Origin of the sequence: Pseudomonas sp. P97.38 (assembly GCF_001269745.1) — a bacterium.
Taxonomy (GTDB): Bacteria; Pseudomonadota; Gammaproteobacteria; order Pseudomonadales; family Pseudomonadaceae; genus Aquipseudomonas; species Aquipseudomonas chlororaphis_E.
The window spans coordinates 1-57,671 of record NZ_LHVJ01000030.1 but is presented as its reverse complement, the minus strand read 5'-3'; the positions used below and the strand labels follow the sequence as shown (position 1 = coordinate 57,671).

The window sequence follows — 57,671 nt, the reverse complement described above, 5'->3', positions numbered from 1 at the left end:
CAGGGCATCGTCATGTCCGTGGTGCGTCCTGTGCCAGCATTGTTCTGCAAACGATGGCTGCCAAGATAACGGCACACCCTCTGGAAAGGATGTGCAGGAGCCGGGGCAGACGCGTTCGTTGATTCGCGACGTCATGCCCGCCGCGGTGATCCGGCGCTTGATTGCTCATGAACAGTCTCGTCACACCCGATACCGAAGCGGCGGTGGGCTTCGGTCCGTTTGTCTTCTACCCCCAGCAACGTCTGGTGACCCGCGATGGCGAACCGCTTGTGCTGGGGGGGCGGGCCCTGGACATTTTCCAGGTGCTGGTGGAGCACGCCGGCGCCTACGTCAGCAAGCAAGCCTTGTTGACCCGCGTCTGGCCGGACAGCGTCGTCGAGGAAATCAACCTGCGGGTGCACATCGCCGCCCTGCGCCGAGCCTTTGGCGACGGGCAGGACGGCAGCCAGTACATTCTCAACGATCCCCGGCAAGGCTATTGCCTTGCCGCCTCCCTGGCCCCGACGACCGACCTTGAACGACACAACCTGCCGGCCCGGCTGAGCCCGGTGATCGGTCGCGATAAAGTGTTGGGGCGGTTGCTGGCCGACGTGCCCCGTCAGCGCCTGACCACCGTGACCGGCCCGGGTGGCGTCGGCAAGACCACCGTGGTGCTGCGGGTGGCGGAGCTGTTGCTGGAGCATTTTGCCGACGGCGCCTGGTTTGTCGACCTGGCCGCCCTCACCGAGCCGCACCAGTTGCAGGCACACGTGGCGCAGGCCCTGGGGCTCGCGCCCGACGCCCTGATCCGGCAACTGCAAGCCCGGCGCCTGTTGCTGGTGCTCGATGGCTGCGAGCATCTGTTGCAGGCCTGTCGGGAGCTGGCGCTGAGGGTGGGCGCCTCGGCGCCCGGTGTGACATTGCTGTTGAGCAGCCGCGAAGCCTTGAACATGGTCGATGAATGCACCGTGCAGTTGCCAGGCCTGGCACGGGTGTCGCCCCTTGAACTTGAGCCGCAACTGTTGGCGAGCCCGGCCACGCAGCTGCTGATCGAACGGGTTGGCGCCCGGCAGCAAGGGTTCGCCGCCACCGACCGCGACCTGGTGGCGATCGCGCAAATCTGCCAGCGCCTGGACGGCTTGCCGCTGGCGCTGGAACTCGCGGCGGCCCAGGTCGGGGTGCTGGGCGTGGCCGGCGTGCTGGAGCAACTGGAGCAGGGGCTGTCGTTGTTGAGCCACGGGCGGCGTACCGCGGTGGCCCGGCATCAAAGCCTGGAGGCGATGCTGGATTGGAGTTTCGAACGCCTGAGCGCCGCCGAGCAACGGGTGTTCCAACGGCTGGCGGTGTTTGAGCGGCCCTTTACCCTGAAGGCGGCGATGGCGGTCATCAGTTGCCCGGAGCTGGGCGTGGATCAACTGCCGTGGTTGCTGTCACGCCTGGCCAGCCAGTCCCTGGTGATGGTCGAGGCCTGTGCCAATGGCGTCCGGTTTTTCTGGCTCAATACCACGCGCGCCTATGCCCTGGAAAAGCTCCGGCGCAGCGGCCAGTGGTCGTTGTACCACCGGCGCTACCTCTTGCAGGACGCCGTCAAACCCTTGCATTCAAGGCCCGCACCGCCCCGACAAGGCCTGGAGCAGCGCGTCGGCCTCCATTAGGTCGGGGGTGTCGAAGCCTTCGGTGAAGCGCCGATAGACCGGGCCGAGTAACCCGTGTGCGTCCAGGTCCTGGCCCCGACGTTGCCACAGCCGCGCCAGGGTCGTGGCGCTGCGCAGTTCCCAGGCCAGGGCGTTGTCTCGCCGGGCCACCGCCAGTGATTTGAGCAATTGTTCTTCGGCACGCGCCTCCAGCGCGGGGTCGTTGCGTGCCAGCAGGGTTTGCGCGTCGGCCCGAAGGATCTCCGCCGCACACCAGCCCGCCGCGCCGCTGTGGGCGCGTTCCAGTTGTGCCGGGGTGACGCAATCGGCGCGCAGGGTGGTGACGATGTCCTGGACCAACCGCGCGCTGGTCGAGTCGATCTCCGGCGGCGGGTTATCGAAAGCGCGGACGTAATGCCGGGCCCAGTCGTGGAAGAACATCACGAAGTGCTTTTTCGTCTGGTGCTGCAACAGGTCGAGCCTGTCCTGGGCGGTTGCGTGATCGCCGTTGTAGCGGGCTATCACGCAACTGGCCAGCGCCAGGGTGTAGCAGATCGAGGTGCCATGGTTGATCTGCAAGGCAATCTGCAACGCCAGGTCGGCGGTCCGCTGGGCTTTCTCGGCGAAGCCCTGTAGCCACAGGATGCGCGCCAGAATGGTCAGCGACGCCACACTCTGGTCGTACTGCACGCCGAAACCGTGGGTGAAACGGCTCAGATGCCCGCTCTGGGCCATGCGCTGGATCACCTGCTCGGCGTCGCGGCGGGCCACGGCCTGGTTCCCGGCGAAGTGCAGCGCCAGGACACGCAGGCGCTGGGCGCTGAGGGACAGGATCGGGTCGCCCTGAGGCCCCAGCCGGTCGAAATCCTGGCTCTGCTCCAGCGCCTGGCGGTAATTGCCGCAACTGAGGTTGACCGCCATGTGGCCGGACACCGCCCGCAATTCGCCGGCCAGGTCCTGGCTTTGCCGGGCCAGCCGACGCGCCGTGATGAAGGCATTGATGGTGGCCGGGGTGCCGCCTTCGGTGTGGTAACGGTAGCTGCCGTGCGCCAGTTCCAGGGCAAGGGTCAGCTTCGGACATGGCGTGGGCGTGGCCCGCAGCAAGGCCAGCGCCTTGCTGACGTAGAGGCCATGCTCCTTGAGCAAGGACAACTCCTGCCAGAGCGGCAAGGTTCGGGCGGTCAGGCGGATCGCCACGGCCCGCACACCTTGCGCGCCCAACCCCCAGTCGAGCGCCGCGCGAATGTCGTCGCGATAGGCCGCGTAACGGCCGATCCACAGTCGCGTCGGGGTGGTCTGCCAATCGTCCTCGGCCTGTTCCATCAGCGTCAGGCAGCGCTCGGCGTGACGTTCCCGGCTCGCGGACAGTTCTGCGGCATCGGTGAGTTTTTCCAGGGCATAACTGCGCGTGGTGTCCAGCAGGCGGTAGCGCACCTCTTCGTCGCCGATCTCGACGTTGAGCAATGACTTGGCCACCAACTGGCTGACAGACACCAGCACCTGCTCGGGCGCCACCTGCTGGCCGACGATCACCGCCGCCGCCGAGACCAGGTTGAAACTGCCCATGAACACCGCCAGCCGTCGCAGGCAGGTTTGCTCGCAAGGGGTGAGCAGGGCGAAGCTCCAGTCCAGCGTGGCGCGCAAGGTCTGCTGGCGAGGGGCGGCATCGCCGCTGTTGTGAAGCAAGGCCAGACTGTCCAGCAGTTGCCGGTGCAGCTGTTGCACGGTAAAGCGGCTGATCTGCGCGGCGGCCAGTTCGATGGCCAGGGGAATGCCGTCCAGCCGCCGGCAGATGTCCACCACCAGCGGCACGTCGGCGTCGGTCAGCTCGAAGTCGTCGCGGCTGGCCATCGCGCGCTCGGCGAACAACTGCAAGGCCGGGTACGCCAGGGCCGGGAAGCCTTCGATGGGCATTTCCGGCGGTGGGAACGCCAGGGCGTCCAGGCGCTGGACGTGTTCGCCTTCGGCACGCAGGTCTTCGCGGCTGGTGGCGAGGATGTGCAGGTGCGGGGCGCCGCGCAGCAAGGTTTCGCTGAGCTGGGCGACGGCGTCGATCAGGTGTTCGCAGTTGTCGATGACCAGCAGCAGGTGCCGTTCCTTGAGTTGCCGGGTGATGGTCTCCAGCGGGTCGCCGTCCTGCAACGGCAGGTCCAGCAGCGCCGCCAGGTTGGGCGCGATCATGACCGGGTCGTTCAGTGGGGCCAGGTCCAGCAGGTAGGTGCCATCACGGTAGCGGCCGATCAGCCGTTCGGCGACCCGCAGGGCAACGGTGGTCTTGCCGATGCCGCCGGTGCCCACCAGGGTGATGAAGCGTTTGCGCGGCAGTTGCGCCACCAGGTTTTCCAGCAGGGCGTGGCGTCCGATCATTCGCGTGTGCCGCAGCGGCAGGTTGTGCGCCAGGGAAGGGTGGGGCGTGGGCGCCGATGGTTCAAGAGGGGCCAATGACACGGGGGCCACGAAGCTGTAGCCGCGCTGCGCCACGGTGATGATGTAGCGCTGGCCAGCCTGGCCGTCGCCCAGGGCCTTGCGCAGCGCCGCGACGTGCACCCGCAGGTTGGTGTCTTCGACAACGCTCTTGGGCCAGACGCGGGCGATCAGTTGTTGTTTGCTCACCACCTGCCCGGCGTGTTCGAGCAGCACCAGCAGGATATCCACCGCCCGTCGTCCCAGGCGCAACGGTTGCCCGGCTTCCATCACCAGGCGCTGTCGAGGGTGGACCCGGTAAGGGCCGAAATGCACCGTCTGGTCGACGGGCAGGCTGGGGGATTGACTCATCATGCGCTCGATATTCTGTCCCGGTGCAGGGCGGGTATACCCGAGCATGTTCCTCAGGTTTGTCGGCAAGTGCAACGGTTTAGAGCCTTGCAGGCGCAAAAGCTTGCTCGTGATGAAGCCGCTTCGGCCCGCAGGAAACGTCACACCCTCATCGCGGGAGGGTCTTGCTCCGACAAAAAATTAACAACGTTTAACTCACGCTCACACCCCTGCTGACCAGACCATGAAGCCATTCACTCACCTCAAGGAATCATGGCATGAGTACCTTCATCACCCGCGACGGCACCGAGCTCTACTACAAGGATTGGGGCAGTGGGCAACCGGTGGTGTTCAGCCACGGCTGGCCATTGAACTCGGACAGTTGGGAAGCGCAGATGATGTTCCTGGCTTCCAACGGCTATCGGGTGATCGCTCACGACCGCCGTGGGCACGGTCGCTCCAGCCAGCCTTGGGACGGCAACGACATGAACACCTACGCTGACGACCTGGCCGAGCTGATCGAGCGACTGGACCTGAAGGACGCGGTGTTGCTGGGCTTCTCCACCGGCGGTGGCGAAGTGACGCGCTACATCGGTCGCCACGGTGCCGCGCGCGTCGCCAAGCTCGGCCTGATCTCGGCGGTGACCCCGCTGATGCTCAAGACCGCGTCCAACCCGGGCGGCTTGCCCATCGAGGTGTTCGACGGCTTCCGCCAGGCCTCCCTGGCCGACCGTTCTCAGCTATACAAGGATGTGGCCAGCGCGTTTTTTGGCGCCAACCGTCCGGGCGCCAAAGTCTCCCAGGGCATGATCGACTGGTTCTGGATGCAAGGCATGCTCGCCGGGCACAAGAACACCTATGACTGCATCAAGGCGTTCTCGGAAACCGACCTTTCCGACGACCTGCGCGGCATCGACGTGCCGACCTTGGTGGTGCATGGCGACGACGACCAGGTGGTGCCGATCGAAGCCGCCGGCATCGCCGCCGCCAAGCTGCTCAAGAACGCTCAGTTGCTGGTCTACCCCGGCGCGCCCCATGGCCTGACCGATACCCACAAGGACCGTCTGAACGCTGATTTGCTGGCGTTTATCCGGGGCTGAAGGGGGCTGCCCTGATGCTTGGGGCAAGCCACAAAACCTAATGTGGGAGCGAGCTTGCTCGCGAAAGCGCAGGGTCAGTCGACGAGGATGTTGAAGGTCGGCACGCCTTCGCGAGCAAGCTCGCTCCCACAGGGACTTCACCCATCCCTGGCCATTCAACAGGATCAAATAACCCGATGAACCGCAACGATTTACGCCGTCTCGACATGAACCTGCTGGTGATCTTCGAGGCGCTGATGTTCGAAAAGAACCTGACCCGCGTCGCCGAGAAGCTGTTCATGGGCCAGCCGGCGGTGAGCGCGGCGTTGGGGCGGCTGCGGGATCTGTTCGACGACCCGTTGCTGATCCGCCACGGTCGTGGCATGGAGCCGACGCCTCGGGCCCTGGCCATTCTGCGGGAACTGCAACCGGCCATGGACACGATTTCCGGCGCGGTCAGCCGGGCCAAGGCGTTCGACCCGTCCACCAGTTGCGATGTGTTTCGCATCGGCCTGTCGGACGATGCCGAGTTCGGCCTGTTTCCACCCTTGCTCAGCCAACTGCGTGAAGAAGCGCCGGGCATCATCGTGGTGGTGCGTCGGGCCAACTATCTGCTGATGTCGTCGTTGCTGGGCAGTGGCGAAATCAGCGTGGGCGTCAGCTATACCACCGATTTGCCGGCCAATGCCAAGCGCAAGAAGCTGCGGGACATCCCCTGCAAGGTCTTGCGCGGCGACAATCGCCCAGGGCCACTGACCCTGGATGAGTACTGCGCAAGGCCCCACGCCATGGTGTCGTTTTCGGGCGACCTGAGCGGCAACATCGACCTGGACCTGGCCCGCATCGGCCGGACCCGCAAGGTGGTGCTCGGGGTGCCACAGTTCAGTGGCTTGCGCGCCTTGCTGGCAGGCACCGAGCTGATCGCCACCGTGCCCGACTATGCCGCCTGTGCCCTGGTCGAAGGCTGCGCGCTGCGGGCCGAGGACCCACCGTTCGAGATCAACGCGGCGGAACTGTCGATGGTCTGGAGCGGCGTGCATGACAACGACCCTGCCGAGCGCTGGCTGCGCTCGCGCATTGCCACCCACATGTCCCAACCGTTGCCGGCCGCGGCTTACGCAGATTCGGACGGAGCCCACCGATGAACATCACCGATGAACGCCCGATGCAGGATCTGGGCTTGCTGTTCCTGCGCCTCAGTGGCGCGCTGTTTTTGCTGTGGGTCCATGGGTTGCCGAAGCTGTTGCACTACAGCGCCGAACTGACCCGCATCGAAGACCCGTTTCACCTTGGCGCGGCGCCCACGCTGATCCTGGCGATCTTCGCCGAAGTGGTGTGCCCGCTGCTGATCATGGCCGGCGTGCTGGTGCGCCTGGCCTGCCTGCCAATCCTGTTTTTGCTGGCCGTGGCGCTGCTGGTGGTGCACCCGCAGTGGAGCCTGGAAGAAGGGCAGTTCGGTTGGTTGCTGCTGATTGTATTTACCAGCGTCTTCATCGCCGGCCCTGGCCGCCTGGCGATGAACACGCGCTTTGTTGGAGTGCTTCGTCATGTCTGAATTGCAAACCGTTGAGCCCAAGGCCAAGCCTGGCGTCGACGAAATCGTCACCCTGGTGGTCAAGCACCGGATCAAGGCCGGCCAGGACGCGGCCTACGAGGCCTGGCTGCGGCGCATCGTGCGCGTCGCCGGTGGCTGGCCAGGGCACTTGGGGGTGGACGTGGTGCGAGGCAAGCAGGACGGCCTGTCGCTGTTCACCTGCGTGCTGCGCTTCTGTTCCACCGAGGCCTTGCAGCGCTGGCTGGATTCGCCCGAGCGCAGCGAGTTGGTGCAAGAGGCGGCGCCGTTGCTGGCCGATGGCGACCAGACCGAAGTCGCGTCCCACAAGGAGTTCTGGTTCACCCCGCTGGCGGACGCCGCCACACCGCCACCGCGCTGGAAGCAGGCCGTAGTGACCTTGCTGGTGATCCTGCCGCACACCTTGCTGGTGCCGCTGATCTGGGGGCCCGTGCTGCAACTCCACGCGATTCTTTCCAACTACATGGTCGCGACGTTCTTGATCACCCTGACCATCGTGCTTTCGGTCTGCTACGTGTGCATGCCGCTGGCGACCCGTCTGTTCGCACCGTGGATGGAGGCTTCGAAGGCGCATGAGCATTTGGAGCCTTAGCTTGTTGAGTGTTGCGCCGAGCACTGTTGTGGCGAGGGGATTTATCCCCGCTCGGTCGCGTAGCGGCCGCTCTTTCAGGACTGCTTCGCAGTCCAGCGGGGATAAATCCCCTCGCCACAATTTCTATTTTTGATCGTTGAAGGAAAACCCTATGAACGCCGATCTGATTCTGTTCAATGGCCAGTTCCACACCGTCGACCGGGAAAACCCCCGGGCCAGCGCCGTGGCGATCAGCCAGGGCAAATTCGTTGCCGTGGGCACCGACGCCGAAGCCATGGCCCTGCGCGGCAGCGGCACCCAGGTCATCGACCTCAAGGGCCGCACCGTCATCCCCGGGCTCAATGACTCGCACCTGCACCTGATCCGGGGTGGCTTGAACTACAACCTGGAACTGCGCTGGGAAGGCGTGCCGTCCCTGGCCGATGCTCTGCGCATGCTCAAGGACCAGGCCGACCGCACGCCGACGCCTCAATGGGTGCGTGTGGTGGGCGGCTGGAACGAATTCCAGTTCGCCGAAAAACGCATGCCGACCCTGGAAGAACTCAACCAGGCGGCCCCGGACACCCCGGTGTTCGTCCTGCACCTGTATGACCGCGCCTTGCTCAACCGCGCCGCACTGCGCGTGGCCGGCTACACCCGCGACACGCCGAACCCGCCCGGCGGCGAGATCGTGCGTGACAGCAACGGCGAGCCGACCGGCATGCTGGTGGCGCGACCTAACGCGATGATCCTCTACTCGACCCTGGCCAAGGGACCGAAGTTGCCGCTGGAGTACCAGGTCAACTCCACCCGCCAGTTCATGCGTGAACTCAATCGCCTCGGGCTGACCAGCGCCATCGATGCCGGCGGTGGTTTCCAGAACTACCCGGACGATTACGCCGTGATCGAGCAGTTGGCCCGGGAACAGCAGTTGACGGTGCGCATCGCCTACAACCTGTTCACCCAGAAACCCAAGGAAGAGCTCAGCGACTTCAAGAACTGGACCGGCAGCGTCAAGCTGCACCAGGGCGACGACTTCCTGCGGCATAACGGCGCCGGCGAAATGCTGGTGTTCTCGGCGGCCGACTTCGAGGACTTCCTCGAACCGCGTCCGGACCTGCCGGCGAGCATGGAGCAAGACCTGGAACCGGTGGTCCGGCACCTGGTGGAACAGCGCTGGCCGTTCCGCCTGCACGCCACCTATAACGAATCCATCAGCCGCATGCTCGATGTGTTCGAGAAGGTCAACCGCGACATCCCGTTCAACGGCCTGCCGTGGTTCTTCGACCACGCCGAGACCATTACCCCGCAGAACATCGAGCGGGTCCGCGCGCTGGGCGGCGGCATCGCCATCCAGGACCGCATGGCCTTCCAGGGTGAGTACTTCGTGGACCGCTACGGCGCCAAGGCCGCCGAAGCCACGCCGCCGATCAAGCGCATGCTGGCCGAAGGCGTGCCGGTCGGCGCCGGCACCGACGCCACCCGGGTGTCGAGCTACAACCCGTGGACCTCGCTGTACTGGATGGTCAGCGGCCGCACCGTCGGCGGCCTGGCATTGCACGAAGAAGGTCTGCCGCGCCTGACCGCCCTGGAACTGTTCACCCACGGCAGCGCCTGGTTCTCCTCGGAGCAGGGCAAGAAAGGCCAGATCAAGGTCGGCCAGCTGGCGGACGTGGCAGCCCTGAGCGCGGACTTCTTCAGCGTCGAGGAAGAAGCCATCAAGTGGATCGAGTCCGTGCTGACGGTGGTGGGTGGCAAGGTGGTCTACGCCGCCGGCGATTTCGAGAAGCTCGGCCCGGCCAGCGTTCCGGTGCTGCCGGACTGGTCGCCAGTGGTCAAGGTCCCTGGTCACTGGCGCCCGAGCTCGCCGTTGCAGGCGCAAGTCCACCAGTGCAGCGGGCCGTGCACGGTGCACGCCCACAGCCATGAACGGGCACGCCTGTCGAACGTTCCGGTCAGCGATTTCCAAGGCTTCTGGGGCGCGTTCGGCTGTTCCTGCTTTGCCTTCTAACTAACGAACATATTTCCCCTGTGGGAGCGGGCTTGCTCGCGAAGGCGGTGTGTCAGCTTGCAAGGTTGTCGGATGTGCCGGCGCCTTCGCGAGCAAGCCCGCTCCCACATGTCTTGCGTAGCATCCATCCTAAAGGAGTCATCCCATGAGCAATGTTCCCAGCTACAACCGCCTGAACAAAGACGACGCTGTGGTCCTGCTGGTCGATCACCAGACTGGCCTGATCTCTCTGGTCCAGGACTTTTCGCCCAACGAGTTCAAGAACAACGTGCTGGCCCTGGCTGACCTGGCGAAGTTCTTCGAACTGCCGACCATCCTGACCACCAGCTTCGAAAAAGGTCCGAACGGCCCGATCGTGCCGGAACTCAAGGAAATGTTCCCGGACGCACCGTACATCCCGCGTCCAGGCCAGATCAACGCCTGGGACAACGAAGACTTCGTCAAGGCGATCAAGGCCACCGGCCGCAAGCAACTGATCATCGCTGGCGTGGTGACCGACGTCTGCGTAGCGTTCCCGACCCTGTCGGCACTGGCTGAAGGTTTTGACGTGTTCGTCGTCACCGACGCTTCGGGCACTTTCAACGAAACCGTGCAACAAGCCGCCTGGGTCCGCATGACCGCCGCTGGCGCGCAAATGATGAACTGGTTCTCGGTGGCCTGCGAGCTGCACCGCGACTGGCGCAACGATATCGAAGGCCTGGGCAACCTGCTGTCCCAGCGCATTCCGAACTACCGCAACCTGATGAACAGCTACTCGGCGCTGACCGCCAAGTAAGCTGAGGGTTGTGGCTGCACGACGCCCGCCTTGTGCGGGCGTTTTTGCGCCTGGAGTCGGCCCAGTAACAACCCTGTGGCGAGGGAGCTTGCTCCCGCTCGGCTGCGCAGCAGCCGCAAAACCGGCTACGCGATTTATCTGGAAAAATACAGGGGCCTGCTTTGCAGGCCGGCGGGAGCAAGCTCCCTCGCCACATTGGGTTTGTGTGCAGTCGAAGTTCGAGACCAACCACAGAACCTGTGTGGACCTGCTCGCGATGACGGCGGCACAACCAACGCTTCCCAACCTGTCTGGCTCCGACCACAATGTCCCGTTCAATTCCCTGACTGTCCACCCACGGATCCCCAATGAACCCCTTCGAAGACATGCGCATTTTCGTCCAGGTCATGGAGTCGGGCAGCTTCACCGCGGCGGCGGACAAGCTCGGGCTGTCCAAGCAGTTCGTCAGCCGCAAGCTGATGGCGCTGGAGCAGCGTCTGGGCGTGCGTTTGCTCAATCGTTCGACGCGGCGCCTGGACATTACTCCCCTGGGCCAGCGTTATTACGAATCAGCATTGCGCCTGCTCAGTGAAATCGAAGAGGTGGAGCAGGGCATCAGCGGCCAGACCGACGCGCCCCGCGGTACCATTCGCCTCAGCGCGCCGCTGTCGTTCGCCGTGGCGCACCTGGGGAGCCTGCTGCCGGTGTTCCTGCAGCGCTACCCCGACGTCAGCGTCGAAGTGGATTTGAGCGACCGCTCGGTGGATCTGCTGGGGGAGGGCTACGATCTGGCGTTGCGCATTGGCGTGTTGGAGGACTCGACGCTGATTGCCCGGCGTATCGCCAGCATCGAGCGGCTGTATTGCGCCAGCCCGGCCTACCTGGCAGAACGCGGTACTCCCGAGCGACCTGAAGACCTGCGCAATCACGATTGCCTGCCTTATGGTCACAGCCGGCAAGTCCAATGGCGCTTCGAAGGACGTGGCAAACCTTTGTCCCTGGATGTCACCGGACGCATGCGGGCCAACAACGGTGACCTGCTTAGGGACGCTGCCATTGCCGGCATGGGCATCACCTACCTGCCCACCTTCATTCTCGGCGATGCACTGAAGGACGGTCGATTGACCCGGGTGCTGGAGGGTTATGAGACCGAGCCACTGACGCTGTCGGCGGTCTACCCGCAACATCGACAGAGCTCGCGCCCGGTACAGGCGCTGGTGGCGTTTCTGCGCGAACAGATGCAGCCGTGACGCACGGGTCTGGATCGATTAGTACAGGACCCCATAACGACGTTCAGCCGTCCGCAGACGGCTGAAGCATTTCGAGGCAAGGATCAGGCGGCGAGGTTGGCGCTGCCCAGTTCCTTTTTGTACTGCGCTTTCATGGTTTCCATTTCCGCGCCCAAGGCATCCAGCTTGGCTTTGCCCAAGACTTTCTTGGCCTGGGGGAACATCTCCTTTTCTTCCTCTTCGATGTGGTGCTCAAGCAGTTCCTTGACCACTTTCACCCGACCGGCGAATTCAGGCTGGGATGGATCGGTGGCTTTCAGGTCCGGCAGCACCAGCGAGTCGACGGTGCGATGCTCTTCCTTGGCCTCGTAATACATTTCCGCTTCGTCCTTGCCACCCGCTTGCTTGAAAGCTGGATAAAGAATCTCTTCTTCCAGGCGGGTGTGGATGGTCACTTCCATTTCCAGTTTTGCCAACAGATCGGTGCGTTTCTTGATGGCGCGATCAGTGGATTCGCTCAGTTGGGTCAGAATCGCTTTCACCCGTTCATGGTCGGCTTTCAAAAGGTCGATGGCGTTCATAAGTAGCTCCTGGCAATTCACGGTTGCGGGCAGGCTTCAAGCGCCGACGCCGCGTACGGGGTAAATTGCATCAGCCATGCCAGCCAGTGCTTATAAAAAAGTACAGGTAAAACAACGAGTTGGATGAGTGGTAAGTTCCGGCTTCGTGCAAGCTGCAAGACCCGGGGTAAAAGCTCGTTGCACTTTGCGCTGACGCGCGGCTAAAAGCTCCTGTTGACACACCTGGCCCGTGGCGAGGGAGCTTGCTCCCTCGCCACGATTTGTCATTCTTCAGAACCAGCCATAAAAAAACCCGTATCTCGCGATACGGGTTTTTTCACAGCGGTGCTGCCGAGGCGATCAGCCCACCAGGCCCGCTTGCTGGACCAGGGTCAGCAACGGTTGTGGGTACACGCCCAGGAAGAACGCCAGTACGGCGATAGCCAGCAGCATCACGCCGCCTGCCTTCTGCTCCCAGTGCAACTCGGCGTCGTGGCGACGCAGGTTCGGTTCCATCAGGTACAGGGTGACCATGACGCGCAGGTAGTAGAACACGCCGATGGCACTGCCCAGCACCAGGGAGCCGACCAGCCACCATTGGTGCGCCTCGACGCCGGTGGCGATGATGTAGAACTTGCCGATGAAGCCGGCGGTCAGCGGAATGCCGGCCAGGGACAGCATCATCACGGTCAGTACGGCGGTCAGGTACGGACGGCGCCAGAACAGGCCACGGTATTCGTACAGGGCGTCGGCGTCGCGGCCGTTGTATGGCGAGGACATCAGGGTGATCACGCCGAACGCGCCGAGGCTGGTGATGACGTAGGTGACCAGGTACACGCCAATGGCTTCCACCGCCAGGCCCTTGCTGGCGATCAACGCGATCAGCAGGTAGCCGAAGTGGGCGATGGACGAGTAACCCAGCAGGCGCTTGAGGTTGCTCTGGGTCAGTGCCAGCAGGTTACCGAACAGGATCGACACGATGGCAATGATCGTCAGCACGTCGTTCAGCACGCCGCTGCTGGCCACCGGGGAGATCTGGAACAGGCGAACCATCACCGCGAACACCGCCACTTTCGACGCGGTGGCCAGGAACGCCGCCACCGGTGCCGGGGCGCCCTCGTAGACGTCCGGGGTCCAGAGGTGGAAGGGCACCAGCGACAGCTTGAACGCCAGGCCGATCAACATCATGCCCAGGCCCAGTTGCGCGATCGGGCTTGGCAGGCCGGTGGCCGCCAGGGCCTGGCCGATACCGACGAAGCTCAGGGTGCCGGCTTCTGCATAGAGCAGCGCCATGCCGAACAACAGGAACGCGGAACCGGCCGCCGACAGCACCATGTACTTGATGCCGGCTTCCAGGGAGCGCTTGTTGAAGAAGGCGTAGGCCACCAGACCGTAGACCGGTACCGACAGCAGTTCCAGGCCGATGAACAGGCTGGCCAGGTGCTGCGCGCTGACCAGGACCAGGCCACCGGCGGCGGCCATCAGGATCAGCAGGTACAGTTCTTCGCGGTTGCCCGGGTAACCCGAACCGCCATCGCCGAGGTAGGCGTGGGCGAGGGTAACGCAGGCGAGGGTGGCGACCAGGATCAACGCCATGTACAGGCAGGCGAAGCTGTCGATCTGGATCAGCGGCGTGACCACCAGGGGCGCGACTTTCAGGGCCGGCAGGATCGACAGCAGGGCCAGGTTCAGCCCCGCCACCGACAGCAGGAAGGTCTGTGAGTGATTGCGCCGCCAGGCGATCGCCAGCATCACCACGATGATCGTGGCGCTGGTGATCAACAGCGGCGCAAGCGCGATAAAGTGTTGAATCGTGAATTCCATAGCGCTCTTACCGGGCCGAAGCGAGTTGAGAGAAGGCGGTGCCGAGCCACTGCTGCACGCCATGCATCGTGGCGGCAGAGGTGTCGAGGAACGGTTGCGGGGAAACGCCGAGGTATACCAGCAGCACCGCAAGGCCAAGCACCATGATCAGTTCGCGAGCGTCCATGCCGCGCAGCACTTCATCCGACTTGGCCGGACCGAAGTAGGCGCGGTGGATCATGATCAGCGAGTAGACCGAACCGAACACCAGGCCGGACGTGGCGATGGCCGTGATCCATGGCGCACTGACGAACGAGCCGATCAGGATCAGGAACTCGCCGACGAAGTTGCCGGTGCCCGGCAGGCCCAGGGAGGCGGCCGCGAAGAACAGGCTGATGGCCGGCAGGTAGGCGATGCGCGACCAGACGCCGCCCATCTCGCGCATGTCGCGGGTGTGCAGGCGCTCGTACAACTGGCCGCTGAGGATGAACAGCGCCGCCGCCGACAGGCCGTGGGCGAGCATCTGGATCACCGCGCCTTGCAGGGCAAGCTGGCTGCCGGAGTAGATACCGATCAGTACGAAGCCCATGTGCGAGACGCTGGAGAAGGCGATCAGGCGCTTGATGTCGGTCTGGGCGAACGCCAGGAACGCACCGTAGAAAATCCCGATCAGGCCCAGGGTCATGGCGATGGGCGCGAACTCGGCCGAGGCGTTGGGGAACATCGGCAGGGCAAAGCGCAGCAGGCCGTAGGCCGCGGTCTTGAGCAGGATACCGGCCAGGTCCACGGAACCGGCGGTCGGCGCCTGGGCGTGGGCGTCGGGCAGCCAGGAGTGGAACGGCACCACCGGCAGCTTCACCGCGAACGCGATGAAGAAGCCCAGCATCAGCACGTACTCGGTGGTGCGCGACATCTGCACTTTCAACAGGTCGGCGTAGTTGAAGGTGATCACGCCGGTGTTGTTGAAGTTGACCAGCACCAGGCCAAGGATCGCCACCAACATGATCAGGCCGGACGCCTGGGTGAAGATGAAGAACTTGGTCGCCGCGTAGATCCGGGTCTTCTTGCCGTCCGAGGAACTGTGACCCCAGAGCGCGATGAGGAAGTACATCGGCACCAGCATCATTTCCCAGAAGAAGAAGAACATGAACAGGTCCAGCGCCAGGAACACGCCGACGACACCGCCCAGGATCCACATCAGGTTCAGGTGGAAGAAGCCGACGTGACGCTGGATCTCTTTCCAGGAGCAGAGCACCGAGAGGATACCCAGCAGGCCGGTCAGCAGGATCATCAGCAGCGACAGGCCGTCGAGGGCCAGGTGCACGCTGATGCCGAAGCGCGCGATCCACAGGTGCTTGAATTCAAGCGCCCAGGTCGGCTCGGCGCCAGGCGCCGGGGCAAATGTGAAGTCGCCGGTCGCCCACAGCCAGAGGCCGAGCGCGAGTTCCAGGGACATGGTCAGCAGCGCAATCCAGCGCGGGAGCGTGGAGCTGGAGCGCTCCGCGATCCAGCACAACAGGCCGCCGATGAAGGGGATCAGGATTAGCCAGGGCAGAATCATGACGGGCTCGTTTCCTTTCGCAAGTTCGCAAGGTTCATATCAGACCGCTACCAGCACGATGGCGCCGATAACCAGCACGGCGCCAGCCGCCATGGAAGCCGCATACCAACGCAGTTGACCGGTCTCGGTACGGCTCAGGGCGGTGTGGCCGCCCTTGGCCATGCGCGGGATCAGGCCAATGGTCTGGTCGAGCGGGTCTTTGCGCAGAATGTGGCTGATCGCAAGGTATGGCTTGACGAACAGTTTGTCGTAGATCCAGTCGAAGCCCCAGGCGGCGAACCACCAGGCCGAAAGGACACGGCCCAGGCCGCTGTTGGCGATGGCGGTGACGAAACGACGCTTGCCCAGGAACAGCAGGGCGGCCAGCAGGATACCGGCCAGGGCGATGGCGCCCGAGGCGATTTCCAGGCTGTGCTTGGCTTCGCCGCCGGCATGGCCGACGCTCTGCGGCAGCACGCCGTGCAGTGGCGGGGCGATCATGGCGCCGACGAAGGTCGACAGCACGATCAGCACCGACAATGGCAGCCAGTGGGCAATGCCGTGGCCGGCGTGGGCTTCGGTCTTGGCTTCACCGTGGAACGCGATGAAGATCAGGCGGAAGGTGTACAGCGAGGTCATGAACGCACCCACCAGGCCGGCATAGAGCAGGCCCTGGTTACCACTGGCGAACGCTTCCCAGAGGATCTCGTCCTTGGAATAGAAACCGGCGGTGACCAGTGGCAGGGCCGCCAGGGCCGCGCCGCCAACGATGAAGCTGGCGTAGGCCAACGGCAGTTTCTTCCACAGGCCACCCATCTTGAAGATGTTCTGCTCGTGGTGGCAGGCAACGATTACCGCACCGGAAGCAAGGAACAGCAGGGCCTTGAAGAAGGCGTGGGTCATCAGGTGGAAGATCGCGCCTTCCCAGGCACCGACGCCCAGGGCCAGGAACATGTAGCCGATCTGGCTCATGGTCGAGTAGGCGAGGATACGCTTGATGTCGGTCTGCACCAGCGCGGCAAAGCCGGCCAGTACCAGGGTCACGCCGCCGACGATGCCCACCAGGTGCAGGATGTCCGGCGCCAGGGCGAACAGGCCGTGGGTACGGGCAATCAGGTAGACGCCCGCGGTCACCATGGTTGCGGCGTGGATCAGTGCCGAGACCGGGGTAGGGCCGGCCATTGCATCCGCCAACCAGGTTTGCAGCGGCAGTTGCGCCGATTTACCGACGGCACCGCCCAGCAGCATCAGGGTCGCCAGGACGATCCAGAAGTCACCGGCCTTGAAGTGCTCCGGGGCCTTGACCAGCAGTTCCTGGATATTCAGCGTACCCAGCTGCTGGAACAGGATGAACAGGCCGATGGCCATGAACACGTCGCCGATGCGGGTGACGATGAACGCCTTGAGTGCCGCGTTACCGTTGTTGCGATTGGTGTAGTAGAAACCGATCAGCAGGTACGAGCACAGGCCCACGCCTTCCCAGCCGAAGTACAGGAACAACAGGTTATCGCCGAGCACCAGGAACAGCATGCTGGCGATGAACAGGTTGGTGTAGGCGAAGAAACGCGAGTAGCCGTCTTCACCGCGCATGTACCAGGACGCGAACAGGTGGATCAGGAAACCCACGCCGACCACGACGCCGAGCATGGTGATCGACAGGCCGTCGATGTACAGGGCGAAGTTCGGCGTGAAGCCTTCCACCGCCATCCAACGCCACAGCACCAGGGTGTAGTGCCCGCCTTCAGGCGGTGCGACGTTGAATTGCCAGATCACGTAGGCGGCGACAATCGCCGACAGGCCGATGGAGCCGACACCGATCAGTGCCGAGAGGTTTTCCGAGAGGCGTCCCCGGGAGAACGACAGCAGCAGGAAACCGATCAGGGGAAATACGAAAGTCAGAAAGATCATGTTCATCCGCGCATCTCACTGGCAGCGTCGATATCGAGCGTGTGGAAGCGGCGATACAGTTGCAACAGGATCGCCAGGCCGATACTGGCCTCGGCGGCTGCCAGGCTGATCACCAGGATGAACATGATCTGTCCATCCGGTTGCGCCCAGCGAGCGCCTGCCACGATGAAGGCCAGGGCGGAGGCGTTCATCATGACCTCCAGGCTCATCAGCACGAACAGGATGTTGCGACGGACCATCAGGCCGACCAGGCCGAGACAGAACAGGATGCCGGCGACTGCCAGGCCATGCTCGAGAGGGATAGCAGGCATGTGATTACTCCTTCGCCTCGTTACGGCCCAAATGGAACGCCGTGACGGCTGCGGCAAGCAGCAGCATCGAGGCGAGTTCGACCACCAGCAGGTACGGGCCGAACAGGCTGATGCCCACGGCCTTTGGACCTACGGTGGTGTGGCCGATGGCCTGGCCGCTCTGGTGGGCGAACAGCACGTACAGCAGTTCCCCCAGCAGCAGGACGGCGAGAATCACCGGCCCTGCCCAGATGCCGGGCTTGAGCCAGGAGCGCTCCTGCTGCACCGAGGCGGGGCCCAGGTTGAGCATCATCACCACGAACACGAACAGCACCATGATGGCGCCGGCGTAGGCGATCACTTCCAGCGCACCGGCAAACGGCGCGCCGAGGGCGAAGAAGGTCATGGCCACGGCGATCAGCGAAATGATCAGGTAGAGCAGGGCATGGATGGGGTTGGTGTTGGTGACCACACGAAGCGTGGACACCACCGCGATACCCGATGCGAAATAGAAAGCGAATTCCATCTTTCTTCCTTAAGGCAGCAAGCTCTTCACGTTGATCGGTTCGGCTTCGTTCTGCGCGGCGCCTTTGGGCTTACCGGCAATGGCCATACCTGCAACACGATAGAAGTTGTAATCAGGGTTTTTACCGGGACCGGAAATCAGCAAGTCTTCTTTCTCGTACACCAGGTCCTGACGTTTGAACTCGGCCATTTCGAAATCCGGCGTGAGCTGGATCGCGGTGGTCGGGCACGCTTCCTCGCAGAGGCCGCAGAAAATGCAGCGCGAGAAGTTGATGCGGAAGAAGTCCGGGTACCAGCGACCGTCTTCGGTTTCAGCTTTCTGCAACGAGATGCAACCGACCGGGCAGGCCACGGCGCACAGGTTGCACGCCACGCAACGCTCTTCGCCGTCGGGATCACGGGTCAGGACGATGCGGCCGCGATAACGCGGAGCCAGGTAGACCGGCTCTTCGGGGTATTGCAGGGTGTCGCGCTTGCGAAAGCCATGGCCGAAGATCATGACCAGGCTTCGCAGTTGGGTACCGGTACCCTTAACGATGTCGCCAATATATTTGAACATGGGTCAAATCCTCACTGAACCGCGGCCGCAGGCGCGTTCATTAAAACGATCGCAGCGGTCACCAGCATGTTGATCAGGGTCAGCGGCAGGCAGAATTTCCAGCTGAAGTCCATCACCTGGTCGTAGCGTGGACGCGGGATCGAGGCGCGCAGCAGGACGAACAGCATGATGAAGAACGCGGTCTTCAAGGCGAACCAGACGAAGGACAATTGCGGCAGGATGCCGAACGGACCGTGCCAGCCACCGAAGAACAGCGTGACCAGCAGCGCCGAGATCAGGATGATGCCGATGTACTCGCCGACGAAGAACATGCCCCATTTCATGCCGGCATATTCAATGTGGTAACCGTCGGCCAGTTCCTGTTCCGCTTCCGGCTGGTCGAAGGGGTGACGGTGAGTCACGGCCACGCCGGCGATGAAAAAGGTACAGAAGCCGAAGAACTGCGGAATGATGAACCACAGGTTCTGCGCCTGGTACTCGACGATGTCACGCATGTTGAACGAGCCGGCCTGGATCACGATGCCCATGAGCGCCAGGCCCATGAACACTTCGTAGGACACGGTCTGGGCCGAGGCACGCAGGCTGCCCAGCAGGGCGAACTTGTTGTTGCTCGACCAGCCGGCGAACAGCACCGCATACACCGACAGGCCAGCCATGGCGAAGAAGAACAGCAGGCCGATGTTCAGGTCCGCCACGCCCCAGGTCGGGGTGATCGGGATGATCGCGAAGGCGATCAGCAAGGCGCTCATGGCCACGACCGGTGCCAGGGTGAAGATCACCTTGTCGGCAAACGGTGGGGTCCAGTCTTCCTTGAAGAACATTTTCACCATGTCGGCGGCGATCTGGAACATGCCGAACGGGCCGACGCGGTTCGGACCATAGCGGTCCTGCCACCAGCCCAGCAGGCGACGTTCGACGAAGCTCAACAGTGCGCCTGCGACCACTACGGCCAGCAGGATCACGATGGCCTTGAGGACCGTCAGGATCACATCGATCACTTCAGGGGTGAACCAGCTCATTGCGCTGCCTCCTGCAGACCGTCGACGGTTTTGCCGAATATCGCCGGTGGGATGCCGGCCAGGCCGGCGGGCAGCGCCACCAGGCCGGCGCCCAGTGCTTCATTGATACGCAGCGGCAGACGCAGGGTCTGGCCCGCCACGTTCAGGCTCAGCAGGGCCCCGTCGTTGACGCCCAGGCGATCGGCTTCGGACTTGGCCAGCGACACGTAGGCGGCGGGGATGCGCTCCTGCACCGGTGCGGCCTTGGAAGAGTTCTCTTCGCTGCCGAACAGGTGATGGAACGGCACGACCTGCCAGGTCCCTGGTGCCGGGTTGAAGGCGCGCGGCACGCTGGCGAACCAGCTGAGGCCATCGCCCTGGCTTTCGATCAGGCGCTTGCCCGGGTCACCGGCACGCAGGTGACCGCCGACTTCGTCCTGGAACTTGTTCCAGGCTTGCGGCGAGTTCCAGCCCGGCGACCAGGCGAACGGCACTTGCGAGCGCGGTTCGGCGGAGCCCGAGTAACCTTCCATGGAGAAGGCGAACGGGGTGTCCTGGTCTTGCGGAGTGCGCGGTTCGTGCACGCTGATGTTGGCGCGCATGGCCGTGCGGCCGGAGTAACGCAGCGGCTCGCGGGCCAGCTTCATGCCCTTGATGCGGAACGCGGCGGACGGCGCGGCGTCGACGATGGCGGCCAGTTGCGGGCTGCTCGACGCACAGGCGGCGGTGACGTGGTCCAGTTGGGTCCAGTCGATCGGCTGGTTCAGCAAGGTGGCGCGCAGGGCATGCAGCCAGCGCCAGCCTTCGTGGACCAGGATGCTGGCGTCCAGGTATTGCGGATCGAAGACCTGGAAGAAGCGCTGGGCGCGACCTTCCTGGCTGACCAGCGTGCCGTCGCCTTCGGCGAAGCTCGCCGCCGGCAGCACCAGGTGGGCGCGGTCGGTGGTGGCGGTCTTCTGGTGGTCGGCGACGATCACGGTTTTCGCGGCGCTCAGGGCGGCGTCCACACGGGCCTTGTCGGTCCGGGTGTAGAGGTCGTTTTCCAGTACCACGATGGCGTCGGCGTTGCCGTCGATCACCGCTTGCAGGGCTGCATCCACCGACTCGCCACCGAGCATGGCCAGGCCGAGGCTGTTGGCTTCCGGTACGACCAGGCTGATGGAGCCGTTCTTCTCGCGCAACTTCAAGGCCTTGGCGATGTTGGCGGCGGCTTCGATCAACGCCTTGGAACCCAGGGAGGTGCCGGCAATGATCAACGGACGCTTGGCGGCCAGCAGGGCGTCGGCGATACGCTGCACCAGTTCGGCGGCTTCGCTGTCGAGGCCTTCGACGGCCGGTGCACTGGCGTCCAGGGCGTGAGCGACGGCAAAGCCGATGCGGGCCAGGTCGTCAGGCGCGGCATGCACGCATTCTTCGGCGACGTCGTCGAGCTTGGTTTCGGCGAGGCTGGCGATGAACAGCGGGTTGAGCGCGTGCTGACCGATGTTCTTCACGGCGGCGTCGAGCCAAGGCTGCACACGCATGGCGTCGGCCATGTCCTCGGCCTTGCCCTTGACCGACTGGCGCAGGGCCAGGGCCATGCGCGCGGCGGTCTGGGTCAGGTCTTCGCCAAGGACGAACACGGCGTCGTGGTCTTCGATGTCGCGCATCGTCGGCACGGGCAGCGGGCTGTCCTTGAGCACTTGCAGCACCAGGCGGATGCGCTCCAGCTCGGTGGCTTCGATACCGCTGTAGAAATGTTCGGCACCGACCAGTTCACGCAACGCGTAGTTGCTTTCCAGGCTGGCCCGTGGCGAACCGATGCCGACGATGTTGCGGCCGCGCAGCAGGTCGGCGGCCTTGTCCAGTGCTTCGTCCAGGCTCAGCTTGGTGCTGCCCGCCAGCAGCGGTTGGCGCGGACGGTCGGTGCGGTTGACGTAGCCGTAGCCGAAACGGCCGCGGTCACAGAGGAAGTACTGGTTCACCGAACCGTTGTAGCGGTTCTCGATGCGACGCAGTTCGCCGTAACGCTCGCCCGGGGAGATGTTGCAGCCGCTGGAGCAGCCGTGGCAGATGCTCGGCGAGAACTGCATGTCCCACTTGCGGTTGTAGCGCTCGGAGTGGGTCTTGTCGGTGAACACGCCGGTCGGGCAGACCTCGGTGAGGTTGCCGGAGAACTCGCTTTCCAGCGTGCCGTCTTCAACGCGTCCGAAGTACACGTTGTCGTGGGCGCCGAACACGCCCAGGTCGGTACCGCCGGCGTAGTCCTTGTAGAAACGCACGCAGCGGTAGCAGGCGATGCAGCGGTTCATCTCGTGGGAAATGAACGGGCCCAGTTGCTGGTTCTGGTGGGTGCGTTTCTTGAAGCGATAGCGGCGCTCGTTGTGGCCGGTCATCACGGTCATGTCTTGCAGGTGGCAGTGACCGCCTTCCTCGCAGACCGGGCAGTCGTGCGGGTGGTTGGTCATCAGCCATTCGACGACGCTGGCGCGAAACGCCTTGGATTCTTCATCGTCGATGGAGATCCAGGTGTTGTCGGTGGCGGGGGTCATGCAGGACATGACGATCCGACCACGGGTGTCGTTCTCGTCGGTGTATTGCTTGACTGCGCACTGGCGACAGGCGCCGACGCTGCCAAGGGCGGGGTGCCAGCAGAAATAAGGAATGTCGAGGCCCAGCGACAGACATGCCTGTAACAGGTTGTCTGCCCCGTCGACTTCGAGCGCTTTGCCGTCTACGTGGATAGTGGCCATGGTTCAAAGTTCTTCGTTGGCCCGGTGTCAGCGGGCGTGGCTAATGGAATCTTGTCGTTCGTCCGAATCCAAACAGCCTCGGTGAAAAGGCGTCATCGAACGAAAGGCGAAGGGCACGGACCCTTCGCCTGGTAAAGCGTCGTTACGCGCCGACCATGGTCGGCGTGACCACCTGATTGAGGTCACCGGCGCGGGTTGGCGCGATGCCGGCCTCGAATTCAGGGCGGAAGTATTTGATTGCGCTGCCCAACGGCTCCACGGCACCCGGTGCGTGAGCACAGAAGGTCTTGCCTGGGCCGAGGAAACCCACCAGGCCCAGCAGGGTCTCGATGTCGCCAGGCTGGCCTTGGCCGTTCTCGATGGCCATCAGCAGCTTGACGCTCCACGGCAGGCCGTCGCGGCAAGGGGTGCAGAAACCGCAGGATTCACGGGCAAAGAACTGCTCCATGTTGCGCAGCAGGGACACCATGTTGACGCTGTTGTCCACCGCCATGGCCAGGCCGGTACCCATCCGGGTGCCCACCTTGGCGATGCCGCCGGCGTACATTTGTGCGTCCAGGTGTTCCGGCAACAGGAAGCCGGTACCGGCGCCGCCTGGCTGCCAGCACTTGAGCGTGTAGCCGTCGCGCATGCCGCCGGCGTAGTCCTCGAACAGCTCGCGCGCGGTGACGCCGAATGGCAGTTCCCAAAGGCCCGGGTTCTTGACCCGACCGGAGAAGCCCATGAGCTTGGTGCCCATGTCTTCGCTGCCGTCGCGGGCCAGGGATTTGTACCAGTCCACGCCGTCGGCAATGATTGCCGGCACGTTGCACAGCGTCTCGACGTTGTTCACGCAGGTCGGCTTGCCCCACACGCCCACGGCGGCAGGGAAGGGCGGCTTGGAGCGTGGGTTGGCGCGGCGGCCTTCCAGGGAGTTGATCAGCGCGGTTTCTTCACCGCAGATGTAGCGCCCGGCACCGGTGTGGACGAACAGCTCGAAATCGAAGCCGCTGCCCAGGATGTTCTTGCCCAGCAGGCCCGCGGCCTTGGCTTCTTCCACGGCACGGTTGAGGTGCCTGGCGGCGGTGGTGTATTCGCCACGCAGGAAGATGTAGCCGCGGTAGGTCTTCAGCGCGCGGGCACTGATCAGCATGCCTTCGATCAGCAGATGGGGCAGTTGCTCCATCAGCATGCGGTCTTTCCAGGTGTTGGGTTCCATCTCGTCCGCGTTGCACAGCAGGTAGCGGATATTGATGGATTCGTCCTTGGGCATCAGGCCCCACTTCACGCCCGTGGGGAAGCCCGCACCACCGCGGCCCTTGAGGCCGGAGTCCTTCACGGTCTGGACGATGTCGTCCGCGGCCATGTCGGCGAACGCCTTGCGCGCGGCGGCATAGCCGTTCTTGGCCTGGTACTCGTCCAGCCACACGGCTTCGCCGTCGTCACGCAGGCGCCAGGTCAGGGGATGGGTTTCGGCCGAACGCTGGATGCGGTTGGCGGGCCCGAAGGAAGTCAGGGTCATACGTAGCCCTCCAGCAGTTTGGCGACGCCTTCAGGCTTGACGTCACCGAAGGTGTCGTCGTCGATCATCAGCGCCGGTGCCTTGTCGCAGTTGCCCAGGCAGCACACCGGCAGCAGCGTGAAGCGGCCGTCGGCGGTGGTCTGGCCCAGGCCGATGCCCAGCTTTCCCTGGATCTCGCTGACCACGGACTCGTGGCCGCCGATGTAGCAGACCATGCTGTCGCAGACGCGAATGATGTGGCGGCCCACCGGCTGGCGGAAGATCTGGCTGTAGAAGGTGGCGACGCCCTCGACGTCGCTGGCCGGGATGCCGAGGATCTCGCCGATGGCGTAGAGCGCGCCGTCAGGCACCCAGCCACGTTCCTTCTGGACGATCTTCAAGGCTTCGATCGACGCCGCGCGCGGGTCTTCGTAGTGATGCAGCTCGTGCTCGATGGCCGAGCGCTCGGTTTCGCTGAGGGCGAAACGGTCTGTCTGGATAAGCGTGCTGTTCATGCTTAGCGGTCCACGTCGGCCATAACGAAGTCGATACTACCCAGGTACGCGATCAAGTCCGCGACCATGCTGCCTTTGATCACCGAAGGGATCTGCTGCAGGTGCGGGTAGCTTGGGGTGCGAATCCGGGTACGGTAGCTCATGGTGCCGCCGTCGCTCGTCAGGTAATAACTGTTGATGCCCTTGGTCGCTTCGATCATCTGGAAGGACTCGTTGGCCGGCATGACCGGGCCCCACGAAACCTGCAGGAAGTGCGTGATCAAGGTCTCGATGTGCTGCAGCGTGCGCTCCTTGGGCGGCGGCGTGGTCAGCGGGTGGTCCGCCTTGTACGGGCCTTCCGGCATGTTGCGCAGGCACTGGTCGATGATCTTGACGCTCTGACGCATTTCCTCGACGCGAACCATGCAGCGGTCGTAGGCGTCACCGTTGGCGGCCAGCGGGACTTCGAACTCGAAGTTCTCGTAGCCGGAGTAAGGGCGTGCCTTGCGCAGGTCGAAGTCGCAACCGGTGGAACGCAGGCCGGCACCGGTGACGCCCCATTCCAGGGCTTGCTTGGTGTTGTAGGCGGCGACCCCGATGGTCCGACCCTTGAGGATGCTGTTCTGCAGGGCTGCCTTGGTGTATTCGTCCAGGCGCTTGGGCATCCATTCGACGAAGTCCTTGACCAGCTTCTCCCAGCCCCGCGGCAGGTCGTGGGCGACGCCACCGATGCGGTACCAGGCCGGGTGCAGGCGGAAACCGGTGATGGCTTCGATCACCGTGTAGGCCTTCTGGCGGTCGGTGAAGGTGAAGAACACCGGGGTCATGGCGCCGACGTCCTGGATGTAGGTGCCCAGGAACAGCAGGTGGCTGGTGATACGGAAGAACTCGGCCATCATGATGCGGATGACGTCGACCTTCTCCGGTACCTTGATCCCGGCCAGCTTCTCGACCGAGAGCACGTACGGCAGGTTGTTCATCACCCCGCCGAGATAATCGATGCGGTCGGTGTACGGGATGTAGCTGTGCCAGGACTGGCGCTCGGCCATTTTCTCGGCGCCACGGTGGTGGTAGCCGATGTCCGGGACGCAGTCGACGATTTCTTCGCCGTCCAGTTGCAGGATGATGCGGAACGCACCGTGGGCCGAAGGGTGGTTCGGACCCAGGTTGAGGAACATGTAGTCCTCGTTGGCGCCCGAGCGCTTCATGCCCCAGTCTTCAGGCTTGAAGCGCGCGGCTTCTTCCTCGAGCTGTTGCTTGGCCAGCGACAGGCTGAACGGGTCGAACTCGGTGGCGCGGGCTGGGAAGTCCTTGCGCAGCGGGTGACCTTCCCAGGTCGGCGGCATCATGATGCGCGACAGGTGCGGGTGGCCGGGGAAGTCGATCCCGTACATGTCCCACACTTCACGCTCGTACCAGTTGGCGTTCGGCCAGATACCGGTCACGGTCGGCACGCTGAGGTCGCTCTCGGACAAGGCGACCTTGATCATTACGTCACTATTACGCTCGATCGACAGCAGGTGGTAGAACACGGTGAAGTCGACGCCGTCGGGCAGGCCCTGGCGCTTGGTGCGCAGCCGCTCGTCCACGCCGTGCAGGTCATAGAGCATGACGTACGGCTTGGGCAGGTTGCGCAGGAAGGTCAGGACTTCGATGAGTCGGGCGCGGGCAACCCACAGCACCGGCATGCCGGTGCGGGTCGACTGGACGGTGAACGCGTCGGCGCCAAAACGGTTGTTCAGTTCGACGACCACATCCTGGTCGTCTGCCTTGTAAGGCGGGATGTACAGAGCACTGCCTGTAGTCATGGTTATTTATCGCTTTCGGTCAACGTAAAGAATGAAGCCAGGTTCTCGTTTCTACTGTGAGGAACAGAGCTGGATCAGACTTCGTCGGGGCTGCGCAGGTTGGTGACTGCGATACGCTGTTCGCGACGCTGTTCCTTTTGCGACGGCATCTCGGCGCGATAGACGCCTTGATCACCAACGACCCAGGACAGTGGGCGACGCTCCTGGCCAATCGACTCCTGCAACAGCATCAGGCCTTGCAGGAAAGCTTCAGGGCGAGGCGGGCAGCCGGGCACGTAGACGTCCACGGGCAGGAACTTGTCCACCCCTTGAACGACGGAATAGATGTCGTACATGCCACCGGAGTTGGCGCACGAGCCCATGGAGATCACCCACTTGGGTTCGAGCATCTGCTCATAGAGACGCTGGATGATCGGCGCCATCTTGATGAAGCAGGTTCCGGCGATAACCATGAAGTCCGCCTGGCGCGGCGAGGCCCGGATCACTTCGGCGCCGAAGCGCGCGATGTCGTGGGGCGCCGTGAAGGCGGTGGTCATTTCCACGTAGCAGCACGAAAGGCCGAAGTTGTACGGCCACAGGGAGTTCTTGCGACCCCAGTTGACCGTGCTGTTCAGCACGTCTTCGAGCTTGCCCATGAAGATGTTCTTGTGGACTTGATCTTCTAACGGATCGGCGACGGTTTCCCGCTTGCCAATCGGATACTGCTCGTTAGGAGCATCGGGGTCGATCCTGGTGAGATTGTATTGCATTGCCAAAGCCTCATTGTTTCAGCTTCGCTTGCCGCTTGCGCCGAGCTTCCGGAGCCCAATCAAGTGCCCCCACCCGGTAAAGGTAGACAAGACCTGCCAACAGAATTGCTATGAAAACGAGTGCTTCGACGAATCCGGTCCAGCCGCTTTCGCGGACGGACACAGACCATGCAAAGAGAAAGAGGGCTTCGATATCGAAGATCACGAAGAGCATCGCGACCAGATAGAATTTGGCTGAGAGCCGCAAGCGGGCGCCACCGGTAGGTAGCATGCCGGACTCGAACGGTTCGTTTTTGCTGCGGCCCCAGGCTTTTGACCCGAGCAGGCTCGACACGCCGAGCATGAAGGCACACAGGCCGACGACGCCCAGAAGGAAAATGGCAAAGCCCCAGTTGTGGGCCATGAGTCCTGTCGCTTCGGGCATGCTGGAAATCCTTAACAGAGGGCAAGGGCCTCTGAGCTTGAAAAGAAATAACGCAGTGACGATATGTCGCAGCAATCAATCGCGGTGATTTTATGGCTAAACACCGGGCAAGTAAAATTCCTATAGCGAAATTATTTATTGGAATAAGGACATAGCGCACCTCCAAGGCCCCGCGGCCCCGGTGGGATGGGCATTGGCCGTTGATTCTTCAATAATATTTCGCGTTGGTTGTAACAAAGAGATGTTCTCCTAAATGATAATTGTTATTGTTTGTGCGGGCGTTCCATCAAGTAAGCCCGCGCAGTAGCTGAGTACTTTTCTTACAGGGTGGTGACTGCAATTGTCAGCGCCGGCCGTTTTACTCTTTTTCAGACTGCCCGATACTGCGTTCGATCAATTTTTCTGAAGGTTCTTTCGTTTCTGGTGGGGGCGGGCTTGCTCGCCAAAGCGGCGTGTCAGTTGTGCATTCATTGCCTGGCACGTCGCCCTCGCGAGCAAGCCCGCTCCCACAAGGGCGCTTCGTTGCCCCTTGAAGCGTAGGCGAAAAAAAGCCCCGAACCAGTCGGGGCGTCAGATATCAGGCCTTGCGGTTAGCTTTTTCTCGGTCCGCAAGGGCCGTTCAGGCGGATCAGTGGAACTGTTCTTCTTCGGTCGAGCCGGTCAGCGCGGTTACCGACGACGTGCCGCCCTGGATCACGGTGGTCATGTCGTCGAAGTAGCCGGTGCCCACTTCCTGCTGGTGGGCCACGAAGGTGTAGCCTTTGGCAGCGTCAGCGAACTCTTGCTCTTGCAGCTTCACGTAGGCGGTCATGTCGTTGCGGGCGTAGTCGTGCGCCAGGTTGAACATGCTGTGCCACATGTTGTGAATGCCGGCCAGGGTGATGAACTGGTGCTTGTAGCCCATGGCGGACAGTTCGCGCTGGAACTTGGCGATGGTCGCGTCGTCCAGGTTTTTCTTCCAGTTGAAGGAAGGCGAGCAGTTGTACGACAGGATCTGGTCCGGGTATTCCTTCTTGATCGCTTCGGCGAAGCGACGGGCTTCGTCCAGGTCCGGCTTGGCGGTTTCGCACCAGATCAGGTCGGCGTAAGGCGCGTAGGCCAGGCCGCGGGCGATGGCCTGGTCGAGGCCGGCGCGGACCTTGTAGAAGCCTTCCTGGGTACGGGTGCCGGTCACGAACGGCTGGTCGTACGGGTCGCAGTCGGAGGTCAGCAGGTCAGCGGCGTTGGCGTCGGTACGGGCCAGGATGATGGTCGGTACACCGGCAACGTCGGCGGCCAGGCGGGCAGCGGTCAGCTTCTGTACGGCTTCCTGGGTCGGAACCAGTACCTTGCCGCCCATGTGGCCGCATTTCTTCACCGAGGCCAATTGGTCTTCGAAGTGAACGCCGGCGGCGCCTGCCTCGATCATGCTCTTCATCAGTTCGTAGGCGTTCAGGACGCCGCCGAAACCGGCTTCGGCGTCAGCCACGATCGGTGCGAAGTAGTCGATGTAGCCTTCATCGCCCGGGTTCTTGCCAGCTTTCCACTGGATCTGGTCGGCGCGACGGAACGAGTTGTTGATGCGCTTGACCACGGTAGGAACCGAGTCCACCGGGTACAGCGACTGGTCAGGGTACATCGACTCGGCGGAGTTGTTGTCCGCGGCCACTTGCCAGCCCGACAGGTAGATCGCCTGGATGCCGGCCTTGACTTGCTGAACGGCCTGGCCGCCGGTCAGGGCGCCCATGCAGTTGACGAAATCTTTCTCGGGACGGAAGGATGGCTTGGCGCCCTGGGTGACCAGGTTCCACAGCTTCTCGGCGCCCATCTTTGCAAAGGTGTGCTCAGGTTGAACCGAGCCACGCAGGCGGACGACGTCAGCAGCGGAATAATTGCGCTTCACGCCTTTCCAGCGCGGGTTTTCAGCCCAGTCTTTTTCAAGGGCTGCAATTTGCTGTTCGCGTGTCAGTGCCATGGAGATAAACCTCGTCGCGTCGTGTAGAAAAAATCGGTCTGGGTCAAATGTCCTGCGTGCCTACGGCGCCAGTCATTGGCGAAGGAGGCTGCTCGCTGGCCAGGGGGCCGGGCGGACAAGTCGGTTCAGGCGGGGCGGCGACGGGATGAACGATGGGCTCGAGGGGAAAGTGAGCAGGTAGGGGCGAACTGCGGGCGCATGCGGGCGTCGTGGGCCTTTATACGAACTCAGAATGATGCCGGGTTACCTAGTTACGCTTCCGTCCCTCGGGACAACTTCGTTCCAGTCGCAACCTCGTCAAACACACCTTGTGGGCGGTACAGACACGAATCGGCTCGCAGGGTGGTTGCAAGCGTCGACCCGAAGGCCCTTGCCAGGGCCCCTGATTAGCGGGAGCGAGGCCATCATGCCTTCGGTTTTTTGGCTCGTCAAACGTTTTGTAGTGCTTTTTTTTGAGCACTACATCTTTGGTCTAATACGACTCATCAGTCAGTTTTTGGTGCTTCAGTTCAGGGTGTCGACCTTGACCCGCAAAATCATGTCATCGCGGCCCTGGGTCGAGTAGCTGCGGGTCAGGCCCTGTTTATCGGCCTGGGTCTGGCGATTCACGCCGGCCAGGGTGATCCATTCGCCCAGGCGTCCGCTGACGGTTGTGTCGGTACTTTGCACGTTCACTACATCGGGACGTTCCTGGCTCATGCGGTCACGGTTGGTACTGATGCTCAGGTGAACGGTTTCGCCGGTGACGCTGGCGGTGACGTAGAAACCCTGGGTGACGTTGCGGTATTCGGTCTGGCTTTGCACGCGACCGTAGTTGTCGCTCTGGCTGCTGGTGAACGGCACGCTCTGGCCCACCTGGATCAGGGCCGGCTGGCCTTCGCTGGCCTGCACCTGCTGCACGCCGCCGTCGCGGCTCGCGGTGCTGCGGTTGATGATGCGGGTCTGGCTGGGGGCGGCGCCGTTGATGGAATAGCCCTGGTCACCCTGCAGATTGTTCTCGTTGGTGTCGACCGTGATCAGCAGGCGCTTGGGGGCGGTGTCCAGTTGTGCCAGGAACTGGCGCAGTTCTTCGATCTTGCCGGGCTCGCCATTGACGATCAGTTGATTGCCATAGGCGCTGACCTGGCCGTCCTTGCCCATGAAATTCTGCGCCACCGGCAGCAAGTCGGCGCTGGTGCGGTAATTCAACGGGACAATTTGCGTGTCGGCCATCACAGACAGGCTGCACCCCAGTAGCAGGGTGGTCAGGAGGGTGCGTAGGGACATTCCATTTCTCCGCGGGACAAAGGCTTGATATTGCCAGTTTGTCGGCCCAACGTGGTTCAAGTTGAATGATAGACAGCAAAACGCCCCGGCATCGGAAGATGGCGGGGCGTATTCATGGACAGGCGTCTGGTGGAGTCGTAGGTGGCGAACCGTCTATCTGATGAGCTTGTCTCGGGAAGTTTGCCGTGCTTCAGCTGACGATGACGTGTATTCGGCTTGATTGGTTGTCATACATGCTGTCGCCCCTGTCGTTCATCCTCAAGAATATGTCTCCGGTCTTCTGTTCTCCTCGTTCCTCCGAGTGCCAGGCGGGCAGCGGTGTCCCGTTTTCTCCCCATTTATAGATGAGCTGGCCATATCTGGCGCCTGGCCCGCTGTAGGGATAGGACGTGTCGCCGACGATGGAAATAAGTTTTTCCGATACGCCTGCCGGGCCGCAATCTCCTGAAATCGAGGCAACCGTAGTGGTGAGCGCCGGGGCCCCCCAGTTGTTTTTTCGTGAGACGGCCGGTGCATCGAGCGACATGAATATCGGCTCACTGGAATTGCCCAAGTGAACGATCTTGTCCCAATTCTGATGTCTGGTGATGCCGCACCTGACCCAACCGCTGTCCGGGATGACCGTAACGAATACGAGTTCTCCACTGGGTCTAAATGTGCCGACGTAAACCTGCAGGGCTCCGTAGCACCGGGTAAGCCGCTCGTCAGGAATATTCATTCTCAGATAAAGTTCACCTTGCTCGTTCAATGTGCTTGCATAGTGCTCGTTATAAATCGGCAAGGCCTTGCCTTCTTCCCCAAATTTATAAACCAACTGTCCGACATAGGCTCCCGGCCCATTGAAAGGGAATCTGTTGTCACCGCTGGCTATAGGGTAATTGGTGTCGCCGCCCGCTTTGCAGTAACCATGATGGGCGTACTCCCATGTGTCGGCAGGCAGGGGGATCGGCACTGGAAAAGTAACGCTTGAAGATACAAAGGAGACCAGCCAGTCTCTGCTGACGGCTACGCTGGCATTTTGTGGAGTCCGCGTGTTCGCATCGACTGTGAGTATGACCCCTGTGCGGTCGTGGCGCGTCGTGTCAGGCGTTCTATTCCATATAAAGCCATATTCTTTTATGTCCTTGTATATGTTCAAGGCGACACCTACAACGTCCCCTGTAAGAGGAATGCCACTCCGGCCTCCGCTTGGAGGGGTGTATGCGCCGCTTCGTATAAGACCAAGTATTTTATCCACAAACGGGACGATCTCGTTTAAACGACCAGTCACTTCGTGGACGACCTTGTCGGCGGCTGAATCGGAGCGGGCAACCTGAATATATCGATTATTTGACCAACCATTACCATCGTTGGCGACTAGCCCAAACCTAATCTCCGGCAGATCTTCGGAGAGGATAATATTCCAACTTCCAAACTGGTCTGCATAACCGCTGCCCCATATTTTGTTTCCGACATAAGCCTCGTAGATGTCAATTTTCGAATGGGGAGCGGCGGTTCCGGACACCATTGGACGCCGCGATACCTGAGCGTCCTCGCCGGGCCTGTCGATGCTCAGGGCAGTGTTCTGTCTTGGGGGTGGATTGCTCGAGTTCGATACATTGACATATCGATTGTTCGACCATTGTTTGCCATCACTGGCAACCAAACCGAACCGGGTCTCTGGCAGATCCTCGGGAAGATCGATGCTCCAATACCCATATGGGTCGGTATAGCCACTGCCCCATATCTTGTTGCCGACATTAGCCTCATATATATCTATCTTTGAATTGGGTTCGGCGAATCCGGCTACCGTCGGGCGTCGTGGTACCTGATAATCCTCGTAAGGGTACCAGATGAGCAGAGAAAAAGACGGCGTCGGAGAGAGAATGCCCTCCGTTACAGTGACATATCGATTGTTTGACCATTGTTTACCATCATTGGCAACCAGCCCAAATCTGGTCCCTGGTAGATTTTCGGAAAGTGTGATGGTCCAGAATCCATATTTGTCGGCATGGCCGCTACCCCATATCTTGTTTCCGACATTAGACTCATAAATATCTATTTTTGAATCGGGTTCGGAGATTCCGGATATCGTGGGGCGTCGTATTACTCGGGCATCCTCTTCGGGGGTGTTAATGAGAAACTCCCAATCCCGTACTCGGACATAACGATTATTCGACCATTCACCATTTTCCGAGACTACTAGCCCAAACCTCCCCAGCGGCAGGTCTTCGCTGGGTACAAGGGTCCAGTTGCCACTGGCATCTGCATAAGTGCTACCCCATATCTTATTACCGACATTGGACTCGTAGAGCGTGATGGCAGCGTTTGGGCTGCTGGTGCCTGTCACTTTGGGTCTGCGGGCGACTGCAATCTCATCATAAAGGGGATTTAGAATCATAGCTGTCATTTCACTTCTCCATTCGGCATAAACATAAACTGAAGGATTGGAAAAGCTGAACTCACACACTGTTCTGGGTGCCCATGTGTGCAACGCCTAGGCAGCAGACCTAACTTCATCGTCTTTTCCAAGTTTCAGTTCGATGCTAGGGGCTGCCGATTCAAGCGGCTACTGTCAGAAATGGCAGTATTGACCAACGGTTATCTATTTGTCGGGAGGGGATTTAAGGAGGCTTTTGGTATTCGATGAAGAACCAAAAAAAAGCGGCCATCTCACGATGGCCGCTTTTTTGCCGATCCATTTATTTGGGTAACCTGCATGCAAGCCCATGGCTTTCTAGCTGGTGCTCGATCAATCGTGGGGCGCAGCGCTCAGGCGCTACCGCGCACCATATCCACATGAGGAATCCCGGCCTCCAGGAACTCCTCGCTGACCACGGCGAAGCCCAGTCGCTCATAGAACGGCGTGGCGTGTACCTGGGCGCTGAGTTTCTGTTGCTTGAGGCCGCGCTTTTCGGCCTCCGCGATCACCGCGTGCATCAGGGCGTCGCCGACCTTCAGGCCGCGCCAGTCCTTGAGCACCGAGACGCGCCCGACATGGCCGTCGGTCAGCAGGCGGGCGGTGCCGATGGGGAAATCGCCTTCGAAGGCGAGGAAGTGCACGGCGCCCTGGTCGTCGGCATCCCATTCCAGTTCGGGTGGGACGGATTGCTCGGCAATGAACACCGCTTCACGAATGCGCCGGATCTCGGCGTTATCCTTTTGCCAGTCTGCGACACGAACGTGAATTTTATTCATCGGCGAACCCCAGGCTGCCTTGTTTGACCAACTCGCAGATCAGGCCGCGGCCGTCTTCATCGGCCAGCCAGGGGCCGAGGTTCTCGATGTGCAGGGCGTCGGCGGCGCAGATCATCTTCAGCAGCTCGCGCAGCTTGCCCGGCAGGTAACGGCTCTGGCCGCTGGCGAACAGCAGCAGGTCGTCGTCGACTTCCGACCAGGCCAGGCGCGCGCTCGGATTGCGGATGATCACCGCGCCTTGCTCCAGGCCGGCCAGCAGGTCGTCTTCTTCCAGTTCCGGGCCAACCACCAGTTCCGGGTAACGCGGCTCGGTCATGAATTGGCCGAACCAGGTCAGCAGCAGGCGTTCGTCGCTCATGTGTTCGGCCAGCAGGCCCTTGAGGCGGTCGAGGGCGTCGTGCTGGATCTGGTGTGGGTCGCTCACCGGGCGTGCGTCGGCGTCGGTGTAGCGTTCTTCGTCCGGCAGGAACTGGCTGAGGAAGTCGGTGAAGTGGGTCAGCACTTCGGCCGCGCTCGGTGCGCGAAAGCCCACGGAGTAGGTCATGCAGTCATCCACGGCCACACCGCAATGGGCCAGGCGCGGCGGCAGGTAGAGCATGTCGCCCGGTTCCAGGACCCATTCGTCAGTGGCCTCGAAGTCGGCGAGGATGCGCAGGTCGGCGTGGGGCAGCAGCGGGCTGTCGGAGTCGCACATCTGGCCGATCTTCCAGTTGCGCTTGCCATGGCCTTGCAGCAGGAACACGTCGTAGTTGTCGAAATGCGGGCCGACGCTGCCACCTGGGGCGGCGAAGCTGATCATCACGTCATCGATACGCCAGCTTGGCAGGAAGCGGAAGTGCTCCAGCAGTTCGCTGACTTCCGGGACGAACTGATCGACGGCTTGCACCAGCAGGGTCCAGTCTCGCGCCGGCAGTTGGCTGAATTCGTCTTCGGCGAACGGGCCGCGACGCAGTTCCCAGGGGCGCTCGCCGTGCTCGAGCACCAGGCGCGATTCGACTTCTTCTTCCAGGGCCAGGCCGGCCAGTTCGTCGGCATCGATCGGGCTTTCGAAGTCAGCAATGGCCTGGCGGATCAGCAGGGGCTTTTTCTGCCAGTAGTCGCGCAAGAACTCCCGTGCCGTGATGCCGCCCAGGAGTTGCAGAGGAATATCAGGATTCATGTGTAACCTATTGAAAAAATATACTTTTCATACGCGAATAAAAACGCCCGGCGCGGCCGGGCGTCTCAAGGGTGCAGCGGTGCCTCAGATGCGCTTGGCTTGTGCCGCGGCGTTGCCGATGTAGCTGGCCGGGGTCAGCTTCTTCAGTTCGGTCTTGGCGTCGGCAGGCATGTCCAGGCCATCGATGAAAGTCTGCAACGCTTCAGGGCTGATGCCTTTGCCGCGGGTCAGTTCTTTCAGTTTTTCGTAGGGGTTTTCGATGTTGTAGCGGCGCATGACTGTCTGGATCGGCTCGGCCAGGACTTCCCAGCAGGCGTCCAGGTCGGCGGCGATCTTCTGCTCGTTCAGTTCCAGCTTGCCGATGCCCTTGAGGCTGGCTTCGTAGGCGATGACGCTGTGGGCAAAGCCCACGCCCAGGTTGCGCAGCACAGTGGAGTCGGTCAGGTCGCGCTGCCAGCGGGAGATTGGCAGCTTGCTCGCCAGGTGCTGGAACAGCGCGTTGGCGATGCCCAGGTTGCCTTCGGAGTTTTCGAAGTCGATCGGGTTGACCTTGTGCGGCATGGTCGAGGAACCGATTTCGCCGGCAATGGTGCGTTGCTTGAAATAACCCAGGGAGATGTAGCCCCAGATGTCGCGGTCGAAGTCGATCAGGATGGTGTTGAAGCGCGCGATCGCGTCGAACAGCTCGGCAATGTAGTCATGCGGCTCGATCTGGGTGGTGTACGGGTTGAAGCTCAGGCCCAGTTCGTCTTCGATGAAGGCGCGGGCGTTGGCTTCCCAGTCGATGTCCGGGTAGGCCGACAGGTGGGCATTGTAGTTGCCCACGGCGCCATTGATCTTGCCCAGCAGCGGCACGGCGGCCACTTGAGCGATCTGGCGCTCCAGGCGGTACACCACGTTCGCCAGTTCCTTGCCCAGGGTGGTCGGCGATGCCGGTTGACCGTGGGTGCGCGACAGCATCGGTACGTCGGCGAAGCGGATCGCCAGTTCGCGGATCGCCTCGGCGATCTGACGCATCAAGGGCAGCAGTACATCATCACGGCCTTCGCGCAGCATCAGGGCATGGGACAGGTTGTTGATGTCCTCGCTGGTGCAGGCGAAGTGGATGAACTCGCTGACCTTGGCCAGTTCCGGCAGCTTGGCCGCCTGCTCCTTGAGCAGGTATTCGATGGCCTTGACGTCGTGGTTGGTGGTGCGTTCGATCTCTTTGACGCGCTCGGCGTGCTCCAGCGCAAAGTTATCGGCCAGGGCATTCAGCACCGCGTTGGCTTCGGCGGAAAACGCCGGGACTTCGCCGATGGCAGGGTGAGCGGCCAGGCGCTGGAGCCAGCGCACTTCAACCAGGACGCGGGCACGGATCAGGCCGTACTCGCTGAAAATCGGGCGCAGGGCCTGGGTTTTGCCGGCGTAGCGGCCGTCTACAGGGGAAACCGCAGTGAGCGAAGAGAGCTGCATGGGGTGTTCTCGGACAGTCGGGCAACGAAATGGGGCGCGTATCATACATGAAAACAATCGCCGATCCGTCGCCAACTGACCGGCGTGTTACGCGTAACGAAATAAAACTGTTTATTACCTGTGGCGAGGGAGCTTGCTCCCGCTGGGGCGCGAAGCGTCCCTGAATCCAGGCGACCCGGACTCAAGAGGGGCTGCCATGCAGCCCAGCGGGAGCAAGCTCCCTCGCCACAAAAGAAGCAGGTTGAAGCGACTTATTCGTTGCGCATCAATGGGTAAAGCTCTTTCAGCAACTTGCGCCGGCTGATCACCAACTGCCAGCGATGGCCGCCCAGTTGCCGCCACAACCGCGCCGAGCGGATCCCGGCCAGCAACAGGGCGCGGATCTTCGAGGCGTTGCTCGGTTGCTGCAGGTTGCGCATGTCGCCGTGCACCTGGATGCGTTGGCGCAGGGTGCTCAGGGTGTCTTGGTACAGGGCGCCACAGGCGGCCACGACATTCTCGTGGGACGGGCCGAAGTGTTCGACCTGGGATTGAATCTGCGGCAGGCGCTTGCCGATGGTCTCCAGCATGTCGTCGCGCTTGGCCAACTGGCGCTCGAGCCCCAGCATCGACAGGGCGTAGCGCAGCGGTTCGCGTTGCAGGGCGCTGGGGTCACGCTCCAGGGCGCCGATCAGTGCGCGGTAACCTTCGCGCAGGTTGAGGTCGTCGCCGCCGTAGACTTCCAGGGTGTCCTTGGGGTCGCGCACCAGCAGGCTGCCGAGCATGCAGGCCACGCCCGCTTCGGAGGCCTGGCCGGTCTTGGCGATCCGATCCACCAGCACTGCGGCGAGAAACACGCCGCCCAACGCCGTCAGTTGTTCCTGGATCGGGGTCATGCCTTGCTGCTCCAGGGCTCAGCCACTTCGATGACGCCGCCGCCCAGGCAGATTTCGCCGTCGTAGAACACCACGGACTGGCCAGGCGTGACCGCCCGTTGCGGATCGTCGAACGTGGCGCGGTAACCGGTGGCGGTCTTTTCCAGGATGCAAGGCTGGTCGCCCTGCCGGTAGCGAACCTTGGCCGTCAGGCGGCGTGGCTCGCTGAGGTCGATCGGGTTGACCCAATAGATGTCGGAGGCGAGCAGGGCGCGGGAAAACAGCCACGGATGGTCATTGCCCTGGCCGACGATCAGCTCGTTGTGCTCCAGGTCCTTGATCAGCACGTACCACGGCTCTTCGCCGGCGTCTTTCAGGCCGCCGATGCCCAGGCCCTGGCGCTGGCCGATGGTGTGGTACATCAGGCCATGGTGGCGGCCGATGACTTCGCCTTCGGTTGTCTTGATCTCGCCTGGCTGGGCCGGCAGGTATTGCTTGAGGAAGTCGCTGAAGCGGCGCTCGCCGATGAAGCAGATTCCGGTGGAGTCCTTCTTCTTCGCGGTGGCGAGGGCGTGTTTCTCGGCGATGGCCCGTACTTCGGGCTTTTCCAGTTCGCCCACCGGGAACAGCGTCTTGGCGATCTGTTCGCCGCCGACCGCATGCAGGAAGTAGCTCTGGTCCTTGTTCGGGTCCAGGCCCTTGAGCAGCTCGGTGCGACCGTCGATGTCGCGGCGGCGCACGTAGTGACCGGTGGCGATCAGGTCGGCGCCGAGCATCATCGCGTAGTCGAGGAACGCCTTGAACTTGATCTCGCGGTTGCAGAGGATGTCCGGGTTCGGCGTGCGACCGGCCTTGTACTCGGCCAGGAAGTGCTCGAACACGTTGTCCCAGTACTCGGCGGCAAAGTTGGCGGTGTGCAGCTTGATGCCGATCTTGTCGCACACGGCCTGGGCGTCCGCGAGGTCGTCCATGGCGGTGCAGTATTCGGTTCCGTCGTCTTCTTCCCAGTTCTTCATGAACAGGCCTTCCACCTCATAACCCTGCTCGATCAGCAGAAGGGCGGAAACGGAAGAGTCCACGCCGCCGGACATGCCGACAATGACGCGCTTCTTTTGTGTGTCAGAAGGGGCTGGATCGCGCATAGCAGTTCAATGAGTGTCTTGAAAAAGGACGCGATTCTATCAGGCCCGGGCGCTCAAGGCTAAAGAGAAGGACGGATCAGCGTCAGACTGTGGCGATGACCGGCCAGATAATCGTCGATGCAGCGGATGATCAGCTCGCTGCGCCAGCGTTCGCGCTGTTCGAGCAGTTCGTCGCGGGTCAGCCATCGGGCGCCGAGAATGCCGTCGTCCAGCGGCGCCTCGGGGTGGTGCCTGAGCGCCTTGGCGGCGAAGCAGACCCGCTGGTAGGTCACGCCATTGCTGGGGGCGGTGTACAGGTAGATGCCCACCACGCTGGTGGGCTCGACGTCCCAGCCGGTTTCTTCCAGGGTTTCGCGCACGGCGGCCTCGATCAGCGTCTCATCCGGATCCAGGTGTCCGGCGGGCTGGTTGAGTACCGCGCGCCCGCCCTTGGACTCTTCCACCATCAGGAAGCGGCCGTTGTCCTCGACGATGGTGGCGACGGTGATGTGGGGGTTCCAATTCATGTGGTGTCCTCGAACTCAATGTCTGAATGCGATCAATGTGGGAGCGAGCTTGCTCGCGATAGCGGTGTGTCAGTCAATATCAGTGTTGAATGCTACGCCGCTATCGCGAGCAAGCTCGCTCCCACAGGGGGAACAAGTTTGTCAGGGGAAATGGGGTGGCGCCAGGAACACAAACCCCGGCACAAGGCCGGGGTTCGTGGTGCTTCATGAGGACCTTACACCAGCGCAGCGATTGCCGCGTTGAAGGTGGCGCTCGGGCGCATGGCCTTGCTGGTCAGTTCCGGGTTGGCGAAGTAGTAGCCGCCAATGTCCACGGGCTTGCCCTGCACGGCGTTGAGTTCGGCAACGATCTTCTCTTCGTTGTCGGTCAGCGTCTTGGCCAGGGCGGTGAACTGAGCCTTGAGGGCTGCATCGTCATTCTGTGCGGCCAGTGCCTGGGCCCAGAACAGGGTCAGGTAGAAGTGGCTGCCACGGTTGTCGATGCCGCCCACTTTGCGCGAAGGCGACTTGTTGCGGTCCAGGAACTCGCCAGTGGCCTGGTCGAGGGTCTTGGCCAGTACCAGTGCCTTGGGGTTGTTGTAGGTCACGCCCAGGTGTTCGAGGGACGCGGCCAGGGCCAGGAACTCGCCCAGGGAATCCCAGCGCAGGAAGTTTTCTTCCAGCAGTTGCTGGACGTGCTTGGGCGCGGAACCGCCGGCGCCGGTTTCGAACAGGCCGCCACCGTTCATCAGCGGCACGATCGACAGCATCTTGGCGCTGGTGCCCAGCTCCATGATCGGGAACAGGTCGGTCAGGTAGTCGCGCAACACGTTGCCGGTCACCGAGATGGTGTCCTTGCCTTCGCGGGTGCGGGCCAGGGTGAACTTCATCGCTTCGACCGGCGACATGATGCGCAGGTCCAGGCCGTTGGTGTCGTGGTCTTTCAGGTAGGCCTGGACTTTCTCGATGACCACGCCGTCATGGGCGCGCATCGGGTCCAGCCAGAAAATCGCCGGCGTGTTGCTGGCGCGGGCACGGTTGACGGCCAGCTTGACCCAATCCTGGATCGGCGCGTCCTTGGTCTGGCACATGCGGAAGATGTCGCCAGCCTCGACGTTCTGCTCCAGCAGGGTGCGACCGCTGCTGTCGGATACACGCACCACGCCGCCGACCTTGATCTGGAAGGTCTTGTCGTGGGAGCCGTATTCCTCGGCCTTCTTGGCCATCAGGCCGACGTTCGGCACGCTGCCCATGGTGGTGGGGTCGAAGGCGCCGTGTTGCTTGCAGTCTTCGATCACCGCCTGGTAGATGGTGGCGTAGCAGCGGTCCGGGATCACGGCCTTGGTGTCGTGCAGTTGGCCATCGGTGCCCCACATCTTGCCGGAGTCACGGATCATGGCCGGCATCGAGGCGTCGACGATGACGTCGCTCGGCACGTGCAGGTTGGTGATGCCTTTGTCGGAGTTGACCATCGCCAGGGATGGACGCACCGCGTAGACCGCCTGGATGTCGGCTTCGATCTGCGCCTGCTGCTCGGCCGGCAGGGCCTTGATGCGGGCGTACAGGTCGCCGATGCCGTTGTTCAGGTTGAAGCCGATCTGCTCCAGCACCTCGGCGTGCTTGGCCAGGGCGTCTTTATAGAACTCGGCCACGATCTGGCCGAACATGATCGGGTCGGAGACCTTCATCATGGTGGCCTTGAGGTGCACCGACAGCAGCACGCCTTGTTGCTTGGCGTCTTCGATCTGGGCTGCGATGAATTCGCGCAGGGCTTTCTTGCTCAGTACGGCGCAGTCGAGGATCTCACCGGCTTGCACGGTGGTTTTTTCCTTCAGGACAGTGGCAGTGCCGTCCTGGGCGATCAACTCGATTTTCACGCTGCCAGCGGCGTCGATCAGGGCGGCTTTTTCGCTGCCGTAGAAATCGCCGTTGCTCATGTGGGCCACGTGGGACTTGGAGTCCGCTGCCCAGGCGCCCATCTTGTGCGGGTGCTTGCGTGCGTAGTTCTTGACCGACAGCGGCGCACGACGGTCGGAGTTGCCTTCACGCAGGACCGGGTTCACGGCGCTGCCTTTGACTTTGTCGTAACGGGCGCGAGCGTCTTTCTCGGCATCGTTGGTCACGGTTTCCGGGTAGTCCGGCAGCGCGTAGCCCTGGGCCTGCAATTCCTTGATCGCGGCCTGCAGTTGCGGCACCGAAGCACTGATGTTCGGCAGTTTGATGATGTTGGCTTCAGGCGTAACGGCCAGGTCGCCCAGTTCGGCGAGGTGGTCGGCTACGGCTTTGTCACCCAATTGCTCGGGGAAGCTGGCCAGGATGCGCCCTGCGAGGGAGATGTCGCGGGTTTCCACGGCGATATCGGCCGAAGCGGTAAAGGCTTCGACGATCGGCAGCAGTGAATAGGTGGCGAGGGCGGGAGCTTCGTCGGTGAAGGTATAGATGATCTTCGAGCGGGTGGGCATATTCGGATTAACTCTCTTCTTTGCTAAAGCATGCGCAGAAACTCGAGGGGCGCCGGGTAAGCGCGTTCGTTCAAAGTCATCCGTGAGCCGAATGTCGAGGTTTCTTCGCGGTGATGTTGGGTGCATCAGTCGAGCGTCAAGCGGTGGAGCCGCGGTAACGGTCCGGCTTCGTAACTGGCGGAAAATCCTGGCTTTTTCTTCTCAAGCGCAAGCGTCCGGCCGTCGTGACCCTGTGGTCAGCGGCGGCATTATACATAGGTAGCTGGCAATCTGCCGATGCTTCATAGACTTCCGTACACGTCCATTGGTCTAAACGTCGCAGGCGTGGGCAGTCGGACTATGCTCATGTTTGGCGCTTTTCCCTTGGTTTTCAGGCTTGTACGCGGCCAACTGCAGCGCTTTGTGCCGGATGAGTCGAACGTAGGGTTTGCGTGCCGATACAACTGGGTTACGCTCGAATGCAGCCAGATGTTCAATCCAAGCAATGGAGTTCAGCATGGGGTATCAAAAGATTCAGGTTCCAGCCGTCGGTGACAAAATTACCGTCAATGCAGACCATTCTCTTAATGTTCCCGACAACCCGATCATCCCCTTCATCGAAGGCGACGGCATTGGCGTCGATATCAGTCCGGTCATGATCAAGGTTGTGGACGCTGCGGTGCAGAAGGCCTACGGCGGCAAGCGCAAGATTTCCTGGATGGAGGTCTATGCCGGCGAGAAGGCCACCCAGGTCTACGACCAGGACACCTGGCTGCCCCAGGAAACCCTGGATGCGGTCAAGGATTACGTGGTGTCCATCAAGGGCCCGCTGACCACGCCGGTCGGTGGCGGCATCCGTTCGCTCAACGTGGCCCTGCGCCAGCAACTCGACCTGTATGTGTGCCTGCGCCCGGTGCGCTGGTTCGAAGGCGTGCCGAGTCCGGTCAAGAAGCCGGGCGACGTGGACATGACGATCTTTCGCGAGAACTCCGAAGACATCTACGCGGGCATCGAGTGGAAGGCCGGCTCGGCCGAAGCCACCAAGGTCATCAAGTTCCTGAAAGAAGAAATGGGCGTGACCAAGATCCGTTTCGACGAAAACTGCGGCATTGGCGTCAAGCCGGTGTCCAAGCAGGGCACCCAGCGCCTGGCGCGCAAGGCCTTGCAATATGTCGTCGACAATGACCGCGACTCGCTGACCATCGTGCACAAAGGCAACATCATGAAGTTCACCGAAGGTGCCTTCAAGGAATGGGCCTACGAAGTGGCGGCCGAGGAGTTCGGCGCGACGCTGCTCGACGGCGGCCCTTGGATGCAGTTCAAGAACCCGAAGACCGGCAAGAACGTGATCGTCAAGGATGCCATCGCCGATGCGATGCTCCAGCAGATCCTGCTGCGTCCGGCCGAATACGACGTGATTGCGACGTTGAACCTCAACGGTGACTACCTTTCCGACGCCCTGGCGGCGGAAGTGGGCGGGATCGGTATCGCGCCAGGTGCCAACCTGTCCGACACCGTGGCGATGTTCGAAGCCACCCACGGTACTGCGCCCAAGTATGCGGGCAAGGACCAGGTCAACCCGGGGTCGCTGATCCTGTCGGCTGAAATGATGCTGCGTCACATGGGGTGGACCGAGGCGGCCGACCTGATCATCAAGGGCACCAACGGCGCGATTTCGGCCAAGACCGTGACCTATGACTTCGAACGCCTGATGGATGGTGCCAAGCTGGTGTCGTCTTCGGGCTTCGGCGATGCCCTGATCTCGCACATGTAAGCGGATCGGCGCCCAACGCGAATGCCCGGCTCGAGTCGATCGAGCCGGGCATTTTTCGTTCGGCCGGGGCGGTTGTCGATCAAAGCGTCTCGACGGCCCTGGCGGGAGCGGGGGCGGCGGTGTCTTCGACGCAGTCCACCTTGATGTTGACCGCGTGTAGGCCCTTGGGTCCCTGGATGACTTCGAACGTCACAGGCTGTCCAGCCTTCAGGGTCTTATAGCCTTCCATGTTGATTGCCGAGTAATGGGCGAAAAGGTCTTCATCCCGGCCGGCTGCGATAATGAATCCGTAGCCCTTGGCATTGTTGAACCATTTCACCTTGCCACTCATCTTGACAGCCGACATAAACCATATCCCTCTGCAACGCACTCCATCACTGGAGTATCATCCCGTCCATCCGCAGGCTAATCTTGAAAACAGGGTAGATGCCACGGACCTTTTTAACCCACGATGGGCTCTATTGGTTGTAACACCGTTTTGCCGATAGTCAAGGTGGCCGGGTGGTCGTGGTTGAAATCGCCCAAAAGCGCCCCCATCACTGTATTCGCCAACTAAACGAACCTTTCTTTCCATGCATGCAGTCAGCCAGATTCGACTAACATTCAATCAGGATCGCCCGGATCTACACGACGACGATTCCGCAGGCATTGCTGTTCAGGAGGCAAAGCCTGCATTACAGGCGCCACCGATGTACAAGGTGGTTTTGTTCAACGATGACTACACACCGATGGATTTCGTCGTCGAAGTGCTCGAGGTGTTTTTTAACCTGAATCGCGAGCTGGCGACCAAGGTCATGCTGGCCGTTCATACAGAGGGACGGGCAGTATGTGGAGTGTTTACCCGCGACATCGCCGAGACAAAGGCCATGCAGGTCAACCAGTACGCCCGGGAAAGCCAGCATCCGCTACTCTGTGAAATCGAGAAGGACGGTTAACGCCGACCACTTGGGTATGAGGTGAAGCTATGTTAAACCGCGAGCTCGAAGTCACCCTCAATCTTGCCTTCAAGGAGGCTCGTTCGAAGCGTCATGAATTCATGACCGTCGAGCACCTGCTGCTGGCCCTATTGGATAACGAGGCTGCCGCCACCGTATTGCGTGCCTGCGGCGCGAACCTCGATAAACTCAAGCATGACCTGCAGGAGTTCATCGACTCCACCACGCCCTTGATCCCCGTTCATGACGAGGATCGGGAAACCCAGCCAACCCTGGGCTTCCAGCGTGTCCTGCAGCGTGCTGTCTTTCATGTACAGAGCTCGGGCAAGCGTGAAGTCACCGGCGCCAACGTGCTGGTTGCGATCTTCAGCGAGCAGGAAAGCCAGGCCGTATTCCTGCTCAAGCAACAGAGCGTTGCACGTATCGATGTCGTCAACTACATCGCCCATGGCATCTCCAAGGTGCCGGGGCATGGCGATCATTCCGAGGGTGAGCAGGATATGCAGGACGACGAGGGCGGTGAGTCTTCTTCCTCGGGCAATCCGCTGGATGCCTATGCCAGCAACCTGAACGAACTGGCACGCCAGGGGCGTATCGACCCGCTCGTGGGCCGAGAGCTCGAAGTCGAGCGCGTGGCGCAGATCCTCGCCCGGCGGCGCAAGAACAACCCATTGCTGGTGGGCGAGGCGGGCGTGGGCAAGACCGCGATCGCCGAAGGCCTGGCCAAGCGCATCGTCGATAATCAGGTGCCGGACCTGCTGGCCAACAGCGTGGTCTATTCCCTCGACCTGGGCGCCTTGCTGGCCGGCACCAAGTACCGCGGTGATTTCGAGAAGCGCTTCAAGGCGTTGCTCGGCGAGCTGAAGAAACGTCCGCAGGCGATCCTGTTCATCGACGAAATCCACACCATCATCGGTGCCGGCGCCGCGTCGGGTGGGGTCATGGACGCGTCCAACCTGCTCAAGCCGCTGCTGTCGTCGGGTGATATCCGCTGCATCGGTTCGACCACGTTCCAGGAATTCCGCGGCATCTTCGAGAAGGACCGGGCCCTGGCGCGGCGTTTCCAGAAGGTCGACGTGTCGGAGCCGTCGGTGGAAGACACCATCGGTATCCTGCGCGGCCTGAAAGGGCGTTTCGAGCTGCACCACAACATCGAGTACAGCGATGAAGCCCTGCGCGCGGCGGCCGAGCTGGCCTCGCGCTACATCAATGACCGGCACATGCCGGACAAGGCCATCGACGTCATCGACGAGGCGGGTGCCTATCAGCGCCTGCAACCGGTAGACAAGCGCGTCAAGCGCATCGACGTACCTCAGGTCGAGGACATCGTGGCGAAGATCGCGCGGATTCCGCCCAAGCATGTCACCAGTTCCGACAAGGAGCTGCTGCGTAACCTGGAGCGTGACCTGAAGCTGACGGTGTTCGGTCAGGACGCGGCTATCGACTCGTTGTCGACGGCCATCAAGCTGTCCCGCGCCGGACTCAAGTCGCCGGACAAGCCGGTGGGTTCGTTCCTGTTCGCCGGGCCTACCGGCGTGGGCAAGACCGAGGCTGCGCGGCAACTGGCCAAGGCGATGGGCATCGAGCTGGTGCGCTTCGACATGTCCGAGTACATGGAGCGCCATACCGTGTCGCGTCTGATCGGTGCGCCTCCGGGCTATGTCGGGTTCGACCAGGGCGGCTTGCTGACCGAGGCCATCACCAAGCAGCCGCATTGCGTGTTGCTGCTCGATGAGATCGAGAAGGCCCACCCGGAAGTCTTCAACCTGCTCCTGCAGGTCATGGACCACGGCACGCTGACCGATAACAACGGGCGCAAGGCGGATTTCCGCAACGTGATCCTGATCATGACCACCAACGCCGGTGCCGAGACGGCGGCGCGCGCTTCGATCGGTTTCACCCATCAGGACCATTCGTCCGATGCGATGGAAGTGATCAAGAAGAGCTTCACGCCTGAGTTCCGCAACCGCCTGGATACCATCATCCAGTTTGGTCGCCTCAGCCACGAGGTGATCAAGAGCGTGGTGGACAAGTTCCTCACCGAGCTTCAGGCGCAGCTCGAAGACAAGCGTGTGTTGCTGGAAGTCACCGACGCGGCGCGCAGTTGGCTGGCGGAAGGCGGCTACGATGTGACGATGGGGGCACGGCCAATGGCTCGCCTGATCCAGGACAAGATCAAGCGTCCGCTGGCGGAGGAGATCCTGTTTGGCGAGTTGTCCGAGCATGGCGGTGTGGTGCACATCGACATCAAGGATGGCGAACTGACCTTCGACTTCGAAACCACGGCTGAAATGGCCTGATAGAAGCCCGTAACAAGCAAAAAGGCGCCGAAAGGCGCCTTTTTGCTGTCCGCGCAACCGCACACCAACCCCTGTGGGAGCGGGCTTGCCCGCGAATGTGGTTGCTCATTTGACATCCATGCAAGCTCATCCACCGCTTTCGCGGGCAAGCCCGCTCCCACAGGGGAGGCGGGTGATTATCAAATCGCGGACAAACAAAAACGCCCGGCATCAGCCGGGCGTCTTGTATTGACTTGTTAGCGAGCGCGGTAAGTGATGCGCCCTTTGCTCAAGTCATAGGGCGTCAGCTCGACGCGCACTTTGTCACCGGTAAGAATACGAATGTAGTTCTTGCGCATCTTGCCGGAGATATGCGCGGTTACGACGTGCCCATTTTCCAACTCCACGCGAAACATGGTGTTGGGCAGGGTGTCGACGACAGTGCCTTCCATTTCGAAGCTGTCTTCTTTCGACATGCAGTAAAGCCCTCGGTGTCCAGTGAATGGCCCGGTGCAACTGCGCCAGGCAAAAGCGGCGTGCATTGTGCCCGAAAAAGGGGGGGCAAGCCAAGGGGTTCTAGTTCAGGACAACCCAGCGCTGGTTAATCAGCAGTTCAATGGGGCGATATTGGGTCTTGTAGTTCATTTTCTTGCAGTTCTTGATCCAGTAGCCCAGGTACACCGCATCGAGCCCCAGGCGCCGGGCTTCGCTGATTTGCCAGAGGATGGCGAAGCGCCCCAGGCTGCGTCGCTCTTGTTCTGGCTCATAGAAGGTGTACACCGCTGAAAGGCCGTTGGGCAGCAGGTCGGTGACGGCAATCGCCACCAACCGTCCGTCGAGACGGAACTCGTAGAAGCGCGAAAAGGGCAGGTCGCGCACCAGGAAGGTGGAAAACTGATCGCGGCTGGGCGGGTACATGTCGCCATCGGCATGGCGTTGCTCGATGTAGCGTTGATACAGGTCGAAATATTCCTCGGTGAACTGCGGCTTGGCCGGCCGTACCTGAAGGTCGGCGTTGCGCTTGAAAATGCGTTTCTGCTGGCGATTGGGCGCAAATTGCACCACGGGGATGCGCGCCGGGACGCAGGCGTTGCAGTGCTGGCAATGGGGCCGGTAGAGATGATCGCCGCTGCGACGAAAGCCCATTTCCGACAGGTCAGCATAGACGTGCACATCCATTGGCTGGCTGGGGTCGAGGAACAGCGTCGTGGCCTGCTCATCCGGCAGGTAACTGCAAGAGTGGGGCTGAGTGGCATAGAACTTCAAACGCGCCAACTCGGTCATGATCAACCCTCGGGATAAGCTATGGGGTTAAGTGTAAGCCAGGAGCGCCAATGTCGCTCAGCAAACCCAGGTCGCGTGGTTGGGTTGATCCAGGTGCGCCTCAAGGTAGCCGGCGAACGTTGCACGGGGGATCGACCGGGCGCCCAGGCTGTGCAGGTGCTCGGTGGGCATCTGGCAGTCGATCAGCACGAAGCCGGCGGCCTTGAGGTGTTGGACCAGCGTGGCGAAGCCGAATTTCGACGTGTTGTCGGCCCGGCTGAACATGGACTCGCCAAAAAACAGCTGCCCCATTGCCAGGCCGTACAGACCGCCCACCAGCGCGCCCTGGTCCCAGACCTCCACGGAGTGGGCGAAGCCGCGCCGATGCAGCTCCAGGTAGGCGCTCTGCATGGCCTCGGTGATCCAGGTGCCTTCGGCGTAGTCCCGTGGCGCGGCGCAGGCCCGGATGACGGCGGCGAAGTCCTGGTCGAACGTCACCTGGTAGCGTTGCTTGCGCAACAGTTTGCCCAGGCTGCGGGAGACGTGCAGCTCGTCGGGAAACAGCACCGTGCGAGGGTCCGGAGACCACCACAGGATCGGCTGGCCCTCGGAGAACCATGGAAAGCAGCCGTGGCGATAGGCCTGGACCAGGCGGTCGGCGGACAGATCGCCACCAGCGGCCAGCAGCCCGTTGGGGTCGCGCATGGCTTTTTCCAGCGGTGGGAAATCCAGGGAGTTGCGTTGTAACCAGGTCAGCATTGTCATTCGCTTGCAGAAGGGGAGGGTGGGCGCGCGCAGATGAACTGTGGCGAGGGCTGTCAGGTCCTCGCCACAAGACTAACCGTCAAACGGCCGGAATGTCATCGAGATACTTCTCCGCATCGAGCGCGGCCATGCAGCCGGCGCCGGCAGACGTGATGGCCTGGCGATAGACGTGGTCGGCGACGTCGCCGGCGGCGAACACCCCTTCAATGTCGGTGGCCGTGGCATTGCCCTCGCTGCCGCCGCGCACGAGCAGGTAGCCGTCACGCATGTTCAACTGGCCCTGGAACAGTTCGGTGTTGGGCTTGTGACCGATGGCAATGAACACCCCAGCCAGGGACAAGGTACTGGTTTCGCCGGTCTCGCTGTGGCGCAGGCGAGCGCCGGTCACGCCGCTGGCATCGCCCAGGACCTCGTCCAGGTTCTGGTTCCAATGCAGCTTTATATTGCCGTTGGCGGCTTTTTCGAAGAGCTTGTCTTGCAGGATCTTCTCCGAGCGCAACTTGTCGCGACGGTGGATCAGGTGGACTTCCCGAGCAATGTTCGACAAGTACAGGGCTTCCTCGACCGCGGTGTTGCCGCCGCCGACCACCGCGACCACCTGGTTGCGGTAGAAAAAACCGTCGCAGGTGGCGCAGGCGGAAACGCCCTTGCCGGCGAAGCTTTCTTCCGATGGCAGCCCCAGGTACTGCGCCGAGGCGCCGGTGGCGATGATCAGGGCGTCGCAGGTGTAGGTGCCGCTGTCGCCGAGCAATTCGAACGGGCGCTGCTGCAACTTGGCGATGTGGATATGGTCGTAGACGATCTGCGTGTCGAAACGCTCGGCGTGCCGCTGCATGCGCTCCATCAGCACCGGCCCGGTCAGGCCTTCGACATCGCCCGGCCAGTTGTCGACTTCCACCGTGGTGGTGAGCTGGCCACCGGCCTGCATGCCGGTGATGACAACGGGCTTGAGGTTGGCCCGGGCGGCGTACACCGCCGCGCTGTAGCCAGCAGGCCCGGAGCCGAGAATGATCAAGCGTGAATGCTTCACTTCGTTCATAAAAACACCTCATAAGCCTTTGTCACAAAAGACAATGCATGGTCCAATTGACGCCTGTGCAGGCCGTTGTGGGCCAGGTGGGGATCCAGGGTCCGGGCGATGCCTTGGGGCCGACAAACCCGTACAATGCTTGAGTTTTGAGCGCAGGATCGGCTAAAGATCAAAATTTTCGGCAGCACCTGCGGTTTTCTGGATGCACCTCACAGTGGTAAAAGTAGTACCGGTTGTGCACATTCACTTTTTTACCTGTTCGTCTTGAGCAGTTTTTATAGTCATTCAACAGATGGACGCGCCGTTGGCGCAGGAAAAGAAGCGTTTTGAAGAAATCCACCGCAGCACCTAAAACAGTCGTTCCGCTCTGGCGCCAGCAATTGCACTACCGGCTCAAGGAAGGTGCGTTGATCGCGATCGGTGCCTTGTGCCTGTTCCTGATGATGGCCTTGCTGACCTACGGCAAGGACGATCCGGGCTGGAGCCACAACAGCAAGATCGAGGACGTGCAGAACTTCGGCGGGCCGGCCGGCTCTTACAGCGCCGACATCCTGTTCATGGTGCTGGGTTATTTCGCCTACATTTTCCCGCTGTTGCTGGCGATCAAGGCCTACCAGATCTTCCGCCAGCGCCACGAACCATGGGAGTGGAGCGGCTGGCTGTTCTCCTGGCGCCTGATCGGCCTGGTGTTCCTGGTGCTGTCGGGCGCTGCGCTGGCCCATATCCATTTCCATGCGCCCACCGGCTTGCCGGCCGGGGCGGGCGGGGCGCTGGGGGAAAGCCTCGGCGACCTGGCCAGGAACGCCCTGAACATCCAGGGCAGCACGCTGCTGTTCATCGCCCTGTTCCTGTTCGGCCTGACGGTGTTCACCGACTTGTCGTGGTTCAAGGTCATGGACGTGACCGGCAAGATCACCCTCGACCTGATCGAATTGATCCAGGGTGCGATGAACCGCTGGTGGGCGGCGCGCACCGAGCGCAAGCAACTGGTGGCGCAACTGCGTGAAGTCGACGACCGCGTCCACGACGTGGTGGCCCCGACGCTGCCGGACAAGCGCGAGCAGGCCAAGGTCAAGGAGCGCCTGATCGAACGCGAGCAGGCGTTGAGCAAGCACATGTCCGAGCGCGAGAAGCAGGTGCCGCCGGTCATCAGCATGGCCCCGCCCAAGCCGCCGGAGCCGAGCAAGCGCGTGCAGAAGGAAAAACAGGTGCCGTTGTTCGTCGACAGCGCCGTGGAAGGCACCTTGCCGCCGATCTCGATCCTCGACCCGGCCGAAAAGAAACAGCTCAACTATTCCCCCGAATCCCTGGCGGCCGTCGGCCATCTGCTGGAGATCAAGCTCAAGGAGTTCGGGGTCGAGGTCTCGGTGGATTCGATTCACCCGGGCCCGGTCATTACCCGCTACGAGATCCAGCCGGCCGCCGGCGTGAAGGTCAGCCGCATCGCCAACCTGGCCAAGGACCTGGCGCGTTCCCTGGCCGTGACCAGCGTGCGGGTGGTGGAAGTGATTCCCGGCAAGACCACCGTGGGCATCGAGATCCCCAACGAAGACCGGCAGATCGTGCGCTTCTCCGAAGTGCTGTCGACCACCGAGTACGACAACCACAAGTCGCCGGTCACCTTGGCCCTGGGCCACGACATCGGCGGCAAGCCGGTGATCACCGACCTGGCGAAGATGCCCCACCTGCTGGTGGCCGGTACCACCGGTTCGGGTAAGTCGGTGGGGGTGAACGCGATGATCCTGTCGATCCTGTTCAAGTCGGGCCCGGAAGACGCCAAGCTGATCATGATCGACCCGAAAATGCTCGAATTGTCGATCTACGAAGGCATCCCGCACTTGCTGTGCCCGGTGGTCACCGACATGAAGGACGCTGCCAACGCCTTGCGCTGGAGCGTCGCCGAGATGGAGCGCCGCTACAAGCTGATGGCGAAGATGGGCGTGCGCAACCTGTCGGGCTTCAATGCCAAGGTCAAGGAGGCCGAAGAGGCCGGCACCCCACTGAGCGACCCGTTGTACCACCGCGAAAACATCCACGATGAAGCGCCGCTGCTGCACAAGCTGCCGACCATCGTGGTGGTCGTGGACGAATTCGCCGACATGATGATGATCGTCGGCAAGAAGGTCGAAGAGCTGATCGCCCGTATCGCCCAGAAGGCCCGTGCCGCCGGTATCCACCTGATCCTGGCGACCCAGCGGCCGTCGGTGGACGTGATCACCGGCCTGATCAAGGCCAACATCCCGACCCGCATGGCGTTCCAGGTGTCGAGCAAGATCGACTCGCGGACCATCATCGACCAGGGCGGTGCCGAGCAGTTGCTCGGTCACGGTGACATGCTCTACATGCCGCCGGGCACCAGCCTGCCGATCCGGGTCCATGGCGCGTTCGTTTCCGACGATGAAGTGCATCGCGTGGTGGAAGCCTGGAAGCTGCGCGGGGCACCTGAATACAACGACGACATTCTCAATGGCGTCGAGGAAGCCGGCAGTGGCTTCGAGGGCGGCAGCGGCGGCGGTGAAGAAGATGCTGAAACCGACGCGCTCTATGACGAAGCGGTGCAGTTCGTCCTGGAAAGCCGCCGGGCCTCGATTTCCGCGGTTCAGCGCAAGTTGAAGATCGGCTACAACCGCGCCGCGCGCATGATCGAAGCCATGGAAATGGCCGGGGTCGTGACGGCCATGAACACCAACGGCTCGCGCGAAGTGCTGGCGCCGGGCCCTATGCGCGACTAACGACCTGAGCGGCGTGCTTCACGCCGCTCGCCCCCCTATGAATTCATGAGGATTCCCATGCGCCTGATTCGCATGTTGCTGTTGCCCGTACTGGCCCTGACCACCTTGTCGGCCCACGCTGACGAAAAGGACGTGGCCCGCCTGACCCAGCTGTTGGAAACATCCAAGACCCTGACCGCGCGCTTCTCCCAACTGACCCTGGACGGCAGCGGCACCCAGTTGCAGGAAACCGCCGGCGACATGGCGCTGCAGCGTCCGGGCCTGTTCTACTGGCACACCGATGCGCCGGCCGAGCAGTTGATGGTGTCCGACGGCAAGAAGGTCTCCCTGTGGGATCCGGACCTGGAACAGGTCACCATCAAGACCCTCGACCAGCGCCTGACCCAGACCCCGGCGTTGTTGCTGTCGGGTGACATTTCCAAGATCAGCCAGAGCTTCGACATCAGTGCCAAGGAAGCGGGCGGCGTGATCGACTTCACCCTCAAGCCCAAGACCAAGGACAGCCTGTTCGACAGCCTGCGCCTGTCGTTCCGCAACGGCCTGGTCAATGACATGCAACTGATCGACAGCGTCGGCCAGCGCACCAATATCCTGTTCACCGGCGTGAAGGCCAACGAGCCGATCGCCGCGTCCAAGTTCAAGTTCGACATTCCCAAGGGTGCCGACGTCATCCAGGAATAAGCACAGCCGACTTGTGGGAGCGGGCTTGCCCGCGAATGCGATGTAACATTCAACATCAATGTTGACTGACCTGCCGCTTTCGCGGGCAAGCCCGCTCCCACACGGGTCTCCGGCAACAGGATCGAGTGAGGTTGCATAAGCAGTGATGGACCTGTTTCGAAGCGCACCGATTGCCCAGCCATTGGCCGCCCGCCTGCGCGCGACCAACCTGGATGAGTACGTCGGCCAGGAGCATGTGCTCGCCCGCGGCAAGCCGCTGCGCGAGGCCCTGGAGCAGGGGGCCCTGCACTCGATGATCTTCTGGGGCCCGCCGGGCGTGGGCAAGACCACCCTGGCGCGGTTGCTGGCGGAAGTCTCCGACGCCCATTTCGAGACGGTGTCCGCGGTGCTGGCCGGGGTCAAGGAAATCCGCCAGGCGGTGGAAGTGGCCAAGCAGCAGGCCGGCCAGTACGGCAAGCGTACGATCCTGTTCGTCGACGAAGTGCACCGTTTCAACAAGTCCCAGCAGGACGCGTTCCTGCCGTACGTCGAGGACGGTACGCTGATCTTCATCGGCGCGACCACCGAGAATCCTTCGTTCGAACTCAACAACGCCTTGCTGTCGCGGGCGCGGGTCTATGTGCTCAGGAGCCTCGACGAGGCGGCGATGCGCAAGCTGGTGCATCGGGCGCTGACCGAGGAGCGCGGTCTGGGCAAGCGCCAGCTGACGCTCGGCGAGGAAGGTTTCCAGATCCTGTGTGCCGCCGCCGACGGCGATGGCCGGCGGTTGCTCAACTTGCTGGAGAACGCGTCCGACCTGGCCGAGGACAACAGCGAGATCGGCGTCGAGCTGTTGCAAAGCCTGCTGGGCGATACCCGTCGTCGCTTCGACAAGGGCGGCGAGGCGTTCTACGACCAGATCTCGGCGCTGCACAAATCCATCCGCGGTTCCAATCCCGACGCGGCCTTGTACTGGTTCGCGCGGATGATCGACGGCGGTTGCGACCCGCTGTACCTGGCGCGGCGCGTGGTGCGCATGGCCAGCGAAGACATCGGCAACGCCGACCCGCGGGCCTTGGGCCTGTGCCTGTCGGCCTGGGATGTGCAGGAGCGCCTCGGCAGCCCGGAAGGCGAACTCGCCGTGGCCCAGGCCATCACCTACCTGGCTTGCGCGCCCAAGAGCAACGCGGTGTACATGGGCTTCAAGGCCGCGATGCGCAGCGCCACCGAGCACGGCTCCCTCGAAGTGCCGCTGCACCTGCGCAATGCGCCGACCAAGCTCATGAAACAGCTGGGCTATGGCGAAGAATACCGCTATGCCCACGACGAGCCGGACGCCTACGCCGCCGGCGAGGATTATTTCCCTGAGGCCCTCGAACCCCAGCGGTTCTACGAACCCGTGCCCCGGGGCCTGGAATTGAAGATCGGCGAAAAGCTCAACCACCTGGCCCAGCTCGATCGCCTGAGCCCACGGCAACGGAGAAAACCTTGATCCCCCTGATCCTTGCAGTGTCTGCCGGCGGCGTGGCCGGCACGTTGTTGCGTTTCGCCACGGGCAATTGGATCAATGCAAATTGGCCCCGGTACTTCTATACCGCGACGCTCGCCGTTAATATCGTGGGCTGTCTGCTGATCGGCGTTCTATACGGTCTGTTTTTGATTCGTCCCGAAGTGCCCATTGAAGTGCGCGCGGGGCTTATCGTCGGCTTCCTCGGCGGCCTGACGACTTTTTCATCCTTTTCACTGGATACGGTGCGCCTGCTGGAAAGCGGGCAGGTGCCGCTGGCCATGGGCTATGCGGCCATCAGCGTATTCGGCGGGCTGCTCGCCACCTGGGTCGGCCTGTCCCTGACCAAACTTTGATAACGAGAGACCGACATGCTCGATTCCAAACTGTTACGTAGCAACCTCCAGGACGTAGCGGACCGCCTGGCGTCCCGCGGCTTTGTCCTGGACGTCGCGCGCATCGAAGCGCTGGAAGAACAGCGCAAGACCGTCCAGACGACCACCGAGAAGCTCCAGGCCGAGCGCAACGCCATTTCCAAGAGCATCGGCCAGGCCAAGCAGCGCGGTGAGGATATTGCTCCGTTGATGGCCAGTGTCGAGAACATGGGCAGCGAACTCAACAACGGCAAGATCGCCCTGGACGCGATCCAGACCGAGCTGGACGCGATCCTGCTGGGCATTCCGAACCTGCCACACGAGTCGGTGCCGGTCGGTGAGGACGAAGACGGCAACGTCGAAGTGCGCCGCTGGGGGACGCCGAAGACCTTCGACTTCGTGGTACAGGACCATGTCGCCCTGGGCGAGAAGTTCGGCTGGCTGGATTTCGAAACCGCCGCCAAATTGTCCGGTGCCCGTTTCGCCTTGCTGCGTGGGCCGATTGCCCGCCTGCACCGCGCCCTGGCGCAGTTCATGATCAACCTGCACGTGACCGAGCACGGGTACGAGGAAGCCTATACCCCGTACCTGGTCCAGGCGCCGGCTTTGCAAGGCACCGGCCAGTTGCCGAAATTCGAGGAAGACCTGTTCAAGATCGGCCGCGAAGGCGAGGCCGACCTTTACCTGATCCCGACCGCCGAAGTGTCGCTGACCAACATCGTGGCCGGCGAGATCGTCGACGCCAAGCAACTGCCGATCAAGTTCGTCGCCCACACCCCATGCTTCCGCAGCGAAGCCGGGGCATCGGGGCGCGACACCCGCGGGATGATCCGCCAGCACCAGTTCGACAAGGTCGAGATGGTGCAGATCGTCGAGCCTTCCAAGTCCATGGAAGCGCTGGAAAGCCTGACGGCCAACGCCGAGAAGGTCCTGCAATTGCTGGAACTGCCATATCGCACCCTGGCGCTGTGCACCGGTGACATGGGCTTCAGCGCGGTCAAGACCTATGACCTGGAAGTGTGGATCCCGAGCCAGGACAAGTACCGTGAGATTTCGTCGTGCTCCAACTGCGGCGACTTCCAGGCCCGCCGCATGCAGGCGCGTTTCCGTAACCCGGAGACCGGTAAGCCGGAACTGGTGCACACCCTCAATGGCTCCGGCCTGGCCGTGGGCCGGACCCTGGTGGCCGTGCTGGAAAACTACCAGCAGGCCGACGGCTCGATCCGTGTGCCCGAGGTGTTGAAGCCGTACATGGGCGGTATCGAGGTCATCGGCTAAATGGAATATTTGCCACTGTTCCACAACCTGCGCGGCAGTCGCGTGCTGGTGGTTGGCGGCGGGGAGATTGCCTTGCGCAAGTCCCGCCTGCTGGCCGATGCCGGTGCGCTGTTGCGGGTGGTCGCACCCGAAATCGAACCGCAATTGCGCGAACTGGTGAGTGGCAGCGGTGGCGAATGCGTCCTGCGCGGTTACCTCGAAGCGGACCTGGACGGCTGCGGCCTGATCATCGCCGCCACTGACGACGAGGCACTCAACGCCCGGGTCTCGGCCGACGCCCATCGGCGCTGCGTGCCGGTCAACGTGGTGGACGCGCCGGCCCTGTGCAGCGTGATCTTCCCGGCGATCGTCGACCGTTCGCCGCTGGTGATCGCGGTGTCCAGCGGCGGTGATGCCCCGGTGCTGGCGCGGTTGATCCGGGCCAAGCTGGAAACCTGGATTCCCTCGACCTACGGGCAACTTGCCGGCCTGGCGGCGCGGTTTCGCAGTCAGGTCAAGGGCCTGTTCCCGGATGTACAGCAACGCCGGGCGTTCTGGGAAGACGTGTTCCAGGGGCCGATCGCCGATCGCCAGTTGGCCGGGCAGGGCGCCGAGGCCGAGCGTCTGCTGCGCGAGAAGATCGCCGGCCAGGCGCCGCATGCGCCGGGCGAAGTCTACCTGGTGGGGGCAGGGCCCGGTGATCCGGACCTGCTGACCTTCCGCGCCTTGCGGCTGATGCAACAGGCGGACGTGGTGCTCTACGACCGCCTGGTGGCGCCCGCGATCCTCGAGCTGTGTCGACGTGATGCCGAGCGGGTCTATGTGGGCAAGCGTCGTTCCGAACACGCCGTGCCCCAGGACCAGATCAACCAGCAACTGGTGGACCTGGCCCGACAGGGCAAGCGCGTGGTGCGGTTGAAGGGCGGCGATCCGTTCATTTTCGGTCGTGGCGGCGAAGAGATCGAAGAGCTGGCCGCCCACGGCATCCCGTTCCAGGTCGTGCCGGGTATCACCGCGGCCAGTGGTTGCGCGGCGTACGCGGGCATTCCGTTGACCCACCGCGACTACGCCCAGTCGGTGCGTTTCATCACGGGCCACCTCAAGGATGGCAGCAGCGACTTGCCGTGGGCAGACCTGGTTTCCCCGGCCCAGACGCTGGTGTTCTACATGGGGTTGGTGGGCTTGCCGATGATCTGCAGCGAGCTGATCAGGCACGGCCGCGCGGCGGATACGCCGGCAGCCTTGATCCAGCAGGGCACGACGGTCAACCAGCGGGTGTTCACCGGCACCCTGGCAGACTTGCCGCGGCTGGTGGCGGAGCATGAGGTGCATGCACCGACGCTGGTAATCGTGGGGGAAGTGGTGCAACTGCGCGAGAAGCTGGCGTGGTTCGAAGGGGCCCAGGGGCAGGTCTGAAGACTGCGTCGCGCCCTTCGCGAGCAAGCCCGCTTGTGTCTGAGTAAGGGAATAAACTCTGGGGTGAGAGGGGTAGATGGCAAGCTGTGAGTCCGCGGTGCTTGAAGCACGAGTGGGAGCAAAGCTGCCATCTACCTTTCTACTCTGGCCCATAAGCCCGAACAGTTGTACGAGCGGCACTCGAATCACAAGCGTGGGCAAAGCCAGAGCACTCTCATTTCTGAGTGTAAGAGGGTTTTGCCATGATTTCCTGGGTCGGTATCGATATATCCAAATCAAATCTCGTCGTTTG

Annotated in this window: 47 protein-coding genes; 17 read left to right on the top strand and 30 right to left on the bottom strand. The window is 62.2% G+C overall.

From position 1 onward, the window contains the following. The first annotated feature begins 167 nt into the window (after window positions 1-167). Window positions 168-1,634 (top strand): winged helix-turn-helix domain-containing protein, encoded by a 1,467-nt coding sequence (locus tag AD664_RS25170; RefSeq protein ID WP_053150979.1) that lies wholly within the window; start codon window positions 168-170, stop codon window positions 1,632-1,634. On the opposite strand, the gene AD664_RS25165 is transcribed toward AD664_RS25170, so the two are convergent. After that, window positions 1,581-4,388 (bottom strand): winged helix-turn-helix domain-containing protein, encoded by a 2,808-nt coding sequence (locus AD664_RS25165; protein ID WP_053150976.1) that lies wholly within the window; start codon window positions 4,386-4,388, stop codon window positions 1,581-1,583. The genes AD664_RS25170 and AD664_RS25165 overlap by 54 nt on opposite strands. Before the next feature lie 257 nt (window positions 4,389-4,645). On the opposite strand from AD664_RS25165, the gene AD664_RS25160 reads away from it, so the two are divergent. The 7 genes from AD664_RS25160 (at window position 4,646) to AD664_RS25130 (ending at window position 11,605) form a co-directional block, all read left to right on the top strand. After that, entirely contained in the window at window positions 4,646-5,467 is an 822-nt protein-coding gene (locus AD664_RS25160; RefSeq protein ID WP_047737228.1) for an alpha/beta fold hydrolase, read from the top strand. 176 nt (window positions 5,468-5,643) lie between these two features. Then, window positions 5,644-6,591, top strand: a complete 948-nt coding sequence (locus AD664_RS25155) for a LysR family transcriptional regulator (RefSeq protein ID WP_047737226.1) — start codon at window positions 5,644-5,646, stop codon at window positions 6,589-6,591. Then, complete coding sequence (locus tag AD664_RS25150) at window positions 6,588-7,001, top strand: DoxX family protein (RefSeq protein ID WP_042729763.1); 414 nt, start codon at window positions 6,588-6,590, stop codon at window positions 6,999-7,001. Before AD664_RS25155 ends, AD664_RS25150 begins: the two co-directional genes overlap by 4 nt. Further along, window positions 6,994-7,611 carry an antibiotic biosynthesis monooxygenase gene (locus AD664_RS25145; RefSeq protein WP_053150971.1) on the top strand — a complete coding sequence of 206 codons (618 nt, stop codon included), beginning with the start codon at window positions 6,994-6,996 and terminating at the stop codon, window positions 7,609-7,611. The genes AD664_RS25150 and AD664_RS25145 overlap by 8 nt, the downstream gene beginning before the upstream one ends. 151 nt (window positions 7,612-7,762) lie before the next feature. After that, window positions 7,763-9,601 carry an amidohydrolase gene (locus AD664_RS25140; protein ID WP_053150969.1) on the top strand — a complete coding sequence of 613 codons (1,839 nt, stop codon included), beginning with the start codon at window positions 7,763-7,765 and terminating at the stop codon, window positions 9,599-9,601. A 145-nt stretch (window positions 9,602-9,746) separates the two neighbouring features. Next, a complete protein-coding gene (gene ycaC / locus AD664_RS25135; protein ID WP_047737223.1) occupies window positions 9,747-10,376 on the top strand; it encodes an isochorismate family cysteine hydrolase YcaC in 630 nt (209 codons plus the stop codon). Between the two features lie 347 nt (window positions 10,377-10,723). Beyond that, window positions 10,724-11,605, top strand: a complete 882-nt coding sequence (locus tag AD664_RS25130) for a LysR family transcriptional regulator (protein ID WP_053150966.1) — start codon at window positions 10,724-10,726, stop codon at window positions 11,603-11,605. Between the two features lie 83 nt (window positions 11,606-11,688). Here the strand turns inward: AD664_RS25130 and AD664_RS25125 are convergent, their stop codons facing one another. The 24 genes from AD664_RS25125 to AD664_RS25010 all read right to left on the bottom strand — a co-directional run bounded on the left by AD664_RS25125 (window position 11,689) and on the right by AD664_RS25010 (window position 41,408). Beyond that, complete coding sequence (locus AD664_RS25125; protein WP_042732423.1) at window positions 11,689-12,165, bottom strand: hemerythrin domain-containing protein; 477 nt, start codon at window positions 12,163-12,165, stop codon at window positions 11,689-11,691. Window positions 12,166-12,504: 339 nt separating this feature from the next. Beyond that, complete coding sequence (gene nuoN, locus AD664_RS25120) at window positions 12,505-13,968, bottom strand: NADH-quinone oxidoreductase subunit NuoN (RefSeq protein ID WP_042732422.1); 1,464 nt, start codon at window positions 13,966-13,968, stop codon at window positions 12,505-12,507. A gap of 7 nt (window positions 13,969-13,975) precedes the next feature. Continuing rightward, on the bottom strand, window positions 13,976-15,508 hold the full coding sequence (nuoM, locus tag AD664_RS25115) for an NADH-quinone oxidoreductase subunit M (protein ID WP_042732421.1): 1,533 nt from the start codon (window positions 15,506-15,508) through the stop codon (window positions 13,976-13,978). Window positions 15,509-15,547: 39 nt separating this feature from the next. Next, a complete protein-coding gene (gene nuoL / locus AD664_RS25110; protein WP_053150962.1) occupies window positions 15,548-17,401 on the bottom strand; it encodes an NADH-quinone oxidoreductase subunit L in 1,854 nt (617 codons plus the stop codon). After that, window positions 17,398-17,706, bottom strand: a complete 309-nt coding sequence (gene nuoK, locus AD664_RS25105) for an NADH-quinone oxidoreductase subunit NuoK (RefSeq protein WP_003180046.1) — start codon at window positions 17,704-17,706, stop codon at window positions 17,398-17,400. Before nuoK ends, nuoL begins: the two co-directional genes overlap by 4 nt. A gap of 4 nt (window positions 17,707-17,710) precedes the next feature. Further along, on the bottom strand, window positions 17,711-18,211 hold the full coding sequence (gene nuoJ, locus AD664_RS25100; protein WP_042729789.1) for an NADH-quinone oxidoreductase subunit J: 501 nt from the start codon (window positions 18,209-18,211) through the stop codon (window positions 17,711-17,713). Between the two features lie 9 nt (window positions 18,212-18,220). Then, entirely contained in the window at window positions 18,221-18,769 is a 549-nt protein-coding gene (gene nuoI, locus AD664_RS25095) for an NADH-quinone oxidoreductase subunit NuoI (protein ID WP_003180051.1), read from the bottom strand. 11 nt (window positions 18,770-18,780) lie between these two features. Beyond that, window positions 18,781-19,788: an NADH-quinone oxidoreductase subunit NuoH gene (gene nuoH / locus AD664_RS25090; protein ID WP_042729788.1), complete on the bottom strand. Its 1,008-nt coding sequence runs from the start codon at window positions 19,786-19,788 to the stop codon at window positions 18,781-18,783. Further along, window positions 19,785-22,499, bottom strand: a complete 2,715-nt coding sequence (nuoG, locus tag AD664_RS25085; protein WP_053150958.1) for an NADH-quinone oxidoreductase subunit NuoG — start codon at window positions 22,497-22,499, stop codon at window positions 19,785-19,787. Before nuoG ends, nuoH begins: the two co-directional genes overlap by 4 nt. Before the next feature lie 142 nt (window positions 22,500-22,641). After that, window positions 22,642-24,000 (bottom strand): NADH-quinone oxidoreductase subunit NuoF, encoded by a 1,359-nt coding sequence (nuoF, locus tag AD664_RS25080; protein WP_042729786.1) that lies wholly within the window; start codon window positions 23,998-24,000, stop codon window positions 22,642-22,644. Next, window positions 23,997-24,494 (bottom strand): NADH-quinone oxidoreductase subunit NuoE, encoded by a 498-nt coding sequence (gene nuoE / locus AD664_RS25075; protein ID WP_042729785.1) that lies wholly within the window; start codon window positions 24,492-24,494, stop codon window positions 23,997-23,999. Before nuoE ends, nuoF begins: the two co-directional genes overlap by 4 nt. A gap of 2 nt (window positions 24,495-24,496) precedes the next feature. Then, window positions 24,497-26,281: an NADH-quinone oxidoreductase subunit C/D gene (gene nuoC / locus AD664_RS25070; protein WP_053150955.1), complete on the bottom strand. Its 1,785-nt coding sequence runs from the start codon at window positions 26,279-26,281 to the stop codon at window positions 24,497-24,499. A 74-nt stretch (window positions 26,282-26,355) separates the two neighbouring features. Further along, on the bottom strand, window positions 26,356-27,030 hold the full coding sequence (locus AD664_RS25065) for an NADH-quinone oxidoreductase subunit B family protein (RefSeq protein WP_030141322.1): 675 nt from the start codon (window positions 27,028-27,030) through the stop codon (window positions 26,356-26,358). A 10-nt stretch (window positions 27,031-27,040) separates the two neighbouring features. Further along, window positions 27,041-27,454, bottom strand: coding sequence for an NADH-quinone oxidoreductase subunit A (locus AD664_RS25060; protein WP_030141323.1), 414 nt, complete (start codon window positions 27,452-27,454; stop codon window positions 27,041-27,043). Between the two features lie 628 nt (window positions 27,455-28,082). Next, entirely contained in the window at window positions 28,083-29,408 is a 1,326-nt protein-coding gene (gene aceA / locus AD664_RS25055) for an isocitrate lyase (RefSeq protein ID WP_041021072.1), read from the bottom strand. A 504-nt stretch (window positions 29,409-29,912) separates the two neighbouring features. After that, window positions 29,913-30,674: a secretin N-terminal domain-containing protein gene (locus tag AD664_RS25050; protein WP_042729783.1), complete on the bottom strand. Its 762-nt coding sequence runs from the start codon at window positions 30,672-30,674 to the stop codon at window positions 29,913-29,915. 190 nt (window positions 30,675-30,864) lie between these two features. After that, a complete protein-coding gene (locus AD664_RS27560; protein ID WP_157061598.1) occupies window positions 30,865-33,063 on the bottom strand; it encodes a hypothetical protein in 2,199 nt (732 codons plus the stop codon). A gap of 362 nt (window positions 33,064-33,425) precedes the next feature. Further along, window positions 33,426-33,851, bottom strand: coding sequence for a GNAT family N-acetyltransferase (locus AD664_RS25040; RefSeq protein WP_042729781.1), 426 nt, complete (start codon window positions 33,849-33,851; stop codon window positions 33,426-33,428). Further along, the gene (locus AD664_RS25035) at window positions 33,844-35,010 is read right to left on the bottom strand and encodes a cupin domain-containing protein (RefSeq protein WP_053150947.1); all 1,167 of its coding nucleotides are present in this window, start codon (window positions 35,008-35,010) and stop codon (window positions 33,844-33,846) included. Before AD664_RS25035 ends, AD664_RS25040 begins: the two co-directional genes overlap by 8 nt. Window positions 35,011-35,094: 84 nt before the next feature. After that, entirely contained in the window at window positions 35,095-36,465 is a 1,371-nt protein-coding gene (gene purB, locus AD664_RS25030) for an adenylosuccinate lyase (protein ID WP_053150945.1), read from the bottom strand. A gap of 251 nt (window positions 36,466-36,716) precedes the next feature. Beyond that, entirely contained in the window at window positions 36,717-37,340 is a 624-nt protein-coding gene (hflD, locus tag AD664_RS25025) for a high frequency lysogenization protein HflD (protein ID WP_053150942.1), read from the bottom strand. Then, window positions 37,337-38,461, bottom strand: a complete 1,125-nt coding sequence (gene mnmA / locus AD664_RS25020) for a tRNA 2-thiouridine(34) synthase MnmA (RefSeq protein WP_053150939.1) — start codon at window positions 38,459-38,461, stop codon at window positions 37,337-37,339. The genes hflD and mnmA overlap by 4 nt, the downstream gene beginning before the upstream one ends. Window positions 38,462-38,520: 59 nt before the next feature. Next, window positions 38,521-38,967 (bottom strand): NUDIX hydrolase, encoded by a 447-nt coding sequence (locus AD664_RS25015; protein WP_042732085.1) that lies wholly within the window; start codon window positions 38,965-38,967, stop codon window positions 38,521-38,523. Window positions 38,968-39,182: 215 nt separating this feature from the next. Further along, the gene (locus AD664_RS25010; RefSeq protein WP_053150936.1) at window positions 39,183-41,408 is read right to left on the bottom strand and encodes an NADP-dependent isocitrate dehydrogenase; all 2,226 of its coding nucleotides are present in this window, start codon (window positions 41,406-41,408) and stop codon (window positions 39,183-39,185) included. A gap of 496 nt (window positions 41,409-41,904) precedes the next feature. Between AD664_RS25010 and icd the strand changes: the two genes are divergently transcribed. After that, window positions 41,905-43,161, top strand: coding sequence for an NADP-dependent isocitrate dehydrogenase (gene icd / locus AD664_RS25005; protein WP_042732083.1), 1,257 nt, complete (start codon window positions 41,905-41,907; stop codon window positions 43,159-43,161). Between the two features lie 79 nt (window positions 43,162-43,240). Here icd and cspD read toward each other — a convergent pair whose 3' ends face one another. Continuing rightward, complete coding sequence (cspD, locus tag AD664_RS25000) at window positions 43,241-43,507, bottom strand: cold shock domain-containing protein CspD (RefSeq protein WP_053150933.1); 267 nt, start codon at window positions 43,505-43,507, stop codon at window positions 43,241-43,243. Between the two features lie 226 nt (window positions 43,508-43,733). On the opposite strand from cspD, the gene clpS reads away from it, so the two are divergent. After that, complete coding sequence (gene clpS / locus AD664_RS24995; protein WP_003180089.1) at window positions 43,734-44,096, top strand: ATP-dependent Clp protease adapter ClpS; 363 nt, start codon at window positions 43,734-43,736, stop codon at window positions 44,094-44,096. 29 nt (window positions 44,097-44,125) lie between these two features. After that, entirely contained in the window at window positions 44,126-46,396 is a 2,271-nt protein-coding gene (gene clpA / locus AD664_RS24990) for an ATP-dependent Clp protease ATP-binding subunit ClpA (RefSeq protein WP_042731108.1), read from the top strand. A gap of 236 nt (window positions 46,397-46,632) precedes the next feature. Here the strand turns inward: clpA and infA are convergent, their stop codons facing one another. The 4 genes from infA to trxB form a co-directional block, all read right to left on the bottom strand. Beyond that, entirely contained in the window at window positions 46,633-46,851 is a 219-nt protein-coding gene (gene infA / locus AD664_RS24985; RefSeq protein ID WP_002553999.1) for a translation initiation factor IF-1, read from the bottom strand. A gap of 100 nt (window positions 46,852-46,951) precedes the next feature. Next, complete coding sequence (locus AD664_RS24980) at window positions 46,952-47,659, bottom strand: arginyltransferase (RefSeq protein WP_053150930.1); 708 nt, start codon at window positions 47,657-47,659, stop codon at window positions 46,952-46,954. 57 nt (window positions 47,660-47,716) lie between these two features. Then, a complete protein-coding gene (gene aat / locus AD664_RS24975; RefSeq protein WP_053150926.1) occupies window positions 47,717-48,397 on the bottom strand; it encodes a leucyl/phenylalanyl-tRNA--protein transferase in 681 nt (226 codons plus the stop codon). Between the two features lie 85 nt (window positions 48,398-48,482). Continuing rightward, window positions 48,483-49,442: a thioredoxin-disulfide reductase gene (gene trxB / locus AD664_RS24970; protein WP_053150923.1), complete on the bottom strand. Its 960-nt coding sequence runs from the start codon at window positions 49,440-49,442 to the stop codon at window positions 48,483-48,485. A 317-nt stretch (window positions 49,443-49,759) separates the two neighbouring features. Between trxB and AD664_RS24965 the strand changes: the two genes are divergently transcribed. From AD664_RS24965 to cysG, 6 genes are all read left to right on the top strand, one after another. After that, window positions 49,760-52,165 carry a DNA translocase FtsK gene (locus AD664_RS24965; RefSeq protein ID WP_042731104.1) on the top strand — a complete coding sequence of 802 codons (2,406 nt, stop codon included), beginning with the start codon at window positions 49,760-49,762 and terminating at the stop codon, window positions 52,163-52,165. Window positions 52,166-52,222: 57 nt separating this feature from the next. Beyond that, window positions 52,223-52,846, top strand: coding sequence for an outer membrane lipoprotein chaperone LolA (lolA, locus tag AD664_RS24960; protein WP_042731103.1), 624 nt, complete (start codon window positions 52,223-52,225; stop codon window positions 52,844-52,846). A gap of 145 nt (window positions 52,847-52,991) precedes the next feature. Then, window positions 52,992-54,317, top strand: coding sequence for a replication-associated recombination protein A (locus AD664_RS24955; protein ID WP_053150920.1), 1,326 nt, complete (start codon window positions 52,992-52,994; stop codon window positions 54,315-54,317). Continuing rightward, window positions 54,314-54,688 carry a fluoride efflux transporter CrcB gene (gene crcB / locus AD664_RS24950; RefSeq protein WP_053150916.1) on the top strand — a complete coding sequence of 125 codons (375 nt, stop codon included), beginning with the start codon at window positions 54,314-54,316 and terminating at the stop codon, window positions 54,686-54,688. The genes AD664_RS24955 and crcB overlap by 4 nt, the downstream gene beginning before the upstream one ends. Window positions 54,689-54,703: 15 nt before the next feature. Beyond that, complete coding sequence (serS, locus tag AD664_RS24945; RefSeq protein ID WP_053150913.1) at window positions 54,704-55,984, top strand: serine--tRNA ligase; 1,281 nt, start codon at window positions 54,704-54,706, stop codon at window positions 55,982-55,984. Next, a complete protein-coding gene (gene cysG / locus AD664_RS24940; RefSeq protein WP_053150910.1) occupies window positions 55,985-57,379 on the top strand; it encodes a siroheme synthase CysG in 1,395 nt (464 codons plus the stop codon). The last annotated feature ends 292 nt before the right edge of the window (window positions 57,380-57,671 follow it).

Excerpts from the sequence above, each read along its gene's own strand:
- nuoI (WP_003180051.1), bottom strand. The coding sequence starts at position 18,769 with ATGTTCAAATATATTGGCGACATCGTTAAGGGTACCGGTACCCAACTG.
- ycaC (WP_047737223.1), top strand. The coding sequence starts at position 9,747 with ATGAGCAATGTTCCCAGCTACAACCGCCTGAACAAAGACGACGCTGTG.
- AD664_RS25015 (WP_042732085.1), bottom strand. The coding sequence starts at position 38,967 with ATGAATTGGAACCCCCACATCACCGTCGCCACCATCGTCGAGGACAAC.
- nuoE (WP_042729785.1), bottom strand. The coding sequence starts at position 24,494 with ATGAACAGCACGCTTATCCAGACAGACCGTTTCGCCCTCAGCGAAACC.
- icd (WP_042732083.1), top strand. The coding sequence starts at position 41,905 with ATGGGGTATCAAAAGATTCAGGTTCCAGCCGTCGGTGACAAAATTACC.
- nuoJ (WP_042729789.1), bottom strand. The coding sequence starts at position 18,211 with ATGGAATTCGCTTTCTATTTCGCATCGGGTATCGCGGTGGTGTCCACG.
- AD664_RS25165 (WP_053150976.1), bottom strand. The coding sequence starts at position 4,388 with ATGAGTCAATCCCCCAGCCTGCCCGTCGACCAGACGGTGCATTTCGGC.
- AD664_RS25170 (WP_053150979.1), top strand. The coding sequence starts at position 168 with ATGAACAGTCTCGTCACACCCGATACCGAAGCGGCGGTGGGCTTCGGT.
- hflD (WP_053150942.1), bottom strand. The coding sequence starts at position 37,340 with ATGACCCCGATCCAGGAACAACTGACGGCGTTGGGCGGCGTGTTTCTC.
- aat (WP_053150926.1), bottom strand. The coding sequence starts at position 48,397 with ATGCTGACCTGGTTACAACGCAACTCCCTGGATTTCCCACCGCTGGAA.
- AD664_RS25150 (WP_042729763.1), top strand. The coding sequence starts at position 6,588 with ATGAACATCACCGATGAACGCCCGATGCAGGATCTGGGCTTGCTGTTC.
- purB (WP_053150945.1), bottom strand. The coding sequence starts at position 36,465 with ATGCAGCTCTCTTCGCTCACTGCGGTTTCCCCTGTAGACGGCCGCTAC.
- cysG (WP_053150910.1), top strand. The coding sequence starts at position 55,985 with ATGGAATATTTGCCACTGTTCCACAACCTGCGCGGCAGTCGCGTGCTG.
- nuoM (WP_042732421.1), bottom strand. The coding sequence starts at position 15,508 with ATGATTCTGCCCTGGCTAATCCTGATCCCCTTCATCGGCGGCCTGTTG.
- serS (WP_053150913.1), top strand. The coding sequence starts at position 54,704 with ATGCTCGATTCCAAACTGTTACGTAGCAACCTCCAGGACGTAGCGGAC.
- AD664_RS25035 (WP_053150947.1), bottom strand. The coding sequence starts at position 35,010 with ATGAATCCTGATATTCCTCTGCAACTCCTGGGCGGCATCACGGCACGG.
- AD664_RS25050 (WP_042729783.1), bottom strand. The coding sequence starts at position 30,674 with ATGTCCCTACGCACCCTCCTGACCACCCTGCTACTGGGGTGCAGCCTG.
- nuoG (WP_053150958.1), bottom strand. The coding sequence starts at position 22,499 with ATGGCCACTATCCACGTAGACGGCAAAGCGCTCGAAGTCGACGGGGCA.
- AD664_RS25040 (WP_042729781.1), bottom strand. The coding sequence starts at position 33,851 with ATGAATAAAATTCACGTTCGTGTCGCAGACTGGCAAAAGGATAACGCC.
- infA (WP_002553999.1), bottom strand. The coding sequence starts at position 46,851 with ATGTCGAAAGAAGACAGCTTCGAAATGGAAGGCACTGTCGTCGACACC.
- AD664_RS25145 (WP_053150971.1), top strand. The coding sequence starts at position 6,994 with ATGTCTGAATTGCAAACCGTTGAGCCCAAGGCCAAGCCTGGCGTCGAC.
- AD664_RS25125 (WP_042732423.1), bottom strand. The coding sequence starts at position 12,165 with ATGAACGCCATCGACCTTTTGAAAGCCGACCATGAACGGGTGAAAGCG.
- AD664_RS25010 (WP_053150936.1), bottom strand. The coding sequence starts at position 41,408 with ATGCCCACCCGCTCGAAGATCATCTATACCTTCACCGACGAAGCTCCC.
- nuoC (WP_053150955.1), bottom strand. The coding sequence starts at position 26,281 with ATGACTACAGGCAGTGCTCTGTACATCCCGCCTTACAAGGCAGACGAC.
- nuoF (WP_042729786.1), bottom strand. The coding sequence starts at position 24,000 with ATGACCCTGACTTCCTTCGGGCCCGCCAACCGCATCCAGCGTTCGGCC.
- clpA (WP_042731108.1), top strand. The coding sequence starts at position 44,126 with ATGTTAAACCGCGAGCTCGAAGTCACCCTCAATCTTGCCTTCAAGGAG.
- AD664_RS24980 (WP_053150930.1), bottom strand. The coding sequence starts at position 47,659 with ATGACCGAGTTGGCGCGTTTGAAGTTCTATGCCACTCAGCCCCACTCT.
- AD664_RS25160 (WP_047737228.1), top strand. The coding sequence starts at position 4,646 with ATGAGTACCTTCATCACCCGCGACGGCACCGAGCTCTACTACAAGGAT.
- AD664_RS27560 (WP_157061598.1), bottom strand. The coding sequence starts at position 33,063 with ATGACAGCTATGATTCTAAATCCCCTTTATGATGAGATTGCAGTCGCC.
- AD664_RS25155 (WP_047737226.1), top strand. The coding sequence starts at position 5,644 with ATGAACCGCAACGATTTACGCCGTCTCGACATGAACCTGCTGGTGATC.
- lolA (WP_042731103.1), top strand. The coding sequence starts at position 52,223 with ATGCGCCTGATTCGCATGTTGCTGTTGCCCGTACTGGCCCTGACCACC.
- nuoH (WP_042729788.1), bottom strand. The coding sequence starts at position 19,788 with ATGAGCTGGTTCACCCCTGAAGTGATCGATGTGATCCTGACGGTCCTC.
- aceA (WP_041021072.1), bottom strand. The coding sequence starts at position 29,408 with ATGGCACTGACACGCGAACAGCAAATTGCAGCCCTTGAAAAAGACTGG.
- cspD (WP_053150933.1), bottom strand. The coding sequence starts at position 43,507 with ATGTCGGCTGTCAAGATGAGTGGCAAGGTGAAATGGTTCAACAATGCC.
- trxB (WP_053150923.1), bottom strand. The coding sequence starts at position 49,442 with ATGAACGAAGTGAAGCATTCACGCTTGATCATTCTCGGCTCCGGGCCT.
- AD664_RS25065 (WP_030141322.1), bottom strand. The coding sequence starts at position 27,030 with ATGCAATACAATCTCACCAGGATCGACCCCGATGCTCCTAACGAGCAG.
- nuoK (WP_003180046.1), bottom strand. The coding sequence starts at position 17,706 with ATGCCTGCTATCCCTCTCGAGCATGGCCTGGCAGTCGCCGGCATCCTG.
- AD664_RS25130 (WP_053150966.1), top strand. The coding sequence starts at position 10,724 with ATGAACCCCTTCGAAGACATGCGCATTTTCGTCCAGGTCATGGAGTCG.
- nuoL (WP_053150962.1), bottom strand. The coding sequence starts at position 17,401 with ATGAACATGATCTTTCTGACTTTCGTATTTCCCCTGATCGGTTTCCTG.
- mnmA (WP_053150939.1), bottom strand. The coding sequence starts at position 38,461 with ATGCGCGATCCAGCCCCTTCTGACACACAAAAGAAGCGCGTCATTGTC.
- AD664_RS25060 (WP_030141323.1), bottom strand. The coding sequence starts at position 27,454 with ATGCCCGAAGCGACAGGACTCATGGCCCACAACTGGGGCTTTGCCATT.
- nuoN (WP_042732422.1), bottom strand. The coding sequence starts at position 13,968 with ATGGAATTCACGATTCAACACTTTATCGCGCTTGCGCCGCTGTTGATC.
- clpS (WP_003180089.1), top strand. The coding sequence starts at position 43,734 with ATGCATGCAGTCAGCCAGATTCGACTAACATTCAATCAGGATCGCCCG.
- AD664_RS25140 (WP_053150969.1), top strand. The coding sequence starts at position 7,763 with ATGAACGCCGATCTGATTCTGTTCAATGGCCAGTTCCACACCGTCGAC.
- AD664_RS24955 (WP_053150920.1), top strand. The coding sequence starts at position 52,992 with ATGGACCTGTTTCGAAGCGCACCGATTGCCCAGCCATTGGCCGCCCGC.